Origin of the sequence: Sphaerimonospora mesophila (assembly GCF_001417795.1) — a bacterium.
Lineage (GTDB): Bacteria > Actinomycetota > Actinomycetes > Streptosporangiales > Streptosporangiaceae > Sphaerimonospora > Sphaerimonospora mesophila.
The window spans coordinates 57,672-115,342 of record NZ_BCBX01000042.1 but is presented as its reverse complement, the minus strand read 5'-3'; the positions used below and the strand labels follow the sequence as shown (position 1 = coordinate 115,342).

Annotated in this window: 47 protein-coding genes and 1 pseudogene (1 of these 48 only partly in view); 36 read left to right on the top strand and 12 right to left on the bottom strand. The window is 71.5% G+C overall.

Annotated elements, in window-relative coordinates; translation table 11 throughout:
* Window positions 1-23 precede the first annotated feature (23 nt).
* The gene (locus AP234_RS24075) at window positions 24-1,433 is read right to left on the bottom strand and encodes an endo-1,4-beta-xylanase (RefSeq protein WP_055481991.1); all 1,410 of its coding nucleotides are present in this window, start codon (window positions 1,431-1,433) and stop codon (window positions 24-26) included.
* Window positions 1,434-1,706: 273 nt separating this feature from the next.
* Entirely contained in the window at window positions 1,707-3,227 is a 1,521-nt protein-coding gene (locus AP234_RS24070) for a glycoside hydrolase family 43 protein (RefSeq protein WP_235558343.1), read from the bottom strand.
* Between the two features lie 243 nt (window positions 3,228-3,470).
* Between AP234_RS24070 and AP234_RS24065 the strand changes: the two genes are divergently transcribed.
* Window positions 3,471-4,511 carry a LacI family DNA-binding transcriptional regulator gene (locus tag AP234_RS24065; protein ID WP_055481990.1) on the top strand — a complete coding sequence of 347 codons (1,041 nt, stop codon included), beginning with the start codon at window positions 3,471-3,473 and terminating at the stop codon, window positions 4,509-4,511.
* Window positions 4,512-4,847: 336 nt separating this feature from the next.
* On the opposite strand, the gene AP234_RS24060 is transcribed toward AP234_RS24065, so the two are convergent.
* Window positions 4,848-6,098: an NAD(P)/FAD-dependent oxidoreductase gene (locus AP234_RS24060; protein WP_055481989.1), complete on the bottom strand. Its 1,251-nt coding sequence runs from the start codon at window positions 6,096-6,098 to the stop codon at window positions 4,848-4,850.
* A 127-nt stretch (window positions 6,099-6,225) separates the two neighbouring features.
* Window positions 6,226-7,770, bottom strand: coding sequence for a PucR family transcriptional regulator (locus AP234_RS24055; protein ID WP_055481988.1), 1,545 nt, complete (start codon window positions 7,768-7,770; stop codon window positions 6,226-6,228).
* Between the two features lie 166 nt (window positions 7,771-7,936).
* Between AP234_RS24055 and AP234_RS24050 the strand changes: the two genes are divergently transcribed.
* The 8 genes from AP234_RS24050 (at window position 7,937) to AP234_RS24015 (ending at window position 19,314) form a co-directional block, all read left to right on the top strand.
* Window positions 7,937-9,889, top strand: a complete 1,953-nt coding sequence (locus tag AP234_RS24050; RefSeq protein ID WP_055481987.1) for an N-6 DNA methylase — start codon at window positions 7,937-7,939, stop codon at window positions 9,887-9,889.
* A 110-nt stretch (window positions 9,890-9,999) separates the two neighbouring features.
* Window positions 10,000-12,969 carry an FAD-binding and (Fe-S)-binding domain-containing protein gene (locus AP234_RS24045; protein WP_055481986.1) on the top strand — a complete coding sequence of 990 codons (2,970 nt, stop codon included), beginning with the start codon at window positions 10,000-10,002 and terminating at the stop codon, window positions 12,967-12,969.
* Entirely contained in the window at window positions 12,966-14,816 is a 1,851-nt protein-coding gene (locus AP234_RS24040; protein WP_063843069.1) for a thiamine pyrophosphate-dependent enzyme, read from the top strand. The genes AP234_RS24045 and AP234_RS24040 overlap by 4 nt, the downstream gene beginning before the upstream one ends.
* An 80-nt stretch (window positions 14,817-14,896) precedes the next feature.
* Entirely contained in the window at window positions 14,897-15,907 is a 1,011-nt protein-coding gene (locus tag AP234_RS24035) for an ATP-binding cassette domain-containing protein (protein WP_055481985.1), read from the top strand.
* Window positions 15,904-16,740 (top strand): ABC transporter permease, encoded by an 837-nt coding sequence (locus AP234_RS24030; RefSeq protein WP_083502380.1) that lies wholly within the window; start codon window positions 15,904-15,906, stop codon window positions 16,738-16,740. Before AP234_RS24035 ends, AP234_RS24030 begins: the two co-directional genes overlap by 4 nt.
* Before the next feature lie 108 nt (window positions 16,741-16,848).
* Entirely contained in the window at window positions 16,849-17,607 is a 759-nt protein-coding gene (locus AP234_RS24025; RefSeq protein ID WP_055481984.1) for a TetR/AcrR family transcriptional regulator, read from the top strand.
* Window positions 17,608-17,683: 76 nt separating this feature from the next.
* Window positions 17,684-18,907: an SRPBCC family protein gene (locus tag AP234_RS24020; RefSeq protein ID WP_152990587.1), complete on the top strand. Its 1,224-nt coding sequence runs from the start codon at window positions 17,684-17,686 to the stop codon at window positions 18,905-18,907.
* Window positions 18,908-19,089: 182 nt separating this feature from the next.
* The gene (locus tag AP234_RS24015; RefSeq protein ID WP_063843075.1) at window positions 19,090-19,314 is read left to right on the top strand and encodes a type II toxin-antitoxin system HicB family antitoxin; all 225 of its coding nucleotides are present in this window, start codon (window positions 19,090-19,092) and stop codon (window positions 19,312-19,314) included.
* Here the strand turns inward: AP234_RS24015 and AP234_RS24010 are convergent.
* Window positions 19,283-20,563, bottom strand: coding sequence for a cytochrome P450 (locus AP234_RS24010; RefSeq protein ID WP_055481981.1), 1,281 nt, complete (start codon window positions 20,561-20,563; stop codon window positions 19,283-19,285). The two genes, AP234_RS24015 and AP234_RS24010, sit on opposite strands and share 32 nt — an antisense overlap.
* Before the next feature lie 203 nt (window positions 20,564-20,766).
* Here AP234_RS24010 and AP234_RS38120 point away from each other — a divergent pair, with 203 nt between their 5' ends.
* From AP234_RS38120 to AP234_RS23995, 3 genes are all read left to right on the top strand, one after another.
* Window positions 20,767-21,639, top strand: coding sequence for a hypothetical protein (locus AP234_RS38120; RefSeq protein WP_200926680.1), 873 nt, complete (start codon window positions 20,767-20,769; stop codon window positions 21,637-21,639).
* A 133-nt stretch (window positions 21,640-21,772) separates the two neighbouring features.
* Entirely contained in the window at window positions 21,773-22,441 is a 669-nt protein-coding gene (locus AP234_RS24000) for a fasciclin domain-containing protein (protein ID WP_055481979.1), read from the top strand.
* Window positions 22,442-22,739: 298 nt separating this feature from the next.
* Window positions 22,740-23,288: a hypothetical protein gene (locus AP234_RS23995; RefSeq protein WP_055481978.1), complete on the top strand. Its 549-nt coding sequence runs from the start codon at window positions 22,740-22,742 to the stop codon at window positions 23,286-23,288.
* 59 nt (window positions 23,289-23,347) lie between these two features.
* Here the strand turns inward: AP234_RS23995 and AP234_RS23990 are convergent, their stop codons facing one another.
* Window positions 23,348-25,018, bottom strand: coding sequence for an FAD-dependent oxidoreductase (locus AP234_RS23990; protein ID WP_055481977.1), 1,671 nt, complete (start codon window positions 25,016-25,018; stop codon window positions 23,348-23,350).
* A 331-nt stretch (window positions 25,019-25,349) separates the two neighbouring features.
* Here AP234_RS23990 and AP234_RS23985 point away from each other — a divergent pair, with 331 nt between their 5' ends.
* From AP234_RS23985 to thrS, 3 genes are all read left to right on the top strand, one after another.
* Complete coding sequence (locus AP234_RS23985) at window positions 25,350-26,000, top strand: alpha/beta family hydrolase (RefSeq protein ID WP_055481976.1); 651 nt, start codon at window positions 25,350-25,352, stop codon at window positions 25,998-26,000.
* Between the two features lie 27 nt (window positions 26,001-26,027).
* A complete protein-coding gene (locus AP234_RS23980; protein ID WP_055481975.1) occupies window positions 26,028-27,005 on the top strand; it encodes an aldo/keto reductase in 978 nt (325 codons plus the stop codon).
* Window positions 27,006-27,312: 307 nt separating this feature from the next.
* On the top strand, window positions 27,313-29,289 hold the full coding sequence (gene thrS, locus AP234_RS23975) for a threonine--tRNA ligase (protein ID WP_055481974.1): 1,977 nt from the start codon (window positions 27,313-27,315) through the stop codon (window positions 29,287-29,289).
* Between the two features lie 57 nt (window positions 29,290-29,346).
* Here the strand turns inward: thrS and AP234_RS23970 are convergent, their stop codons facing one another.
* Window positions 29,347-30,033, bottom strand: a complete 687-nt coding sequence (locus AP234_RS23970; RefSeq protein ID WP_200926679.1) for a class I SAM-dependent methyltransferase — start codon at window positions 30,031-30,033, stop codon at window positions 29,347-29,349.
* Window positions 30,034-30,245: 212 nt separating this feature from the next.
* Between AP234_RS23970 and AP234_RS23965 the strand changes: the two genes are divergently transcribed.
* On the top strand, window positions 30,246-31,442 hold the full coding sequence (locus AP234_RS23965; RefSeq protein WP_055481973.1) for an RNA-guided endonuclease InsQ/TnpB family protein: 1,197 nt from the start codon (window positions 30,246-30,248) through the stop codon (window positions 31,440-31,442).
* 88 nt (window positions 31,443-31,530) lie between these two features.
* A complete protein-coding gene (locus AP234_RS23960) occupies window positions 31,531-32,076 on the top strand; it encodes an HIT family protein (protein WP_235558342.1) in 546 nt (181 codons plus the stop codon).
* 92 nt (window positions 32,077-32,168) lie between these two features.
* On the opposite strand, the gene AP234_RS23955 is transcribed toward AP234_RS23960, so the two are convergent.
* The 3 genes and pseudogenes from AP234_RS23955 to AP234_RS23950 form a co-directional block, all read right to left on the bottom strand.
* Window positions 32,169-32,699, bottom strand: coding sequence for an MBL fold metallo-hydrolase (locus AP234_RS23955; RefSeq protein ID WP_152990586.1), 531 nt, complete (start codon window positions 32,697-32,699; stop codon window positions 32,169-32,171).
* Between the two features lie 271 nt (window positions 32,700-32,970).
* Window positions 32,971-33,108: pseudogene (locus tag AP234_RS39640) on the bottom strand (MBL fold metallo-hydrolase); the annotation flags it as partial.
* 622 nt (window positions 33,109-33,730) lie between these two features.
* Window positions 33,731-34,909 (bottom strand): helix-turn-helix domain-containing protein, encoded by a 1,179-nt coding sequence (locus tag AP234_RS23950; protein WP_063843074.1) that lies wholly within the window; start codon window positions 34,907-34,909, stop codon window positions 33,731-33,733.
* A 156-nt stretch (window positions 34,910-35,065) separates the two neighbouring features.
* On the opposite strand from AP234_RS23950, the gene AP234_RS23945 reads away from it, so the two are divergent.
* The 16 genes from AP234_RS23945 (at window position 35,066) to AP234_RS23870 (ending at window position 50,782) form a co-directional block, all read left to right on the top strand.
* Window positions 35,066-36,526 (top strand): benzaldehyde dehydrogenase, encoded by a 1,461-nt coding sequence (locus AP234_RS23945; protein WP_055481969.1) that lies wholly within the window; start codon window positions 35,066-35,068, stop codon window positions 36,524-36,526.
* A gap of 32 nt (window positions 36,527-36,558) precedes the next feature.
* A complete protein-coding gene (locus tag AP234_RS23940; protein ID WP_055481968.1) occupies window positions 36,559-36,750 on the top strand; it encodes a ferredoxin in 192 nt (63 codons plus the stop codon).
* Window positions 36,747-37,919 carry an FAD-dependent oxidoreductase gene (locus AP234_RS23935; protein WP_200926678.1) on the top strand — a complete coding sequence of 391 codons (1,173 nt, stop codon included), beginning with the start codon at window positions 36,747-36,749 and terminating at the stop codon, window positions 37,917-37,919. The genes AP234_RS23940 and AP234_RS23935 overlap by 4 nt, the downstream gene beginning before the upstream one ends.
* Before the next feature lie 28 nt (window positions 37,920-37,947).
* Window positions 37,948-39,141, top strand: coding sequence for a cytochrome P450 (locus tag AP234_RS23930; protein WP_055481967.1), 1,194 nt, complete (start codon window positions 37,948-37,950; stop codon window positions 39,139-39,141).
* A gap of 17 nt (window positions 39,142-39,158) precedes the next feature.
* Complete coding sequence (locus AP234_RS23925; protein ID WP_055481966.1) at window positions 39,159-40,199, top strand: alcohol dehydrogenase catalytic domain-containing protein; 1,041 nt, start codon at window positions 39,159-39,161, stop codon at window positions 40,197-40,199.
* A 117-nt stretch (window positions 40,200-40,316) separates the two neighbouring features.
* Window positions 40,317-41,558 (top strand): flavin-dependent oxidoreductase, encoded by a 1,242-nt coding sequence (locus AP234_RS23920; RefSeq protein ID WP_055481965.1) that lies wholly within the window; start codon window positions 40,317-40,319, stop codon window positions 41,556-41,558.
* Window positions 41,559-41,592: 34 nt separating this feature from the next.
* A complete protein-coding gene (locus AP234_RS23915) occupies window positions 41,593-43,050 on the top strand; it encodes a 4-hydroxyphenylacetate 3-hydroxylase N-terminal domain-containing protein (protein WP_055481964.1) in 1,458 nt (485 codons plus the stop codon).
* Window positions 43,051-43,079: 29 nt separating this feature from the next.
* Window positions 43,080-44,084 (top strand): amidohydrolase family protein, encoded by a 1,005-nt coding sequence (locus AP234_RS23910; protein ID WP_055481963.1) that lies wholly within the window; start codon window positions 43,080-43,082, stop codon window positions 44,082-44,084.
* 31 nt (window positions 44,085-44,115) lie between these two features.
* A complete protein-coding gene (locus AP234_RS23905) occupies window positions 44,116-45,150 on the top strand; it encodes a hypothetical protein (protein ID WP_235558341.1) in 1,035 nt (344 codons plus the stop codon).
* Window positions 45,147-45,833 (top strand): RraA family protein, encoded by a 687-nt coding sequence (locus AP234_RS23900; protein ID WP_055481962.1) that lies wholly within the window; start codon window positions 45,147-45,149, stop codon window positions 45,831-45,833. The genes AP234_RS23905 and AP234_RS23900 overlap by 4 nt, the downstream gene beginning before the upstream one ends.
* Window positions 45,830-46,480: an RraA family protein gene (locus tag AP234_RS23895; protein ID WP_055481961.1), complete on the top strand. Its 651-nt coding sequence runs from the start codon at window positions 45,830-45,832 to the stop codon at window positions 46,478-46,480. The genes AP234_RS23900 and AP234_RS23895 overlap by 4 nt, the downstream gene beginning before the upstream one ends.
* A 2-nt stretch (window positions 46,481-46,482) precedes the next feature.
* A complete protein-coding gene (locus AP234_RS23890; protein ID WP_055481960.1) occupies window positions 46,483-47,103 on the top strand; it encodes a 4-carboxy-4-hydroxy-2-oxoadipate aldolase/oxaloacetate decarboxylase in 621 nt (206 codons plus the stop codon).
* A complete protein-coding gene (locus tag AP234_RS23885; protein WP_055481959.1) occupies window positions 47,100-48,089 on the top strand; it encodes a flavin reductase in 990 nt (329 codons plus the stop codon). Before AP234_RS23890 ends, AP234_RS23885 begins: the two co-directional genes overlap by 4 nt.
* Before the next feature lies 1 nt (window position 48,090).
* Complete coding sequence (locus tag AP234_RS23880) at window positions 48,091-49,212, top strand: cupin domain-containing protein (protein ID WP_055481958.1); 1,122 nt, start codon at window positions 48,091-48,093, stop codon at window positions 49,210-49,212.
* Window positions 49,209-50,054, top strand: coding sequence for a fumarylacetoacetate hydrolase family protein (locus AP234_RS23875; protein WP_055481957.1), 846 nt, complete (start codon window positions 49,209-49,211; stop codon window positions 50,052-50,054). The genes AP234_RS23880 and AP234_RS23875 overlap by 4 nt, the downstream gene beginning before the upstream one ends.
* Complete coding sequence (locus AP234_RS23870) at window positions 50,051-50,782, top strand: maleylpyruvate isomerase family mycothiol-dependent enzyme (protein WP_055481956.1); 732 nt, start codon at window positions 50,051-50,053, stop codon at window positions 50,780-50,782. The genes AP234_RS23875 and AP234_RS23870 overlap by 4 nt, the downstream gene beginning before the upstream one ends.
* Window positions 50,783-50,789: 7 nt before the next feature.
* Here the strand turns inward: AP234_RS23870 and AP234_RS23865 are convergent, their stop codons facing one another.
* Window positions 50,790-52,439, bottom strand: a complete 1,650-nt coding sequence (locus tag AP234_RS23865; protein ID WP_055481955.1) for a family 10 glycosylhydrolase — start codon at window positions 52,437-52,439, stop codon at window positions 50,790-50,792.
* Window positions 52,440-52,626: 187 nt separating this feature from the next.
* The gene (locus AP234_RS23860; RefSeq protein WP_055481954.1) at window positions 52,627-54,768 is read right to left on the bottom strand and encodes an elongation factor G-like protein EF-G2; all 2,142 of its coding nucleotides are present in this window, start codon (window positions 54,766-54,768) and stop codon (window positions 52,627-52,629) included.
* 231 nt (window positions 54,769-54,999) lie between these two features.
* Here AP234_RS23860 and pgsA point away from each other — a divergent pair, with 231 nt between their 5' ends.
* The 3 genes in view from pgsA to AP234_RS23845 are tightly spaced (each overlapping or abutting the next) and all read left to right on the top strand, a layout consistent with a single transcriptional unit that may run on beyond the window.
* Window positions 55,000-55,605, top strand: coding sequence for a phosphatidylinositol phosphate synthase (pgsA, locus tag AP234_RS23855; protein ID WP_055482055.1), 606 nt, complete (start codon window positions 55,000-55,002; stop codon window positions 55,603-55,605).
* Window positions 55,602-56,609 (top strand): phosphatidylinositol mannoside acyltransferase, encoded by a 1,008-nt coding sequence (locus AP234_RS23850; RefSeq protein ID WP_055481953.1) that lies wholly within the window; start codon window positions 55,602-55,604, stop codon window positions 56,607-56,609. The genes pgsA and AP234_RS23850 overlap by 4 nt, the downstream gene beginning before the upstream one ends.
* A protein-coding gene (locus AP234_RS23845; protein WP_055481952.1) for a glycosyltransferase family 4 protein crosses the window boundary here: on the top strand, window positions 56,606-57,671 show its 5' portion. 65 nt of this gene lie beyond the right edge of the window; only the first 1,066 of its 1,131 coding nucleotides appear in the window; it begins with the start codon at window positions 56,606-56,608; the stop codon falls past the right edge of the window. Before AP234_RS23850 ends, AP234_RS23845 begins: the two co-directional genes overlap by 4 nt.

Sequence of the window (57,671 nt, the reverse complement as noted above, 5' to 3'; positions counted from 1 at the left end):
CACCTCGTGGAAGATCCGGTGTGTCAGGCGGCCGCGCAGGCGATGCCCGTGGGAGTGCCGTTGGAACTCGTGTACGAGCCCTGGAACCCGAACGAGGTGCTCGCGCCGGCGCCGAGCCTGCCGTTGTAGCCGACGTTGCGTACGGTGACCGACGACCCGTCGGCGGTCAGGTCGCCGTTCCAGAGGTTGCTGATCCGCTGACCGTCGGGGAAGGTCCAGGTCACGGTCCAGCCGTCGATCGCGGCCGTCCCGGAGTTGCGGACGGTGACGTCGGCGGTGAAGCCGTTCTGCCACTGGCTGGTCACCTTGTACGACGCCGTGCACCCGTCACCGCCGGGTGAAGGCGACGGCGACGGCGACGGCGAGGGAGAGGGGCTGCTCGTGCCGCCGAGCGCCGCGGCGACGGCGTAGTAGGCCGGCTTCTTGCCGAAGTTCTCGTCGTAGAGCAGGGCGGCACCCTGACCGGGGAACACCGAGGGGATCCAGGAGTGGTGGTCGGCGAAGTCCCAGATCGTCATGCCGACACAGCGGGAGACCGCCAGGCATGCCCTGACGACCTTGCCGTAGTCTTCCGCCTGCTGGGTGTCCTTGGCGGTGGTGCGGGGCAGATCCATGCGGATGTCGAGCTCGGTGATGGCCACGTCCACGCCGAGGTCGGCGAAGCGCTGGATGTTCTGCTGCAGCGTGGCGGGGACCTGGCCGACGATCAGGTGGGCCTGCAGCCCGACGCCGTCGATGGGCACGCCCTGCTGCTTGAACGACTTCACCATGTTGTAGACGGCGTCGCTCTTCGCGTTGACGCCTTCGATGTTGTAGTCGTTGTAGTACAGCTTGACGTTCGGGTCGGCCGCGCGGGCCGCCTTGAACGCCTCGGCGATGTAGCCGTCCCCGATCTTCTGCTGGAACACCGACTGGCGGCGTGAGCCGTTCTCCTCGAAGGCTTCGTTGACCACGTCCCAGTGGATGAGCCGGCCCTTGAAGTGGGCGACCTCGTTGGTGATGTGGTCGCGCATGACCCCGAGGAGCCGGTCGGCCGGCACGTTGCTCACCCAGCCGGGAAGCTGGTTGTGCCAGACCAGGGTGTGCCCCCGGACGAGCTGATCGTTGGCCTCGGCACGGTCGACGATCGCCTCGGCCTGGGTGTAGTCGAACTGGCCCTGCGTCGGCTCGGTGTACATCCACTTCATCGTGTTGCCGACGGTGATCTGGCCGAACTCGCTGCCCAGGATCTGCTGGTACGGCACGTCCGACAGTGTGGGATTGTCGGTCGCCGAGCCGAAATAGCGGCCCTTGGCCGCGGCCAGCTGTCCGAGCGTGGCGTCCGCTGACGCCGCCGGCGCGGTCAGGACGCCGGCGGTCAGGGCCGTGACCGCCGCCACGGCCCCGGCTATCAGCCCGGCCGTACGGCGTCGGCGATGGGAGGTGCGATCCATACGCGCTCCTAAGGGGTCGGGGCCGCGGCCCTCGGATAACGACCGCGGCAGGATCGAGCGGCATTCGCATGAGGGAGGAGATTAAGTTTCGAATGCCATATTGATCGTTAACCAGGGACCCTAGAGCGGGCTGGATCAGAGCGTCAATGACGTGTTCGCTCATCCACGGAAACGGTCGGCACGACCGCTCCACGGGCTGCGGGGCGGCGACCGCTGCGACGGCCTGAGGGTGAAATTTTCAGGCTCGGCCGGGCTCCGCAGGAGGACGAGGCGTCAAGCCGTGCCCTCGTAGTCGAACCAGTCGAAGGCCGCGCTGCCCTCGGTGACGTACATGCCGATGACGCGGCCGGTGAAGCCGGTGGCGACCTCGGTGGACAGATAACGGCCGTCCAGCTCCGCCAGGAGCACGCGCTCGTCCCCTGTGTGCACCGAGAAGGCGAGGGTGTCGGGTCCGTGGCCGCCGACGCCGGTCCGCTCGCGGTCCACCTCGCCGGGCCGGGTCACGGTCGGCGGCGGCACATCGGCCGTACGGACGCGGATCTCGAGGGTGAGGGGTCCGGGCGGCACCGGATGGCCGGCGACGCACCGGCGCAGCGGGCCGATCCTGGCGATCACGGACGCCTGCCCGTCGTGCACCTCGAGGTCGTAGTGATGGGCCTCGTCCAGCCGTACGGAAAGACCGGCGCGTGCGCCGGTGGGATCGAGGTGTGCGGCGATCCGGCAGTCGTGGTGCTGCTGGCGGCGTCCGATGAAGGTGTGCCCGGGACGGTCGAGGGTGGGACCGGTCGCGTGCAGCGTCAGCCGGCCGGGCCGCTCGGCGAGCGACCAGGAGCCGTCGGGACGGCCGCGCGGGGAGATCCATTGCGGTGCCAGCACCGCGCCGTCGAAGTCGTCACGGGAGGACTCGGCGGGCAGGGGATGCCAGGCGGCGGGGGCCGCGTGCCGCTCCTCGACCGGACCGGCCACCGGCCAGCCGTCCACCCACCGCACGGGGGTCAGGAACGTCTCCCGCCCGAGGACGTGGAACTCGGGCGTGTGACCGCGCGGGCGGGTGCCGAGCAGGACCATCCACCACGTGCCGTCGGCGGCCTGGACGAGGTCGGCGTGGCCGGTGCTCTGGATCGGCCGGTCGGTGCCGCGGTGGGTCAGGATCGGGTTGGCCGGGCCGGGCTCGTACGGCCCGCGCGGCGAGCGGGCGCGGGCGATCGAGACGGCGTGGGCCCGTTCGGTGCCGCCCTCCGACATCAGCAGATACCACCACTCGCCGATGTGGAACAGGTGTGGCGCCTCGGGGTACTTGCCCCCGGTGCCGGACCAGACGGGGATCGGCCCCTCCAGCACCGCACCGGTCAGCGGGTCGATTCGCGACACCTGGTTGCCGGAGGTGGTGCACCAGCAGTTCCCGTCGTCGTCCCAGGCCAGGTCGGGGTCGATGCCGGGAACGTCGATCCGGACCGGGTCGGACCAGGGGCCCTCGGGGCGTTCCGCGGTGACGAGGAAGTTGCCGCGGGCGCTCACGTTGGTGGTGATCATGTAGAACAGGCCGTCGTGGTGGCGGAGCGTCGGTGCGTAGACGCCGCCGGAGGCCGGCGCGTCCGGGGGCAGGCCGAGCTGGGACGGCCGGTCGAGCACGTTGCCGATCTGCCGCCAGTGCACCAGATCGCGACTGTGGAAGATCGGGACGCCGGGAAAGTACTCGAAGCTGGAGCAGACCAGGTAGTGGTCCTCACCGACCCGGCACACACTGGGGTCGGGGTGAAACCCGCTGATGACGGGGTTGTCGTAAGTCCGCACGGCTCGGCGGGTCCCTTCTGAGCGGATGAACACGGTCGGGCGGTTCCGGCCGGATCCCGGGCAGGCGCGCATCGGCCGCGTCGCAGCCCTCGCCGATGCCGGAAACGACTAACTTTCCAAGATCGTACAGAAAGTTAATCGGGGACGATAGGGCTGACGGAAGCCGGCCGTCAATGAAGTTTCCGCACCAGCGACGAAATGGTCGAGCCGGGTGGTCGGGATCGTGTCGCTAGACTGCGCTTCATGACCGCGACGACAGGGCCGGCCGATTCTGCGGAGCGGCCGCAGCCGCTCACCATCGCGCAGCTCGCCGAGTTGGCCGGGGTCTCCACGGCCACGGTCTCCAAGGTCGTCAACGGCAAGTCGACGGTCGCGCCGGAGACCCGCATGCTGGTGGAAGACCTCATCCGGCGGCACGGGTATCGGCGGCAGAAGAAGCGCGCGAGCGCGGCACCCCTCATCGACCTCGTCTTCCACGAACTCGAGGGCGAGTATCCGATGGAGATCATCAAGGGCGTCGAGCGGGTGGCGCAGGAACATCGCCTGGCCGTGGTGCTGTCAGAACTGCAGGGACGTCACGTCCCGGGCCGGGGCTGGATCGAGGACGTGCTGAGCCGGCGCCCCGCCGGTGTCATCGCCGTCTTCTCCGGTCCCACGCAGACCCAGCGGGCCCAACTGGCCACCCGGGACATTCCTCTGGTCCTGGTCGACCCGACCGGCGATCCGGGACATCAGGTGCCGTCGGTGGGGGCCGGTAACTGGTCCGGCGGACTGTCGGCCACCCGCCATCTGCTCGACCTCGGGCACCGGCGCATCGCGATCATCACGGGCCCCGCACACGCGCTGTCCGGCCGGGCCAGGCTCGATGGCTACCGCGCCGCTCTGGACGCCGCCGGTGTGCCGATCCACCCCGATCTGATCGTCGAGGGCGATTTCAACATCGACGACGGACTGGAGCACGCCCGCCGTCTGCTCGCCCTGCCCGACCCGCCGACCGCGATCTTCGCCTCCAACGACGCCCAGGCCGTGGGCGTCTACCAGGCGGCCGGCGAAGCCGGGCTGCGCATTCCGCAGGACCTGAGCGTGGTCGGGTTCGACGATCTGCCCATGGCCAGGTGGCTCATCCCGTCACTCACCACGATCCGCCAGCCTCTCGCCGAGATGGCCGCCGCGGCCACCACCATGCTCATCTCTCTCGCCCAGGGCGAGCCCCTCCCGCGAAAACGCCTCGAACTGTCCACCGATCTCATCGTCCGTAAGAGCACCGTCCCACCCAGGCGTTAGCCTCCGGCCCGCCTCCGACGGACGTCCCGACCCCTGGCCGCCGGCACCGCGGACTCTTCTAGAGCATCGGTCACGTAATGTCACCGGTGTCCGGCGGCTTCGGTCCCCCCACCCACGAAAATTCCTCGCAGGCTCGGAATTTCCGCGGGGCCCGGGATGCGCCGGGAGGAAGCTCGGGGTCCGCTGCGAAACCCGCCGGTCGCGGGTTTCGCGTGCGATTCCCGCTCCCTACCCCCGGATATCGGTTACCTGACCGGCGTTCTGGAGCGGTGCACGCCGCCCGCGCCCTGCCCCGCCCCCGATGTAAGGGGGCAGGGCGGGCGGCCGTGCGGCGGGTCAGCGGGTGGGGTCGAAGTCCCGCAGGGCGGTGGGCAGCTTGCCGGTGACGATCTGCTCGGCGAGCACGCGCCCGGTGATCGGTCCCTGGGTGATGCCCCACATGCCGTGGCCGCCGGCGACGAAGATTCCCGGCACGGCGGTGGCGCCGATGAGGGGCTTGCCGTCGGGGGTGACCGGCCGGGGGCCGACCCACAGGTCGGTCATCGCGTCCCAGTCGACTCCGGACAGCAGCGGCTTGGCGGACTTGACGATCGCGTCGATCCGCCGATGCACCAGCGGGTGATCGGGCCCGCGGAACTCCATCGTCCCCGCGACCCGGAGCTTGCCCTGGTAGGGCGTGCAGGCCACGCGCACGGCGGGCAGGTAGATCGGCCCGCGCACGGGTTCCGCCGTCGGCACGGTGAAGGAGTAGCCGCGCCCGGCGCGTACCGGCACCCGCACGCCCCACTCCTTGCCGAGCCGGTTCAGCCAGGCGCCGGTGGCCAGGACGACGGCGTCCGCCGTGACCGAGTCGCCGGTGCTCGACACCACGGTCAGCCCGCCGGTCCCGGGGTGGACGGCGGTGACCTCGAAGCCGGACCGGATCTCGGCGCCGCGGGCGGCGACGGCGCGGCCCAGCGAGTGGGTGAACTCTCCGGGGTCGATGTAGCGCTGCCCCTCCAGCCGGATGCCGGCCCGCACCCGCGGGGAGATCTGCGGCAGCAGCGCGCCGAGCTCCTCACCCTTGAACGCGGTGTACTCGATCTTCAACCCCGACTCGTTGATCCGCCGCAACTCGTGCAGCAGCCCCACGGCCTGGCGCTCGGTCTCGAACGCCGCCATGATCGGCGCCTCGATCGTGGGCGCCTCGACGCCGTTCGACGTGAGCACGTCGAACGCCTCCAGGCACTCGTCGTTGAGCGGGATGTTGGCCCGTACGGCACTGCCCCAGGACTTCCAGCTGCAGTTCAGCGCGAACCGGGTGAGGAACGCCCACAGTCCGGGGTCGGGGGTGGCCGGCACGTGCAGCGGGGCGTTCGGGTTGAGCAGGGAGCTCAGGCCGTAACGCAGGACGCCGGGCTCGTTCAGCGGGATGGCCAGCCCCGGGGAGAGCCAGCCGGCATTGCCCCACGAGGCGCCGGCGGCCACGCCGTCGCGGTCGACCACGGTCACGTCCACGCCGCGCTCCTGGAGGAACCACGCGGTGGACAGCCCGACCACACCGGCGCCGATAACTACCGCTGTACGCGGCTCACGGTCTGTACCCATCGTCACTTTTCTCCGCTTATAACATTCTCCGCCTTCCCCCGAGGATCGCCTGTGCGAGGGGGCGATGTGCTGTCCGCGCCGGACAAGTGCGACCACGGTCTTTGTCACGCCCGGACAACCACCGGTTTCAGGGCCGGCTGTCCTGGTGTACGGCCAGTGCGATGATCATGGCCAGGCGTTTCTCCGGCACGTCGAGCCGCAGGTTGGTGATCTCGGCCATCTTCCTGAGCCGGTAGCGCACGGTGTTCGGATGGACGCCGAGGCGGTCGGCGGCGGTCGGCAGGTCTCCCTGCGCCTCCAGCCAGGCACGCAACGTCGCGATGTAGCGCGTGCCGCGCTGGGTGTCGTACCGGGTGAGGTCGGCGACCGGCCCGCGCGCCGGGGCGCGTCCCGAGGCGGCGGCCGCCCGGAGGCGCTGCATCAGGATCTCGTCCCACGACTCGTCGTAGACGACGGCCGGGGCCCTGTCGGTCCTGGAGGCGTGCAGGGCGAGGCTCTCGTCGGCCTCCTGCCTGCTGGCGGGGAGCTGGGCGGGCTCGGCCGCCGCGCCGATGCCGGCGTACACGGTGACCTGCCTCGGCAGGACAGTCGTGATCGAGGTGAGCCATTCGCGTGCCGGGGCGGCGTCGGTGGCGCAGGGGAGCACGGTGTAGAGGGTGTTGCCGAACAGCGCGCTGCGCCCGGGACGCGACCAGCCGAAGCCGGTGGTGGCGCGCTCGTAGGCGAGCAGGATCGCGGCGTGCCGCTCGTCGGCGACGTGCGCCTGCAGCGCGATCACCCGGAACTGCCCCCCCGGCAGGCCGAGCCTGCTGACCACCGCGAGGGCGTCCGCCGTACCCTCCAGCAGTTGGATGACGAGGTCGGACTCGACCTGCCGTTCCAGATCGGCGCTGACCCGGGAGCGCAGCAGGTGCAGCGCCACGGCACGCGCGCCGTCGCCGAGGACGGTCCGGTGCGCGTGCGACAGCGGCCGTTCGCATTCGACCCAGATCGATCCCAGCGGCTCGCGCCCGGCCCGTACGGCGATCACCATGCGGCCGCGCAGCCCGTGCCGCGGCGAGGGCTCGACGAACAGCGGCTCGTCGGAGGCGCGCAGATGCGCGAAGACGCCCTTGCGCTCCAGCAGGCGGTGCATGGCGTCCGGCACCCGCCGGCCCAGAATCGTCTCCAGGCGCACCGGGTCGGCCGACTGCTGGGCGCGGGAGTAGGCCAGGACCCGGGACATCTGGTCCTCGATCGTCACGGGGGAGCCGATCTCGGCGGCGAGCCTGTCGGCGAAGGCGAACAGATCGGTCGGCCCCCGTCCGGCGTCGGTCTCCCTGCCTTCGAGCACGAGGCCGTACACCACGCCGAACAGCTGGCTCCAGGACACCGCCGGCTCCACGAGCAGCACCGCGATCCCGCCGTCGCGCGCCTGCGCCAGCGCGCCCTCGTCGAGCGGCGGGGTCCCGCGCACCAGCACCGCCGCCGCGCGCGCCTCGCGGGCGAGCCGTACGGCGTCGGCCGCCGACTCCACGCCGACCGACAGGAACACGTCGCCGGTCGCCGGGCGCGGATCGGTCGGGTCGTGCACGACCACGCTGCCCAGCGTCACGTCGCGGGAGGCGGGGGCACAGCACAGCCGGGCCCCGTAACCGCCGAGGACGTTCACCAGCCGGTCCAGCTTCAGCATCTGCCGACCTCACCTGTCTCGAGGCCTCGCCTCATGCTAACGGTGGCCCGCGAGGCGCCGCGCACCCGAAGCGGCGGCCGATCCCGATTCTCCTGGTGCGCATGGCCGGGACATCACCTGGCATGCTGGTGACCATGAGAGGTTTCCCCGCGAGGATGGCCCCCTGATGCGTGACGACGTCCTGGTGAACGCCGCCGACATCGCCCGGATCGCGGACGTCGGCCGGGCCGCCGTGAGCAACTGGCGCAAGCGGTTCGACGACTTCCCTCAGCCGGTCGGCGGGACGGCCAGCAGCCCGTCCTTCTCCCTCGCGGAGATCGAACAGTGGCTGCGCAAGCACGACAGGTATGTCGAGGTGCCGCCCATCGAGCGGGTCTGGCAGCGGCTGCGGACCGCCGGCGACGACCTCCGCCTGGGCGACATGGTCGTCTACACCGGGGCGTTCCTGCTCTTCCTGCGGCGTGATCCCGCCGCCTGGCGCAAGCTCGCCGGCCTCGCCGACGACGAGATGCTGTCGCGGCTGCCCGGCGCCGTCGCCGCCGCCGTGCCGGAACCGCCCGGCGAGCTGCCGCACGACGAGCTCGGCCTGGACCCGTCGCTGATCCGGGCCATCGCCGAACTGGGCACGGAAGAGGGGCCGGCCGCCGCTTTCGACGCGATCTGCGCGCGCTACATCGACGTACACGCCCGCCGGCTGCTCGCCACCCCCGAACCCGTGGGAGCCCTGATGGCCCGGCTGGCCGCCACCGCCGGGAAGACCGTCCTCGACCCCTCCTGCGGCATCGGCACGCTCCTGCTCGCCTCGGACGCCTCCCGCGCGCTCGGCCAGGACGTCAACGGGACGGCCGCCCGCCTGACCGCGGTCAGGCTGCTGCTGCACGGAATCGACGCGGTCGTACGCGACGGCGACTCGCTGCGGGCCGACGCCTTCCCCGACGAACTGGTCGACGCGGTCGTCTGCAACCCGCCGTTCAACGACCGCGGCTGGGGATACGAGGAGCTGACCAGCGATCCCCGCTGGGAGTACGGCCTGCCGCCGCGCGGGGAGTCGGAGCTGGCCTGGGTGCAGCACTGCCTGTCCCACGTCCGCCCCGGCGGGCTCGCCGTCATCATGATGCCGGGCGTGGCGTCCAGCCGCAGATCAGGCCGGCGGGTCCGCGGCAACCTGCTCAGAGCCGGGGCGCTGCGCGCCATCGTCACCCTGGCGGCCGGCGCGGCCCCCGCCTCCAGCGGCGCCCCCGACCTGTGGGTGCTGCGGCGGCCGGAGGTCGGCGAGCCGCCCGCCTCCGACGTGCTCATGGTCAACGCCGGAGACGACCTCACCGCGGTGGAGGCCGCCTGGCAGGCGTACACGAGCCGTACGGGAACGGGGTCGCGTGCGCTGCCCGAGGCGAGCCGTACGGTGCGGATCATCGACCTGCTCGACGAGGAGGTGGCGCTCACCCCCGCCCACCGGGTGAGCCGCCAGACCCGGTCGGAGCCGTTCACCGGGGTGCGTGAGCGTGTCAGGGAGGCGATCTCCCGGCTGGAGGTCCCGAGCCTGACCCCGCTGCCGGTACGGCGCGAGCTGCCGATGACGAGCATCGGCGAGCTGTCCAGGGCGGGGGTCGTGACCATCGCCCAGGGCCCGCTCAAGCCGGCGGCGGAGGACGGCGACCTGCCCATGCTGACCGTGGAGGACCTGGTGCGCGGCCGGCCCCCGAGCGGGCGCATTCGCGACGAGCAGGGCCTGGTGCTCATCCGGGAGGGGGACGTCGTCGCCCCGCTCATCCCCGGAGAGCACACGCCGGCGCGCGTCGTGACGGCCGGCCCCGCCGCGGTGCTCGGCCCCCGGCTGCTGCTGTTCCGGGTGGACCCCGAGCGGCTCGATCCGTACTATCTGGCCGGCTGCCTGCGCGTCACCGGTGAGACCAGCGTGCGGCTCGGCTCCTCCGTGCGGATGGATCCCCGGCGGGCGCGGCTGCCCCGGCTGCCGATAGAGGAGCAGCGGGAGTACGGCGAGGCCTTCCGGCGGCTGCTCGCCTACGAGGACGCGGTACGCGAACTGGAACGGGCCAGCGACGATCTCCTCCGGATCGGATTCGAGGGCCTGCTCGACGGCACGCTCCACCCCGGGTGACCCGTTCATCCTCTCGGTGAGCCGCCTCCAACGGACGGGGGGCGGCTTTGCCGTCTCATGCGCGGGCACGCGCCGTGTCTTTGTCCCGCCGGGGGGATTCCCTCCTGGAGATGACGGGACATGCCGACGCCAGGAACCCGCCGCTGCCGCCGTACGCGGCGGAGTTGCGTGCGGCGCTCGACCGAGCCGTCGCGGGCGACGTGCGGTTCGGCCCCGGCGACCGCGCCATGTACGCCCATGAGGCGTCGATCTTCCGGCAGGTGCCCGTCGGCGTGGTGCTGCCCCGCGACGCCGGCGACGTCGAGGCCGCGCTGGCGGTGTGCCGCCGGTTCGGCGCGCCCGTGCTCGGCCGCGGCTGCGGCACCTCGCTCGCCGGTCAGAGCGTCAACGAGGCGGTGGTCTTCGACTTCACCCGGCACATGGACGCCATCGTCGGCCTCGACCCGGGGCGGCGCTCGGCACGCGTCCAGCCCGGCGTCATCTGCGACGCGCTGCGCGACGCCGCCGAGCCGTACGGCCTGACGTTCGGGCCGGACCCGGCCACGCACGACCACGCGACGCTCGGCGGGATGATCGGCAACAACTCCTGCGGCGTCCACTCCGTCATGGCCGGCAAGACCGTCGACAACATCGACGAACTGGACGTCGTCACCTACGACGGCACCCGGATGCGGGTCGGCCCCACCGCGGAGGCGGAGCTGGAGCGCGTCATCATGGCCGGCGGGCGGCGCGGGGCGATCTACGCCGGGCTGCGGCGCATCCGCGACACCTACGCGCGGGCGATCCGCGAGGGGATGCCGGACATCCCGCGGCGCGTGTCCGGCTACAACCTGGACGCGCTGCTGCCCGAGAACGGCTTCAACGTCGCCCGCGCGCTGGTCGGCTCGGAGAGCACGCTGGCGCTGACGCTGGAGGCGACCTGCCGGCTGGTCGAGTCTCCGCCGCACCGGTCGCTCGTCGTGCTCGGCTACCCCGACATCCCCTCCTCCGGGTACGACGTGCCGTGGCTGCTGGGGTTCGGCGCCATCGGGCTGGAGTTCACCAGCCGTCACGTCGTCGACAACCTGCGGGCCAAGCGGTTTCCCGCCGCGCGCCACGCGCGGCTGCTGCCGCCCGGCGAGGCGTGGCTGCTCATGGAGTTCGGCGGCGAAACCCGGCGCGAGGCCGACGCCAGGGCCCGGGCGCTGATCCGTGCCCTGGCCACCCTGCGCACCAGGCCCTACCCGGGCGGCCACACGCCGCCGAGCCACCGGTTCTACGAGGAGCCGGACGAGGCGGCGGCCGTCTGGGAGATCCGGAGCGAATCGGCCGGCACCTCCCGGATGCCGGTCGGCCTGGGCGGCCACGGCGGCTGGCCGAACTGGGAGGACGCCGCGGTCGCCCCGGAGCGGCTCGGGCCCTACCTGCGCGACTTCGTCCGCCTGCTCGACCGGTATGGCTACGACGGGGTGTTCTACGGCCACTGGGGCGACGGGTGCGTCCACTGCCGCATCGACTTCGACCTGCGTACGGCCGAGGGCGTACGCAGATATCGGCGGTTCATGGAGGAGGCCGCCGACCTGGTCGTCTCCCATGGCGGGTCGCTGTCGGGGGAGCACGGCGACGGGCACGGCCGGGCCGAGCTGTGGCCCCGGATGTTCCCGCCGGAGCTGATGCGCGCCTTCGCGGAGTTCAAACGGCTGTGGGACCCGGAGGGCCGGCTGAACCCGCACAAGCTGATCGATCCGTACCCGCTGGACGCGCACCTGCGGGAGGGGACGGCCTACCACCCGGAGCAGCCCGCCACGGTCTTCGCCTTCCCGCAGGACGGGGGCGGCTTCGCCGAGGCGGTGGGCCGCTGCTTCGGCGTCGGCGCCTGCCGCCGCGTCGGGGGCGGGGTGATGTGCCCGAGCTTCATGGTGACCCGTGAGGAGAGGCACTCGACCCGGGGCCGGGCCCGGCTGCTGCAGGAGATGTGCGAGACCGGCGGCCCGATCGGGGACGGGTGGCGCAGCGAGGAGGTCAAGGAGGCGCTCGATCTCTGCCTGGCCTGCAAGGGCTGCCGGGGCGACTGCCCGGTCAGGGTCGACATCGCCACCTACAAGGCCGAGTTCCTGCACCACTACTACGCGGGGCGGCTCAGGCCCCGGCAGGCGTACGCGCTCGGGCTCATCGACGTCTGGGCGCGGCTGGCCGCACGCGTGCCGGAGCTGGCCAACGCCGTCACCCACGCGCCGGGGCTGCGCCGCGTCGTCAAGCTCGCCGCCGGGGTGGCGCCGGAACGCGACGTGCCGCGGTTCGCCCGGCGGACGTTCAGGGCGGTGTTCGCCGCGCGGTCGCGGCGCCTGGGGGAGCGGAACGTGGGCGGCCCGCCGGTGCTGCTGTGGCCGGACACGTTCACCGATCACTTCCAGCCGGAGATCGGGGTCGCGGCCGTCACGGTGCTGGAGGCGGCCGGGTTCCGGGTGATCGTGCCGGATGGGCCGCTGTGCTGCGGCAGGCCGCTGTACGACTACGGCATGCTGCGGCTCGCGCGGCGCTACCTCCGGCGCGTCCTGGACGCGCTGCGGCCGCACCTCGAGGCGGGGATCCCGCTGGTGGGCCTCGAACCGAGCTGCCTGGCCGTCTTCCGTGACGAGCTGGTCAACCTGATGCCGCGCGACCTCGACGCGCGGCGGCTGCACGCGCAGAGCCTCACGCTTTCGGAGTTCCTGACCGGGCACGCCGCCGACTGGCCGGTGCCCCGGCTGCGCCGCGCCGCGCTCGTCCAGCCGCACTGCCACCACCACGCGGTCATGGGCCTGGCCGCGGAGAAACGGCTGCTGCGCGAGATGGAGCTGGACGCGGAGTTCCCCGACGCCGGCTGCTGCGGCATGGCCGGAAGCTTCGGCTACGAGGCGGGGGAGCGGTACCGGGTCTCCATGGCGGCAGGGGAACGGGTGCTGCTGCCCCGGGTGCGGGCCTGCCCGCCGGACACATTGATCATCGCGGACGGCTTCAGCTGCCGAGGCCAGATCGCGGACGGGACCGGCCGGACCGCGCTGCATCTCGCCGAGGTGCTCGCGCTGGCCATCCGCGAGCAGCGGAGGGATGCGACATGAGCGTCGAGCGTACGGCGTCGGACGTCCTGGTCGACCGGCTCATCTCGTGGGGCGTGGACACGGTCTTCGGGCTGCCCGGCGACGGCATCAACGGGTTCGTCGACGCGCTGCACAAGCGGCACGACGACCTCCGGTACGTCCATGTGCGGCACGAGGAGGTCGCCGCCATGGCGGCCGTGGGGTACGCGAAGTTCACCGGGCGGCTCGGGGTGTGCTTCGCCACCTCGGGTCCGGGGGCCGCGCACCTGCTCAACGGCCTGCTCGACGCGCGGACAGAGCAGGCGCCGCTGCTGGCCATCAGCGGCATGACCTATCACGACCTCGTCGGCACCGCCTACCTGCAGGACGTCAACACCGACTACCTGTTCAACGACGTCGCGCTCTACAACCAGCGGATCATGGGCCCGGCGCACGTGATCAACGTCGTCGACTACGCGGTGCGCACCGCGCTGACCCAGCGGGGGCCGGCCCACCTGACGTTCCCGATCGACTACCAGGCCGCGCCGGCCGACTCTGGCACCCGCTTCCGCCGCAACGTCGAGGGCCACACCTCCACGGCGCACCGGCCGCCGATCCGGGTGCCGCGCCGGGAGGACCTGGAGGAGGCGGCGCGAGTCTTCGCCGGAAGGTCGAGGGTCGTCATCCTCGCCGGGGCGGGTGCGCGCGGCGCGGGGGCTGAGCTGGAGGCGGCCGCCGAGCGGCTCGCCGCGCCCATCGTGAAGGCCCAGCTCGGCAAGGACTGCGTGCCCGACGACAGCCCTTACACCACCGGGCCGATCGGCCTGGTGGGCAGCCGCCCCAGCGAGGAGGCGCTGGAGGAGTGCGACGCACTGCTCATCGTCGGCTCGACCATGCCCTACATCGAGTACTACCCCTCGCCCGGGCAGGCCGTCTGCGTGCAGATCGACGACCGGCCGGAACGGCTCGGCCTGCGCCACCCGGTGGACGTCCCGCTGGCCGGCGACGCCCGGGCGACGCTCGCCGCGCTGCTGCCGCTGCTGCCGCGCAACGAGGACCGCGCGTTCCTGGCCAGGGCGCAGGAGGGCATGCGCGAGTGGTGGGCGCTGATGGAGGAGCGCGGTACGCGTACCGACCTGCCGATGAAGCCGCAGGTGCCCGCCTGGGCGCTGAACGACGCGCTGGCGCCGGACGCGATCGTCTGCGGCGACTCCGGGACCGTCACGACCTGGGCGGCCCGGCAGATCAAGATCCGGCGCGGCCAGCTCTTCTCGTTCTCCGGGACCAACTGCTCGATGGCGGCCGGCCTGCCGTACGCCATCGGGGCGCAGACGGCCTATCCGGGGCGGCAGGTCGTCGTGTTCACCGGGGACGGCTCGCTCACGATGCAGCTCGGCGACTTCCTCACCGCGGTCCAGCACAACCTGCCGATCAAGGTGGTGGTCATCAGGAACGACACGCTGGGCCTGATCAAGTGGGAGCAGATGGTGTTCCTCGGCAACCCGGAGTACGGCGTGGACCTGGCGCCGATGGACTTCGTGAAGTTCGCCGAGGCCTGCGGCGCCCGCGGGATGCGCATCGAGGATCCGCGCACCTGCGGTGACCAGATGCGTGAGGCGCTGTCGTGGGACGGCCCGGTGATCGTCGAATGCGTCGTCGACCGGCACGAGCCGCCGCTGCCGGCGAAGGTGAAGAGCCACCAGGTGCGCAAGTTGTTCGACGCGCTGCGGCAGGGCACCCCGAACCGCAACCGCATCGCCCTGCAGATGGTCAAGGACCTGCTCGACGAGTCGAGCTTCGAGGCCGCCCCCGGCCCAGAGATCCCCGGCCCGATCGCGCGGGCGGCTTCGGAGATCGTGGAGAAACTGCGCGACCGCACCGAGGAGTGACCGCTCGCACGTCCACCCCTTTGCCTCTCCGTACGCCGTACGGTACGGTGTACCCCCGATCGAGAGAAGGGGCGGAAGCGGTGAGTTCAGGTGATCTCGCGGTGATCGCCGAGGGCCTGCGCAAGCTTTATGGCCGTGGACGCGGCGACGAGGGAGAACCGGCGCTGGACGGCTTCGACCTGGCCATTCCCAAGGGGACGGTGTGCGGGCTGCTCGGCCCGAACGGCGCGGGAAAGACGACGTCGGTACGGATCCTCGCGACGCTGCTGCGGCTCGACGGCGGCCGGGCCCTGGTCGGGGGATTCGACGTGACGGAACAGGCCGCCGAGGTCCGCCGGCGCATCGGCCTGGTCGGGCAGAACGCCGCGGTGGACGAGGTGCTCAGCGGACGGCAGAACCTCGTCATGTTCGGCCGGCTGCATCACCTCGGCAGGCGGGCCGCCGCGGCCAGGGCCGACGAGCTGCTGGCCGAGTTCGGCCTGTCCGGCACCGGCGCGAAACCGGTCAGCGCGTACTCCGGCGGCATGCGGCGCAGGCTCGACCTCGCGGTCGGCGTGATCCTCGCGCCCCAGGTGCTCTTCCTCGACGAGCCGACCGTGGGCCTCGACCCGCGCGGCCGGGGCGAGGTGTGGCAGGCGATCCGCGACCTGGCCGCCCGGGGCACGACCGTGCTGCTGACCACGCAGTACCTCGACGAGGCCGATCAGCTGGCCACGCAGATCAACGTGATGGACCACGGCCGGGTCATCGCCGAGGGCTCCCCGGGCGAGCTCAAGTCGCGGCTCGGCGGCGACCGGATCGAGTTCGTCGTGCACGACCGGGCCCTGATCGGCACGGCCGCCCGGGCCGTCGCGCCGATCGGCGTGACGGATCCGGCCGTCGACCCCGACGCCGGCCGCGTGAGCGTCCAGGTGTCCGACGGGACCGGCGCGCTCCAGGAGACGGTGCGGGCGCTCGACCGGGCCGGTGTCGCCGTCGACGATCTCACGCTGCGCCGTCCCACGCTCGACGAGGTGTTCCTGCACCTCACCGGGGGCCGTTCCGCGCGGTCCGAGCGGGCCGCCGAGCCCGGGAAGGAAGTCAACGCATGACCGTCGCCGCCCATCTGCCGCCGACCGGTTCGCCCGGCTCACCGAGAAGCCTGCGCTGGTCCCTGGCGGACGGCTGGACCCTCACCCTCCGCGGCGTCTCGCACTGGGTGCGCGACCCCACCCCGGTGATCTTCGCGCTCGCCTTCGACGTCCTCATCGTCTTGATGTTCGTGTACCTGATCGGCGGCGCGATGCGGGTGCCGGGCGGCGGCGACTACCGCGACTTCCTGATGCCCGGCATGTTCGCGATGACCATGCTGTTCGGCATCGCGGCCACCACGCAGGCGGTGGCGGCCGACGTCGAACGCGGGATCACCGACAGGTTCCGTTCGATGCCCATGTCCGCCGGGGCGATGCTGGCCGGGCGCGCCGCGGCCGACATGCTGCTGTCGGTTCTCACGCTGACCGTCATGATCGTCACCGCACTGGCGGTCGGCTGGCGGCCGTACGGCTCGGCGGGCGGGTTCCTCGCCGCGCTCGGCCTGATCCTCCTGCTGCGTCTCGCGCTCGTCTGGGTCGGCGTCTATCTCGGGCTGACCCTGTCCGGCGCCGAGGCGGTCACCGGCGTGCAGGTGCTGGAGTTCCCCGTCGGCTTCCTGTCCAGCGCGTTCGTGGCGACCACCACCATGCCGGGGTGGCTCGGCGCGATCGCCGACTGGAACCCGATCTCGTCGACCGTCACGGCGGTGCGCGAGCTGCTCGGCAATCCCGGCGCGGCCGGTCACTCCTGGATCACCGAGCACGCCCTGCCCATGGCCGTCGTCTGGCCGGTCGTGCTACTGCTGATCTTCTTCCCGCTCTCGGTGGCCAAGTGGCGTGGTCTGAGCCGCTGACCCGGCCGGGTCCGCGATCCGCCCGGCGCCCCGTCGGCACGCCGTCCCCGAGAATGTTTCCCGTACGGTACGGCGTACAGGACGCACGGAGAGGGGCCGAGGGGCGAGATGACGGAGTACGGCGGCACGGGAGACCCGGCGCGGAGCCTGGCGATCCTGTGGCGGACGGGTGAACGGCCGAGCCGGAAGGGCCGGCCCGACCTGGGCGTCGACGGGATCGTGCGGGCCGCGATCGAGGTCGCCGACGCCGAGGGGCTGACGGCGCTGTCCATGCGGAAGGTGGCCGAGCGGCTGGGCGTCGGGACCATGTCGCTCTACACCTACATCCCCGGCAAGGCGGAGCTGATCGACGTGATGGTCGACACCGTCTACGGCGAGCTGCCGACGCCGCAGGACGTGCCCGGCGGATGGCGCGCCAGGCTGGAACTGATCGCCAGAGAGAACCTGGCGCTGTGCCGCAGGCACCCCTGGCTGCTGCAGGTGGCGACCGGCAGGCCCCCGCTCGGCCCGAACGTGATGGCCAAGTACGACTTCGAGCTGCGCGCGGTCGACGGCCTGGGCCTCGACGAGATCGAGATGGACCTGGTGGTCACCCTGATCAACGGGTACGTCCACGGCGCCGCACGCGGCGCGGTCGAGGCGGCGCAGGCGGAGAAGCAGACCGGGCTGACCGACGAGCAGTGGTGGTGGGCGCACGCGCCGTTCCTGGCGAAGGTGTTCGATGCCCGGCGCTATCCCACGGCCGCCCGGGTGGGGGCGGCGGCGGGCGAGGCGTACAACGCCGCCTACGACCCCGAGCGGGCGTTCGAGTTCGGGCTGCGCCGCGTGCTCGACGGGATAGAGGTGTTCATCCGTTCCCGCGGCTGACGGGGCGGGGCCGCCCGCCGGAATCGTCCGCCGGTCACTGGGTAGGGCCGAGCGCATGGGGGTGATTACCATGCGCATGGGTGATCGACCAGGACATGGGCGGCTGGACGGGCAGGTCACGGTGATCGAACGGGGGCCGTCGCTGTCGCGTACCGTCGGCGCGGCCGGTCTGGGCGCGTGCGCCGGGGCGCTGGCCGAGTACCTGCTCGATCCGGACCTCGGCCGGACCCGCCGCGCCCGCGTCCGCGACAAGGGCGTGCACGTCGTGCACCGGTCGAGGGGCGGCATCGGCATCCTCGGCCGGGATCTCAGCAACCGGAGCCGGGGCGCGATCGCGGGCGTCCGCTACCGCTTCCTGGGCAGGAACGTCGACGACCGGGTGCTGTCGGAACGTGTGCGCGCCGAGTTGGGCCGGCATGTCAGCCATCCGCACGCGGTGGAGGTCCACGTCGATGGGGGCCACGTGACCCTCGCCGGGCACGTGCTCGAACGGGAGACCCGCCGGGCCTGCCGGGCGGTGGCGCGGATTCCCGGTGTCAAGGGCGTCGAGGCGAGCTGGACCGCGCACCACGACACCGAGGGAGTGATCCAGCTTCAGGGGGGCGGCCGGCCCAGGGAGCGCGTGCCCGAGATCTTCCAGCAGTGCTGGTCGCCGACGGCCAGGTTCCTCGCCGGGGCGGCGGCCGCTGCCACCTGGGGGATGGCGGGGCGGCTGCCGAAGCCGCTGGCCTGGACGGTACGGACCGGCTGCGCCGTCCTGGCCGCCCGCGCGGCCACGAATCTCCCGCTGAAGCGGCTCAGCGGGATCGGGGCCGGTCGGCGCGCCGTCGACATCGAGGACGCGATCTCGGTCGCCGCCCCGGCCGAGGACGTGTGGCCGCTGCTGAGCGATTACAGCGTCTTCGCCAAATGCATGCCCGACGTCCTGGAGGTACGGCGCTCCGCCGACGGGCAGCGCTCCCAGTGGGTGATCTCGGGACCGGCCGGGGTGCCCGTCGGTTTCGAGGCGACCGAGATCAACCGCGAGGAGGGCCGGGAGATCTCCTGGCGGACCACCGAGGGCAGGCTCATCGCCCACACGGGCACGCTGCGGCTGACGCCCGAGGGGGCCGACCACTGCCGGATCGAGGTACGGCTCGCCTACAACCCGGTGATCGGCGCGGTCGGGCACGCGATGGCGACGCTGCTCGGGGCCGACCCGGCCCGGAAGCTGCAGCAGGACCTGATGCGGCTGAAGTCGCTCATCGAGACCGGCAAGCCGCTGGCCGGCGCGGTTTCCGGGGACGAGCGCAGGTCGTGACGCACCCGGCGGCGCCCGGAGCGAATCAGCCCCGGACGCCGCCGGGAGTCACCGCTGTTGGTGATCGAATCGTCAAGGGTCGATGGGACTTGGCGTGGTCGGGAGACTGCGGGCAGAGGATCTCCACGGAGCGGTCGTCGCGCCTGAGCGGTCACGACCGTCCCGAGCGTACGCTGACGACCATGGGGGGCACCGTCAGGTTGACCGCGACCGTCACCGCCGACGACAAGGGCCTGTACTGCGCGCGATGCGTGCAGGTGGAGGTCGCGGCGGAGGGCGGCACGGTCGACGAGGCCCTCGCCCGGTTGCGCGAGGCGCTCGTGTCGTACTTCCGGCACCGCCCCCTGCCCGAGGTCCCGTCCCGGCCGCCGATCGTCATGCCGGTCGAGATCCAGTTGCCGGGCTGACCCGGACGCGCTCGGGCCTGAGGACGAACCCGCTCGCCGTACGCGCCGGCACCCGGCGCAGGGAGATCGTCAGATCCTGTTCGGGCACGTGGTGGTCCAGCCCGGCCAGGCGGCCCGCCAGGACCCGCATCAGCGTGGTCGTGATGGCCTCGCCGGGGCAGCGGTGGCCGGTGTTCGCGTCGCCGCCGCCCTGGGGGATCAGATCGAACGCGCCGATCCGGCGGCCGAAGAACCGCTCCGGCTCGAAGCGGTACGGCTCGGCCCAGAGCCGGGCGTCGTGGTTCTGCCCGTAGACGTCGAGGAGTACGAGCGCGCCGGCCGGAATCGGCTCCCCCTGCCAGGACAGGTCCCGTACGGCCCGGCCGCCGACGAACGGCGTGAACGGATAGAAGCGGCGCACCTCCTCGACGAACGCCTCGGTGAAGGCGTCGGGGAACGCCTTCGACCCGCTGTCGGCCGCGCCGGTCAGGCGGGCACGATGCTCGGGCCATCGATGCAGCGCGTGGGCCATGAAGGTGACGAACCAGCAGATGGCCACCGTGGGGCGCAGGACGTTGAGCAGGTCGACCGCTGCCACGCGCGGTTCGAGCCGTTTGCCGTCCGTGCCCTCGTGATGCGCCACCACGTCGATGGCCGAGCCGGACGGCGTGGTCAGGGTGCGCCGGCGCACAGCCGTTATCAGAGCGGCCAGCCACGCCTCGCGCCGCCTCCGGGCCGTTCGCGCCCGCCAGTGCCGTCGCCCCACCGAGCCGAATCCGTCGACCATCGCGACCAGGTCGGACGCCATGGCCGGCACGTCGGCGGCGGGCAGGGGGACGCCCGCCCACCCGCACACGGCGCGGGTCAGCAGCCGGGACGCCTCGTCGAAGAGCACGACGTCCCGCCCGGCCGGCCACGAGGAGACCGTCTCGTCCCAGGCGGCGAGCGTGCGATCGGCCAGGGCGCCGATGCCGTCCTCGGTCATCAGCGACATGAACATCGCTTTGCGCAGCCGGTGGGCCGGGCCGTCGAGCGTGTGCACGGCGCCGTGACCGAACAGCGTGCTCTTGACCGGGCCGGGCAGGGCCGTGCGCCGCTCCACATGGTCCTCGTCATAGAAGAACCGCGCCGCGTCCGGCCCGCACAGGCCGACCGCCCGCTGCCCGAGCACCCTCGTGTGGACGATGTCCGACCCGGCACGGCGGCGCAGGCCGGGCAGCCAGGCGTATCCGCTGAGCAGGAGCGGCAGTGTGTTGTCGAGCAGTGGCATACGTCGGGCCTGCCCGGCCGATACCGGGAGGAAACGGCGGGCTCGGCGTGCGCGAACCAGGTGGGGCACCGCGGTTTGTAGATCTTTGCGAGATGAAGCGCCTGATCCTCAGGTTTGACCCGACATTGAGCGTCGGACACATGATCATCCACCGTGGGCCGCTTAGCGTCTTGCTCGTACCTTCCACGACATCGGGGGAGTCCATGCCTATCTGCACTGCCATACTCGCCGCCGCCCTGTTCGCCGGCCCGGCCGCCGCCGCCACACCACAGGAAGCGGGTCCGGGCGACGTCACCAGCAACACCGACCCCTACAGCAGCCAGATGTACGGGGCGCCGCAGTTCGGGATGCAGCCGCCGTGGCTGCAGCAGGCCGGCGCGCAGCAGCCGCAGGAGAACCAGAGCACGATGCAGCAGCCGGGCATGATGCAGCCCGGCATGACCCAGCCGGGCACGATGCAACCGGACATGATGCCGTCCGGTATCACCCAGCCCGGCATCACCCAGCAGCCCGACATGATGCAGCAGCCCGGCATGATGCCGCCCGGTATGGGCCAGCAGCCGGGCATGATGCAGCCCGGTACCGCCCAGCAGCCGGGCATGATGCAGCCTGCGATGTTCCAGCCGATGCAGCCGCCGTGGCTGCAGGAGGCCGGGATGCAGCAGCAGCCCCAGCAGCCCCAGCAGCAGTCGCAGCAGCCCCAGCAGCAAGGGGGTCAGCAGCAGGCGCCGCAGCAGCAGGAGGACGCGGAGGACGACGGGCCGGCCTTCATGTTCCAGCCGCCCGCCAACACCTCCAACGCGGCGCCCGCCGCCGCCGAGGGACCGCAGGCGGCGGTGAAGGAGAAGTCCGACGACGACTTCTTCCCGGGGCGCTTCACCTTCCCCGCCGAGTGGGGCCGGAGCGGGCGCGACGCGAAGGGGCAGGACCTCGTCATCAACCCGACGGCCGACATGTCGAAGGCGGGCAAGCAGTCGGTCCAGCTGCCCAAGGCCAAGGGGCACCAGGAGGCGAAGTCGTGGCCTTCGTTCGGCTGGGGCGCACGCAAGGGCGCACACCACCGGACATCGCGTTGATCCACCTGCCGATCAGCTGATCGACGCGTGAGTTCCACGGCCCGCGGGCGGCAGGCATCTCCGGTTCCTCTCCGCACCCTTACGCCTGTCACCCGCGGGCCGGCGGGCGCCACCTCCACCACAGGGAGATTCGATGAAGACGCGACTTCTCGCCTTTTCCGCTCTGGCCACGGTGCTGTCGCTCACCGCGGCCTGCGGCAGCGATGGCAGCGGAGGCGGGAGCGACGCCGCGGCCCCGGCCGCGGTGAATGAGACGGTGACGGACACGGCGACGCCGGAGGTCGAGGCGAGCGCCTCGGAGACGGAGTCGGCCACCGCCTCGCCATCCGCTTCGGCGTCCCCGTCCGCGTCCGCCTCGCCGTTCGGCGCCGCCTGCTCGGATGTTCCGGCATCCGTGACGGGTGAACCGGTCGGCAAGGCCATCTCCGGCATTCCGTCGCTTTCGACGCTTTCCGGAGTGGTGCGGACCGCGGGTCTGGCCCGTACGCTCAACAAGGGCAAGGACTTCACGCTGTTCGCGCCCACGAACGAAGCCTTCACCAAGGTCCCGAAGAAGAAGCTCGACCGCCTCATGGGGAACAAGCAGGCGCTCAGCGCCCTCATGGCCTATCACGTGGTCAAGGGGCGTAAGACGCCGGCCGACCTTCGTCGCGGCAAGCTGAAGACCGTGCAGGGCGGCGAGCTGACCACCAGCGGTTCCGGGCAGAGCTTCAAAATCAACGATGCGAACGTGGTCTGCGGTGACGTGGTCACCCGCAACGCCACCGTCTACATGATCGACAGCGTGCTGATGCCGAAATAGTCGAAATGGCCGAAATAGCAGAAGTGGCCGAAGTGACCGGTTGACCGAGGCAGCCGACGCGGCCTGAGCCGCCGAAGTGGCCTTTGCGAAAAGAGAATTCAGCGGACGTCGGGAAATACGCAGAGGGGTGGGCCGTGTCACGGTCCACCCCTCTGCGTACGAGGTTCATTCGGCGGCTGTCGCGGGTGAAATGGTGGATTCCCTTCTTTGACCGGACACTGGACATCGGGTCCGTGATCGTCCGACTTGAGGCGCTTAACGTCTTGCATGTACCGTCCACCATTTCGGGGGAATTCTCATGCCTATCTGCACTGCAATAATCGCGGCCGCCCTGCTTTCCGGACCGGTCGGCACACCAGCGGACCAGCACTCCGCCGCCGACGCCTCCCCGGGCAAGAAGATCGCATCCTTCGCGATGCAGAACGCGGACCAGCCCGATCTCATCGCCAGCAAGGCCATGGAGCAGCTTCTGAGGGACAAGAACGAGAAGATCGGCCCCCTCGTGGCGGCCGGCACCCAGGAGCCGGCCGCCCAGGCCGCGCAGGGCCCCACCGGCCAGACCGGCCCCAATGGGCAGGTCGCCCCGCAGACGGCTCCCGTCGCGCAGGCGGCCCAGGCCGGTCCCGAGGTCCAGACCGGGCAGATCGGCCAGGGCGCCGACGGCCAGGGGCCCCAGGGGCCGATCGTCCAGAACGCGGGCCAGGAGCCGCAGGACATCTTCCTGCACCCGCAGGCCAATTCTCCGATGGTGCGGAAGCTGTCCGGTCAGGACCTCGTCCAGCAGATGCCGGGCCAGCAGATGCGTGAGACCGGCTCCGGCCAGTGGTCGTCGGACGACGAGGACTGAGCGGGCCGCACGACCGGCCGGTAGGGAGGGGCGAGCTTGGCTCGCCCCTCCCTCGCCGTTCAGAAGGCCGACCGGAGATGCTCGTGCACCAGGCGCGCGGCCATCGCGCCCTCTCCGGCCGCTGAGACGACCCGTTTGGTGGAGCCGCTGCGCACGTCACCCGCCGCGAACACGCCGGGCCTGCTGGTCTCCAGCGGGAACGGCCGGCCGGGTGAACGACTCTCGGCCGTCGCCTGGAAGCGGACGGCGCGCGCGCCGGTGAGGACATATCCGCGACGGTCGAGGGAGATCTCGCCCGACAGCCAGGGGGTGTGCGGCTCGGCCCCGATCAGGACGAACAGCGCGCGGGCCTCGATGCTGCGGCGCTCTCCGGTGACGTTGTCCTCGGCCACCACGGCCTCCAACGTCTTCCCGCCGGTCAGCTCCCTGACCTCGGTGTTCAGCATGACCTGGATCCGCGGGTCGCGCTCGACCTCGACGGCCAGATAGCGGGACATGTTCACCCGCAGGTCGCCCTCCCTGGCCAGCAGGCGGACCCACGCCGCGTGCGCGGCCAGGAACAGGGCCGCCTGCCCGGCGGTGTCGCCCCCGCCCACGACCACGATCGGATCCCGCCGGCACTCCCGCGCCTCGAACATGGTCGCCGCGTAGTAGACGCTCGTCCGCTCGAACCTCTCCATATCGGGCAGTTGGAGTCTGCGGTACCGGATTCCGGTGGCGACGATCAGCGCGCGAGAGTGGATCACCGTGCCGTCCCGCGTGGTGACGACGTGGTCACCACAGCTTCCGTCGAGCGCGGCGGCCTCCGCCGGGACGCGGAAGCAGGCGCCGAGCCCGGTCGCCTGGGTCATCGCCCGGTCCACCAGCTCGTCCCCGGAGATTCCGTACGGGAACCCCAGGTGGCTCTCGATCCGGGGCGAGGTGCGGGCCTGGCCGCCGATGGCGCCCCCGTCGACCACGATCGTCGACAGGCCGTCGGCCGCGCCGTACACCGCGGCGGCCAGCCCCGCCGGGCCGGCTCCGACGACGAGCAGGTCGCACACCGTCTCCCAGGTGCGCGGGGCCGGCAGGTTGACGGCCCCGGCCAGCTCGGCGTTGCTCGGGTTGCGCAGCACGGTCTCGCACCGCAGGATCACCACGGGCGTCTCCTCCGGCGCGACGCCCATCGCCCGCAGGAAGCACTCCGTCTCCCAGTCCTCCTCCAGGTCGATCCACTTGTGCGGCAGACGGTTGCGTACGGCGAACTCGCGCAGGCGACGCGTGTCGGCGGAGAACCGGGAACCGACGATGCGCAGGCCCGTGCCCAGCCCGGTGATCATCGACCGGCGGATGACGAACGCCCGGAGGATCAGATCTCCCATCTCGGCGTCCCGGCCGATCATCCGGCGCAGCTCGTCCACCGGCACGGCGAGCACCTCGCCGGGCTCGGCGCACACCGCCGTCCGGTGCCCGGCCAGGCCGCTCAGCACGTTCATCTCGCCGAGGAACCGCCCCGGGCCGTGGAGTCCGACGACACGGTCGGCCGTGCCGTACTCCTCGACCATCGCCACCTTGCCGTCGAGCACGACGAAGAAGTCGTCGGACAGCTCGCCCTCGGTGAAGAGCACGTCGTCACGGCTCAGCGGCCGCCGCTCGCCGCGCGCCGCGAGGCGCTCGATCCGGGCCCGGCTCAGCCGCGGATAGGCCCCGTGCAGATCCGGGGTCTCCGTCAGCTCCTCTGGCCAGTGCATGGTTCACCCTGCCGGTTGACTCTTTGGGATCTCTGCCCATCCTTGACGGTCCTTATCGTCCGCATTTGTCCGGTTGATCCAAATGGCCGCCAAGGCTTCCTGTGGTTCCGGCATGCTGACGGCCGCCCGTTCCCGCCCGCGGCCGAGAGCGTTTGCCGCGGTCCGGTCGGGGTAAGGCGTCCAGACCCGCCTGGCCGGCCGGTTCGGCGCGGTGATCCACATCGCCGAGACCCGGGCGGTCGAGCCGCTGGAGCGTACGGCCCGCTGGGAGGGCGGAGAACCGCCGGAGACCTGCCCGGCGACCGTGTGACGGCAAGGGGGAAAGGAAAGCATGAACGCTGTCGAGGTGAGCGTCCGGATCCCGGCCGGAGAGGTCGTGCTCGACGCCGATGTCGTGGTGCCGCGGCCGGCGCACGGAGTGGTGCTGTTCGCGCACGGGAGCGGCAGCGGGCGGCACAGCCCGCGCAACCGGTACGTGGCCCGTGAGCTGCAGCGCGCCGGGCTGGCCACCGTGCTGGCCGACCTGCTCACGGCCGAGGAGGAGCGTGCCGACGCCCACACCGGTCACCTGCGGTTCGACATCGGCCTGCTCGCCCGGCGGGTGGCGGCGCTGACCGACCGGGTGCCGCTGGACGTGCCGGTCGGCGGGCTCGGCATCGGCCTGTTCGGCGCGAGCACGGGCGCGGCCGCCGCCCTGGTGGCAGCGGCGGCCCGTCCCGACGCGGTGCGCGCCGTCGTCTCACGGGGCGGACGGCCCGACCTGGCCGGGGAGTACCTGGCCTCGGTCAGGCAGCCGACGCTGCTGATCGTCGGCGAACGCGACCCGATCGTCATCGAGCTCAACATGGAGGCGATGGGCAGGCTCACCGCCGAGACCCGGCTGGAGATCGTCCCGGGCGCCTCCCATCTGTTCGAGGAGCCGGGGACGCTCGAGTCGGTCGCCGACCTCGCCCGCGGCTGGTTCGACCGCCATCTGTCCTGATGACGGTCCGCATTAGGATCATCCGTCATGGAACAGCGCGTGTTGGGCAGGACGGGCAGGCAGGTGGGCGTCGTCGGGCTGGGAGCCTGGCAACTCGGAGCGGACTGGGGTGAGGTCAGCGAGGCCGACGCGCTGGCCACCCTGAACGCGGCCGTCGACGCCGGGGTGAACTTCATCGACACGGCCGACGTCTACGGCGACGGCCGCAGCGAGAAGATCATCGGAAAACTGCTCAGGGAGCGTTCCGGCCTGACCGTGGCCACCAAGATGGGGCGGCGGGTGCTCCAGACGCCCGAGGCGTACAAACTGGGCGACTTCCGCGCCTGGACCGACCGATCCCGGGCCAACCTGGGCGTGGACACGCTCGACCTGGTCCAGCTCCACTGCCCGCCCACCGCGGTGTTCGACGACGACGAGGTGTTCGACGGCCTCGACACGCTGGTGGCCGAGGGCTCGATCGCGGCCTACGGCGTCAGCGTGGAGACCGCGGGGGAGGCGCTCACCGCGATCTCCCGGCCCGGCGTGGCCAGCGTGCAGATCATCCTCAACGCGTTCCGGCTCAAGCCGCTCGACGAGGTGCTCCCGGCGGCCGAGAAGGCCGGCGTCGGCATCATCGCCCGGGTCCCGCTCGCCAGCGGCCTGCTGACGGGACGGTACGGCCCGCAGACGGTCTTCGCCGAGACCGACCACCGCAACTTCAACCGGCAGGGCGAGGCCTTCGACGTCGGTGAGACCTTCTCCGGGGTGGAGTACGGCGTGGGCCTGCAGGCCGTCGACCGGATCAGGGAGCTGGTCCCCGCCGGCATGACGATGGCCCAGTTCGCGCTGCGCTGGATCATCGATCAGGCCGGGGTGAGCGTGGTGATCCCGGGTGCGCGCAATCCGCAGCAGGCCCGGGCCAACGTCGCGGCCGCCGATCTGCCGGCTCTGCCGGCCGAGGCGCACGCCGCCGTCCGCCGGATCTACGACGAGCTGATCCGCCCCCAGGTGCATCACCGCTGGTAGTGCCACCACCTATGACGAGTGGGAAGCGGCGGGGGCGGGTGGTGCTCCGGCCGGTGTAAGACCGTGCCCGAGACCACCGCGCCCGGGGAGGCCGGAGGCCTCATGCACCGGACCGCAACCATCACGGCGAGCAGCATCCGTTCCCGCCGCGTCGAACAGCGCGCGAAATCGGGGCGGCGGCACCGGTAGCATCGAAGCCTGGAGTCCCGTCGGCCCTGGATCTCCCGGAGGCCGAGGTGCCGGACGGGATGAGTCCGCGAATCCGTTTTCGCGCGAACGCGCATGAATGCCAGCCGAAGGAGCCACCGTGTCTGCCGCCCTCGAAATACGCATCACCCTCGCCGGAGCCGAGCGTGTGGTGGCGGCGGGCACGACGGCCGGGGAGGCGCTCGGCGCCGACGGCCGGTCGGTCATCGCCGCGAAGATCAACGGCGAGCCGCGTGACCTGGCCGCCGAGGTCGCCGACGGCGACGTCGTCGAGCCGATCGCCATCGACAGCCCCGACGGCCGGGCGATCCTGCGCCACTCGACCGCCCACGTCATGGCCCAGGCCGTACAGGAGATCTTCCCGGAGGCCAGGCTCGGCATCGGCCCGCCCGTGGAGAACGGCTTCTACTACGACTTCGACGTGGCCGAGCCGTTCACCCCCGACGACCTCAAGCGCATCGAGAAGCGGATGCGCGAGATCGTCAAGCAGGCCCAGACCTTCCGGCAGCGGCCGGTGAGCGACGAGGACGCCCGCGAGGAGCTGGCGGCCGAGCCGTACAAGCTGGAGCTGATCGGGCTGAAGGGCGGCGCGGCCGAGTCGGCCGAGGGCGCTGACGTGGAGGTGGGCGCCGGGCAGCTCACCATCTACGACAACCTCGACCCGAAGTCGGGCGAGCTGTGCTGGAAGGACCTGTGCCGCGGGCCGCACCTGCCGAGCACCCGGGTCATTCCGGCGTTCAAGCTCATGCGGTCGGGCGGGGCCTACTGGCGGGGCAGCGAGAAGAACCCGCAGCTCCAGCGGATCTACGGCACCGCCTGGGAGTCGCGCGAGAAGCAGGACGAGTACCTGAACTTCCTGGCGGAGGCAGAGAAGCGCGACCACCGCAAGCTCGGCGCCGAGCTCGACCTGTTCTCCTTCCCCGACGAGCTGGGCTCCGGCCTGCCGGTCTTCCACCCCAAGGGCGGCATCATCCGCCGGGTGATGGAGGACTACTCGCGCCGCAGGCACGAGGAGGCGGGCTACTCGTTCGTCAACACCCCGCACATCACCAAGGAGAACCTCTACAAGATCTCCGGCCACCTGGACTGGTACGCCGACGGCATGTTCCCGCCCATGGAGCTGGAGGGCGCGCGCTACTACCTGAAGCCGATGAACTGCCCGATGCACAACCTGATCTACAGGTCGCGCGGGCGGTCCTACCGTGAGCTGCCGCTGCGACTGTTCGAGTTCGGCACGGTCTACCGGTACGAGAAGTCCGGTGTGGTGCACGGCCTGACCCGGGTGCGCGGCCTCACCCAGGACGACGCGCACATCTACTGCACCCAGGAGCAGATGCGCGACGAGCTCAAGTCGCTGCTGCGGTTCGTGCTCGACCTGCTCCGCGACTACGGCCTCGACGACTTCTACCTGGAGCTGTCCACCAAGGACCCGGAGAAGTACGTCGGCTCCGACGAGGTGTGGGAGCAGGCGACCGAGACCCTGCGCGAGGTCGCCGAGTCCGAGAAGCTGGACCTGGTGCTCGACCCGGGCGGCGCGGCCTTCTACGGTCCGAAGATCTCCGTGCAGGCGCGTGACGCCATCGGCAGGACCTGGCAGATGTCCACCATCCAGCTCGACTTCAACCTGCCCGAGCTGTTCGAGCTGGAATACCAGGCGGCGGACGGCACCAGGAAGCGGCCCGTCAAGATCCACCGCGCGCTGTTCGGGTCGATCGAGCGCTTCTTCGGCGTCCTGGTCGAGCACTACGCCGGCGCCTTCCCCCCGTGGCTGGCGCCGGTGCAGGTCGTCGGCATTCCGATCTCCGATGCGCACGTGCCGTACCTGCAGGACGTGGCCAAGCGGCTGCGCGAGCGGGGCATCCGGGTGGAGGTGGACGCCTCGGACGACCGGATGCAGAAGAAGATCCGCAACGCGCAGAAGGCCAAGGTGCCGTTCATGCTGCTGGCCGGCGACGACGACATCGCGGCGGGCGCGGTGTCCTTCCGCTACCGCAACGGCGAGCAGAAGAACGGCGTCCCGATCGACCAGGCCGTCGCCGAGATCGTCGACGCCGTCGAGCGCCGCATCCAGGTCTGACCCTCGGGTCCTCGTGGTACGGCTCCGCTCGGCCGTACCACGAGGGCGGCGGGGGACTCAGACCGGTAGCGCGCGCACCCACTCGCGATCTCCGCCGAGGAAACCCGCCATCGTCAGGCCCTCTTCCTCCAGGGAACTGCGGAGGAAGTCGTCGTCGAGGCGCCGGCTGAGGAAGGAATGGGTCCAGCGCCGGTCGCCGACGGTGTACTCCATGGTGGCGTACAGAAGATCGGGCGCGGGGCGGCTGACCTCCGTCATCCGGACGACGTGGCCGGCTTCGGTGATCCGCTCGAACGGCTGGATCGTGTCGTACCACTCCGGGGGCTTGCGCTGCAGGATCACGCACCCGTCCTCGGCCACGTGCCTTCTGCAGGTGCGCAGAAACGCCCGGCGGAGTTCGTCGTCGGCGGTCTCGATCACGAACGACATGAGCAGGACCACGTCGAACGCCCGGCCGGCGGACAGGGACTGGATCGGGGAGCAGATCGTCTCGGTGTCTTCGATGTGTGCGAGCATCTCGGGCGACTCGTCCACGGCGACGACCTCGTGTCCGAGAGCCAGGAGACCGCGGGTGATCCGGCCCGCTCCGGCCCCGAGCTCCAGGATGGACGCCCCGGCCGGTGCCGCCGCGTGGATGATCTCGGGTTCGCCGTTGGGAGTGAGCATGGCGTAGTAGTCCACCGCGCAGCCGTCCGGGGTGATCGGCCCCGGACCGCTGCCGTGGTACGGCGTCGGTAGAGTCACGGTTCCACTCTGCGTCAAGGGAGGCCGTACCGGCGGCCGCATGCGGGATCGTGGGTCATCGGAAACCTCCGGCCCTCCCCGCCTTCAGTCGAGGGAGGAATCGGACTCCTGCGGAGCAGGGCAGGGAAAGACGAATCGCCGCTGGGCGATTCGTGGTCTGCCGGCCGAATACGCCGCAGGGGTTCACAAGCTGACATGGTAGATTGTGAGATGTGACCTCCGTTGTGAAGCGGGCGTTCAAGTACCGCTTCTACCCGACGCCGGAGCAGGCCGCCGAGCTTGCCCGGACGTTCGGGTGCGTGCGGAAGGTCTACAACATGGCGCTGTCCGCCCGGACCGAGGCGTGGGCACTGCGGCAGGAGCGGGTCACCTACAACGCGACCTCGGCCATGTTGACGGCGTGGAAGAAGACCGAGGAACTGGCCTACCTGAACGAGGTGTCCAGCGTTCCGCTCCAGCAGGCGCTTCGGCACCTGCAGACCGCGTTCACCAACTTCTTCGCCAAGCGGGCCAGGTACCCGCGTTTCAAATCCCGGAAGAAGTCGCGTGACTCGGCGGAGTACACCACCAGCGCGTTCCGGTTCCGGAACGGCCGGCTCACCCTGGCGAAGATGGCCGAGCCGCTGACTATTGTGTGGTCTCGCCCGCTGCCTGAGGGGGCGAAGCCGACCACGGTGACGGTGTCCCGCGACAGCACGGGCCGCTGGTTTGTGTCCCTGCTGGTGGAGGACCCGACCGTCACGCCTCTGCCGGCGAACGGGAACGCCGTCGGCATCGACGCCGGACTCGACCACCTGGTCGTCCTGTCGACCGGGGAGAAGGTCACCAACCCCCCGCATGAGCGGGCCGACCGGGAACGTCTGGCCCGCGCCCAGCGGAACCTCGCCCGCAAGGCCAGGGGCGAGGGGGCCAACCGGGCCAAGGCCCGGCGCAAGGTCGCGCGGATCTACGCCCGCATCACCGACCGCAGGCGTGACCACCTGCACAAGCTGACCACTCGACTCGTGCGCGAAAACCAAACGCTCGTGATCGAGGACCTGACCGTCCGCAACATGGTCAAGGACCGGAGCCCGGCCCGCGCCATCTCGGACGCGGCATGGTCGCAGTTCCGGGGCCTTCTGGAGTACAAAGCCGCCTGGTACGGGCGGGAAGTCGTCGCGGTCGACCGCTTCTTCCCCTCCTCCGAGCTGTGCTCGGTCTGCGGCGCCGTGCAGGAGAAGATGCCGTTGCACGTCCGCGTCTGGACGTGTGCTTGCGGGGCGACCCATGACCGGGATGTGAACGCGGCGAAGAACCTTCTGGCCGCCGGGCTGGCGGTGTCGGTCTGTGGAGCCGGTGTAAGACCTCAACGGAGACCTCCGGGCGGGCAGCCGGCGATGAAGCAGAAAGCCCTACGGCGCGAGCTGTAGGAATCCCCTCCTTCAGGAGGGGGAGAAAGTCAAATGCTGCTGCCAACGGCTGCAAAAACGCGCACCGGGAGTGGAGGAGAGGGCGACCGTGGATTCAGAGCCGATCGAGCAGGCCGGTGCGGGGGATCCCGACAACTTCCAGCGGTTGTGGACTCCCCACCGCATGGCCTACATCAAGGGCGAGAACAAGCCCACCGGGTCGGGAAAGGACGACGGCTGCCCCTTCTGCGAGATCCCGAAGCTCTCCGACGAGGACGGGCTGATCATCGCCCGCGGCTCCGCCGTTTTCGCCCTGCTCAACCTCTATCCGTACAACTCCGGCCACCTGATGGTCTGCCCGTACCGCCACGTGGCCGACTACGCGGACCTGGACGACGCCGAGACCATGGAGCTGGCGGAGTTCACCAAGCGGTCGACCCTGGCGCTGCGCAAGGCGAGCGGCGCGCAGGGGTTCAACGTGGGGATGAACCTGGGCGGCGTCGCGGGCGCGGGCATCGCCGCCCACCTGCACCAGCACGTCGTGCCCAGATGGGGCGGCGACACCAACTTCATGCCCGTGGTGGGGCACACCCGGGTCCTGCCCCAGCTCCTGCGCGACACCCGCGATCTCATCGCCGGCGCCTGGCCCGGCTGAGCCGCGGGGTCACGGGCTCGGCCGCGCCTCCTGCAGCGGTTCGCGCGGGTCGGAGGGGAACCGCCAACGGTGTCGGACAGGCGATCGAGACTTCATCGTCCCGATGGCCGGCCCAGTCGCACGCGCTGCAGATCTCGTCCGATCACGACCGTGCCGTCGTAGTCCCGCCTGATCGTCGACCGCCAGTGCCCGACCGGGAGCTTCGGCGGCGTCGGAGAGGTGATCGAGAGCGGCACGATATGCGACAGGGCGAGGGTGCGCGCTCCGGCCGTCGCGGCAATGCCCCCGATCTCGGTGATATCGGTGTGACAGCCACGCAAACCGGTCACCATGAATTCCGCCATGCCGTGGTCCAGCATGCTCTGGCCGTCCATGATCTCGTGCACCAGCACGTCGGTGTTCCGGGCCAGCTCCACGAGGTTGTCGCTCGGCGTGGTGTCGCCCGAGAACGTGACGCTGCCGTGGTCGGTGTCGAACCGGAAGCCGAACGCCGGGAAGGGCCAGTAGTGGTTGACCAGGGTGGCGCTCACTCGCACGCGATCGTCCTCGTACACCTTGAAAGGACGCATCCGGGGCGGCGCCGGAAGATCGGCCGAGGCGTCCACCCGAAGGTCGTGTGGCACGACGATGTCCCGGATATCCGGTCCGAGCCGGGCTCGGATTCCCTGGCTGTTCGTCGTGGGGGCGAATCCGGCCGGCCAGCACTCCGTTGTGGACGTCGGTCATGCCCGGGTGCGGGTCGTCCGGTTGGATCAACTCCACCCCCGGCATCGGCACCCCGGGCGGCAGGCCCAGCGACGGTGGACCGTAGACATGCAACTGACCGGGATAGCCGTACTCGTGTCCGGGCAGTGACCGTCCGAACAGGATCAGCGGGAGGTAGTCGCAGAAGTGGTCGGCGTGGAAGTGGGTCACGAACAACGCCCGCAGCATCGCATGGGTCACCCCGGCCGCGTACATTTGCCGGACCACGCCGCTACCGCAGTCGACCATGTACGCCGCACCGTCGACCACCACGACCTGCGAGGTCATCTGCCGGTCCGTCATGGGTACCGGACCACCGCCGGTGCCCAGCAGCACCACGCTCGTACCCGACCAATCCTGCCTGCCCGGCCCTGGCCTGGCCCATTCCGCATTCGCCGCGGTGGGGGTGAGCACGGCCCCGGCCAAAGAGGCCACACCCATTCCGCCGAGCGCACCGATGCCCTTGAGCACGCCGCGTCGCGAGCTGCCCGATCCGGACGTCGGACAGCAGGAGGACGTGGGGGAATTCGTCATGAGATCACTTCCTTCGACAGCGGCACCGATGCCGCCTCCGATACGCGGAAGGGGCACGGCGAGCGTGCTAACGCGCCAGGTGCCGCCGGCTGTGCCCGCCGATGCTACGTGCCACGGACCACAGAGCACCTCGCCTCGGTGTACTAATCACAGTCCGGACGATGCGACACCGTGTCCGACGAGGAGGGGATGGCGCGGGACGACGCGTCCGCGACGGCGTCACGGGTGTCCCGGGCGCGGGGCTGTGTCGGCTCGGCCCGTACCTCCCCGGAGCAGGTAGGTCACTCCTGCCGGGAAGCGGTGATCCGCCGATGCCCGTCCGGATCGACCCGGAAACGTCGTGGTCACGATGGGCTTCGGGCACGCCTGTGCGACATCACGTCGTGGCGCGAAGTCCGGCGAGGGTGGCGACGCGGAGCCCGGTGTGCAGCTCACGCCGTACCCGGCCGTCTGCCAGGTCGCACCGGATGATGTCGTTGATCCGGCCGAGCCGGTAGTACAGCGTGCTGCGATGGATGACGAGATGGCGGGCAGTGGCCTGGGCATCGGCCCCGTGGTCGAGGTATGCCTCCAGGGTGTCGGCGAGCTTCCCGCCGGAGCGGGCCTGCAGCAGCCGCCGTACGGCGACCGGCAGGTCCTCCATGGCGAGCGAGTCGAGCGGCAGTTGGATGAGCAGGCGGTCGATCCCGAGATCCTCCCAGCGCGCCGACGTACCGTAGCCGGCCGGGTCTGCCGTCGCCGCGCGCCAGGCCATGACCGCCTCGCGGTGCGACTCGCGCACCAGCGCCAGGGACTCACGCGGCCCGCCGGCTCCGGCCCGCAGGGACTCCAGTCCCGGCCGGCTGAGCAGGTTGGCCAGCCGTTCGGGGTTCACCGGCCGGGGGATCACCAGCACGCCCTCGTCGCCGAGCACCGCTCCGCACGCCTTCAGCGACGTCGACCTGACGATCATCGACAGTGCCTGCTCGATCGCTAGTCTCACGGCGCCCGACGTACGGGTCGGCTGCTGGGCCGGCCGGAAGACCATTGCGGAGTAGCGGGCGGCAGAGCTCACCAGACCGGTTTCGAGCAGCTCGGCCGCCGCGGCCTCGCGGGTGGCGGAGACCTCGGAGAGGAGCTCGGACAGCAGACGGCGCGGCTCGTCCGACGACTGGCGGCGCTGCAGGGCGCGCAGCGCCAGCATCGCCCCGATCTCCGGCTCCGCCTTGGACAGGAATCGCTGGTGCTGGGGCCTTGGCTCTTTGTCTGGCCCTTTGTCGATATAGGCGACATATCCGAGGACGTGGCCCGCGTGCCACACCGGGTAGACGATCCGGGCAGGCGTTTCCCCGTGCGGAGGCAGCCGGACCAGGGATCGGGCCTTGCGCACCTGGTAGGCCGCGATCATCTCCTGGGCGCGGACGCTCGCCCTGCGGGAGAGGATCACCGACCGGCGGGCCTCGTCGACGTCGTCTCCGTGGACGCTGAACGCCACGAGGTTCAGGTCGGCGTCGTACAGGACGACCGGGCCGCCGAGTTGCTCCGCGAGCGTCTGGACCATGTCGTCGAGGCTCACGCCCATCCCTCCCGTTGCGACACCGTGTCGAAGTTTCCGCACGCAGATTAGTTCACTCGTAGCGAGGTGACGCCGGATCGTGCGGCGTAATCTCCTGAAAACGCCGACGTAACCGGGCTTTTTCCGGTTCGCCCCCCACCGATTGGAGCGTTTTCAGTGAGTCGATGTGACTTCGCCTCGGCCTCCGGACACCTGTTCTCGGCCGGATGGCGTCGTGGTGGCGGCGGGACCGCGGACGTGGTGGAGGTCGCGACCGGTGAGCGCATCGGTGAGATCGGTCTCGCCGACGAGGCGGACGTCGAGCGGGCCGGCGCGGTCGCGGCCGAGGCCCAGCGTGAATGGGCCCGTGCCTCCTACAAGGAGCGCGCCGACGTGATGGCCAGGGCGTCGCTCGCCCTCGAGTCCATGCGGGCCGACATCGTCGAGATGATGATCAGGGAGACCGGAGGCATCAGGGCCAAGGCCGAGCAGGAGGTGACCAAGGCCCTCGACGAGCTGCGCTCGGCGGCCGGCCTGACGGACCAGCCGTACGGGCAGTTGCTGCCGCACGACGACACGTCCGTGCTGAGCATGGCCCGGCGGGTTCCTGCCGGCGTCGTCGGTGTGATCGCGCCGTGGAACGCTCCGCTCATGCTCGCCGTCAGGTCGGTGGCCCCCGCGCTCGCCCTCGGTAACGCCGTCCTGCTCAAGCCGGATGTGAAGACCACGCTGAGCGGCGGCGTCGCGCTGGCCCGGGTGTTCGAGGCAGCGGGCCTGCCATCCGGACTGCTGCACGTGCTGCCCGGCGGACCCGAGGCCGGCGAGGCCGTCGTCCGCTCGCCGCACACGCGGGTGATCTCGTTCACCGGGTCGTCCGCGACCGGACGCCGGGTCGGCGAGATCGCCGGTGGCCTGCTCAAGCGGGTCGTCCTCGAACTGGGCGGGAACAACGCGCTCATCGTCCTGGACGACGCGGACCTGGACGCTGCGGTCAACAACGCGGCCTGGGGTTCGCTGCTGCACCAGGGCCAAATATGCATGGCGACCGGCCGCCACCTCGTGCACGAGAGCATCGCGGACGAGTACGTCGAGCGGCTCACCGCGCACGCCCGGTCCCTCGTCGTGGGCGATCCGCGCCGCCCGGAGGTGCGGGTCGGCCCGCTCATCGACGCGCGCCAGGCGCTGCGCGTCCACGACATCGTCACCGGCTCGGTCGAGGCGGGCGCGGTGCTGCGCACCGGCGGCTCCCATGACGGGCCCTTCTACAAGCCCACCGTGCTCGACCGGGTCACGCCCGGCGTGCGCGCGTTCCGTGAGGAGATCTTCGGTCCGGTGATCCCGGTGACCAGGTTCTCCTCGGACGCCGAGGCGGTCGAACTGGCCGGACAGACCGAGTACGGCCTGTCCGCGGCGATCCACACCGGGTCCGTTTCGCGTGGACTCGCCCTGGCCGAGCGGCTGCACACCGGCATGGTCCACATCAACGGGCAGACCATCAACGACGCCGCGCACATCCCCATGGGCGGCATGGGCGCGTCCGGGAACGGAGGCCGTTACGGCGGCCACTGGAACCTGGACGAGTTCACCTTCTGGCAGTGGGTCACGGCACGGCCCACCCCGCCCACCTACCCCGTCTGATTTTCCGGATATTCGCTTACTGAGGTGCTGACATGAGGATCACCGTCGATGAGGCGCGCTGCGAGGGCTACGGATTCTGCGCCGAGGCCGCGCCCCACCTGCTTGAGCTCGATGACGAGGGTGACCTGAAGGTCCTGTCGGAGGAGGTCGCGCCCGGCGACGCAGCCCATGCCGAGGCCGCCGTGCGGGTGTGCCCGGTCGCGGCGCTGAGGTTGGAGCCGTGACGGGTGGCATCGGGACCGGCGGCGACATCGTCGTGGTCGGCGGCTCGGTGGCCGCCGTCACCGCCGCGGACGCCCTGCGCCAGCACGGTCACGAGGGCTCGATCACCGTGGTCAGCGAGGAGCGTCACGCACCCTACGTCCGGCCGCCGCTGTCCAAGGGGATGCTCAAGGGCACGGAGACGCCGGAGTCCGTCTTCATATCGCCGCTGCGCGCCGATGTCGACTTCCGCACCGGGTCACGCGCCGTCGGCCTGGACCGCGGCCGTCGCCGGGTGCTGCTCGACGGCGGGGAGGAACTTCCGTACGACGGCCTGGTGGTGGCCTCCGGCGCGCGGGCCCGGCGGCTGCGGCCGTACGACCCGCAGGCGGGCGACGCCGGTGAGCTGGTGGTGCGCGACCTGGACGACGCTGTCCGGCTGCGCGCGATCTTCGCCGAGGCGGCCTCGCTGATCGTCGTCGGCGGGGGGTTCCTCGGCATGGAGATCGCCTCGACGGCGCGCGGGCTCGGGCTCGACGTCACCGTCGTCGACCAGGACCCTCCGCTGGTGCGGCAGTTCGGCGCCTTCCTGGCCGAGCACATGACCCGCGCCGCTCTGGACGAGGGCGTGCGGCTGGTCCGCGCGCCCGGTGGCGTGGAACTGCCGGGCGACGGCCGCCCGACGGCCGTGCGGACCTCCGAAGGGGAGCTCCTGGAAGCCGACGTGGTGGTCAGCGCCGTGGGCGACCTGCCCAACGTCGAGTGGCTGGCGGACGCCGGGCTCGGCGGGCCGGCGGGCCTGCTCGTCGACGAACGCTGCCGGGTCGCCCCGGGCATCGTCGCGGCCGGTGACGTCGTGGCCCGCGTGAGCGAGCGCACCGGCCGGCCCCGGCGCTCACCCCACTGGGGGAGCGCCATAGCCCAGGCGCGTTCCGCCGCCATGGCGCTGCTGATGGGCGACGAGGCTCCCGCCTACCGCCCGTCACCGTACTACTGGACCGAACAGTGGGGACTCGACATCAAGGTCTGCGGCGAGATCATGCCGGGCTCCACGCTGAACATCCTCACCGGATCTCTCGAAGCACGCAGTGCGCTCATCCAGTGGACCCGAGACGGCGCCCCGGTGGCCGCCGCGACGGTGAACCACCGGACGCCCCTGGCCAAGCTGCGCAAGATCGCGACCACCCCCTAGCCTGCCTCGCCTCCCGAAGGAGCACAGGATGACCAGCACCTCCGAGATCCCGTCTCTGGACCTCGACCTCTTCAGCGACGACGTCCTGACCGACCCGTTCCCCGTCTATGAGCGGATCCGGAACGCGGGTCCCGTCGTCTACCTTCCGCGCTACCGGTCGTACGCGATGGGCAGGTACGTCGACGTCCGGGCGGGCCTCGCCGACTGGGAGTCCTTCAGCTCGGCCCAGGGCATCGGGCTGAACGACCTCGCCAACGCGGCCACCCAGGGCATGATCATCGCGACCGACCCGCCGGAGCACGACCGGCTGCGCGACGTCCTGGCTTCGCGGCTGTCGCCCAAGGCGATCAGGCAGCTCAAGGACGACATCGAGCGGCGCGCGGACGAGCTCGTCGCGCCCCTCGTGCGGCAGGGCGCCTTCGACGCGGTCGACGACCTCGCGCGGGCCTTTCCCATCTCCATCGTCCTGGACCTGATCGGGCTGCCGCAGAACGGGCGGGACAAGGTGCTCGGCTGGGCCGACGCCGCCTTCTCGGCCAGCGGTCCGCCCGGACCGCGCACGGACGCCGCGTTTCCGCTCCTGGAGGACCAGCTCGCGTATCTGTCGAGTATCGAGCCGGACCAGCTCACCCCCGGCAGCATGGGCCGCGCCATCTACGACGCCGCGGCGGCCGGCCGGATCCGCCAGGAGTCGTGTGTCCCCCTCATGTCGGCGTACGTCACCGCCGGTCTCGACACGACGATCAACGCGATCAGCAACGCGGTCTGGTACTTCGCGCACAACCCCGAGCAGTGGGACCTGGTCCGCCTCGACCCCACACTGATCCCCTCCGCGTTCAACGAGGTGCTGCGGATCGAGTCCCCGGTGCAGTTCTTCTGCCGGGTCGCCACCCGCGACGTCGACGTCGACGGCCTGACGCTCGCGGCCGGGTCGCGCGTGATGATGCTGTACGCCTCGGCCAACCGCGACGAGCGCAAGTGGGAGGACCCCACCCGCTTCGACGTGCGGCGCAACCCCGTGGACCATCTCGCGTTCGGGTACGGCATGCACGGCTGTGCCGGCCAGGGGCTGGCCCGTCTCGAGGGCCATTCGATCCTCGCCGCGCTGGCCCGCCGGGTCGAGAGGTTCGAGGTCGGCGCCCCGGTCCGGCGGATCAACCAGCTCATCCGCGGGCTCGACGCGCTGCCCACCACCGTCCGCCCGGTCGCAGAGACAGCCTGAAAGGTCGAGACAGCATCATGCGTGGAGCGTGGTTCTCCGAGCCGGGGCGGATCGAGGTCAGGGACCTCCCGGAACCCCGGATCGCCGACCCCGGCGATGTCGTCGTCGACATCCGCTACGCCGGCATCTGCGGGTCCGACCTGTGGACCTTCCGGGGTCTCGTCCCGCACGGCGAGGGCGGCATCGGACACGAGTTCATCGGCCGGGTGCGTGAGGTCGGCGACGCCGTACGCACCCTGCGCCCCGGTGACACCGTCATCGCGCCGTTCCTGTTCTCCGACGGCGACTGCGAGGAGTGCCGGCGCGGCCTGCAGCCGCTCTGCGCGCACGCCGGGATCTGGGGCAAGGACTGGGCGGGCGCGCAGGCGCAGAGCATCCGCGTCCCTCACGCCGACGCGACCCTTCTGGCACTGCCCTGGGACGAGCCGGAGATCGACGACGACCTCGCCCGCAAGCTGATCCCGCTGTGCGACGTGTTCGCGACGGGCATGCACGGCGTCGCGCTCGCCGGCGTCGAGCGCGGCGACACGGTCGCGGTGATCGGGGACGGCGCGGTCGGCATCTCCGCCGCGATGGCCGCGGCCCGGGCCGGAGCCGACCGCGTGGTCCTACTCGGCGAGCGGACCGAGCGGCTGAAGGTCGCGGAGAAGGCCGGCGCGCTGACGCTGCGGGTCTCGCGGGAGGAGTCGCCGGTCCCGGCGGTGCGCGAGCTGCTCGGCGGCCGCCTGCCCGACCGGGTCGTCGAATGCGTCGGCATGCAGGCGGCCTTCGACACGGCTCTCGACGTCGTACGCCCGGCCGGCTCGGTCGGCTTCGTCGGCGTCCCGCACGGCGTCGGCGCGATCGCGCCGATGCGGCTGTTCGGGCGGCAGGTACGGCTCGCGGGCGGCGTCGCCCCGGCCCGGCACTACCTGCCCGGCCTGATCGACGACGTCGTGCACGGCCGCCTCGACCCCTCGCCTCTGATCGACCGGGTGCACGACCTCGACGACCTCGCCGAAGGCTACGCCGGGATGGACGGCGGCACGGCGCTGAAGGCGATCCTCCGGACCGCCTGACCTCCGGAGCCACCCCCGGATTCGCGAAGTTCGCGGTGCCAGGGCGCCGGCGGGCCATGCCGTCATGCCCTGGTCGGCCGGAATTCTTCAAGTCGGACCACACGAAAGGAGTCGCAGATGGCGACCAAGCCCAGGGTCATCGTCCTTGGGGCGGGGATCGGAGGTCTCACCCTGGCGCTCGAACTCCACCGATCGGGGATCGAGTGCGTGGTTCTCGAGGCGGCCCCACAGCTGGGCGCCCTGGGCGTCGGCATCAATCTGCTCCCGCACGCGACCAGGAACCTGGCCCGGCTCGGGCTGGAGGACGCCCTGGCCGCGGTCGCCGTGACCACCCGGGAGTCGGCGTTCTTCAACCGGTTCGGCCAGTTGGTCGCCCGCGAGCCCGCCGGCCGGTTCGCCGGGTACGACTGGCCACAGTTCTCGATCCACCGGGGCGACCTGCAGCAGGTGCTGCTCGCCGCCGTGTACGACCGGCTCGGTCCCGACGCGGTGCTGCTCGACCACCGGGGCACGCACGTCACCCAGGACGAGCGGTCGTCAACCGTCCACGTCACGCACCGGGACGGCTCCGGCTCGACGGTCGCAGGCGACGTCGTCGTCGGCGCGGACGGCGTCCACTCGGTCGTGCGCAAGCAGCTCCACGGCTCCACGGCCCCGCACTACACGGGCTACATGATGTGGCGGGGCACCACCGTGTGGCCGCGCTTCCTCACCGGGGCCAGCATGGTGCGGGCCGGGTGGCTGGCCACCGGGAAGATGGTGATCTACCCGATCCGTGACGACGTCAACACCCGCGGGGACCAGCTGGTCAACTGGGTGGCCGAGGTCGAGGGCCCCATCCGCGACGCACGCGACTGGAACCGCCCGGGGCTGATCGAGGACTTCATCGAGCCCTTCGCCGACTGGACCTTCGACTGGCTGGACGTGCCGGCCATGATCCGGGCGGCCGAAGAGGTGCTGGAGTATCCCATGGTCGACCAGGACCCCCTTGACCATTGGACGGTCGGCCGGGTCACGCTCCTCGGCGACGCGGCGCACCCGATGGTGCCGCGCGGCTCCAACGGCGCGGCTCAGGCCATCCTCGACGGGCGCGTCCTGGCCGCCCGCCTGGCCGAGAGCGGCGACCCGTACCAGGCCCTGCGCGCGTACGAGACGGAGCGCCTCGCCGCGACGTCCCGCGTCGTGCTGACCAACCGGATGAACCCGCCCGACGCCCTGCTCCGGGAGGTCTACGACCGCACCGGCGACCGTCCGTTCGAACGGATCGACGACGTCATCTCCCGGGAGGAGATCAGGCGGCTCAGCGAGAGCTACCAGACGGTCGCCGGATACTCCCACGCCGCGCTCGCCCGCCCCTGACCCCGCACATCCCGACACTCACGAGGAGTCAACGATGGACATTTCCAACGCCCTCGGCGCCATGACCGGCGACAGGTACCGCCAGAGCCTCGACGACGGGCGTGAGGTGTGGCTGGTCGGCGAGCGCGTGAAGAACGTCGCCGAGCACCCCGCCTTCCGCGGCGTGGTCGACGAGTTCGCGCGGCTGTTCGATCTGCGGTTGTCCGACCCGGAGGCCCGCGAGGTCAACACCTTCGTGTCGCCGAAGACCGGCAACCGGGTGAGCCGCTCGTACGCGCTGCCCACCACCCCGGAGGAGCTGCGGGCGAAGTTCGCCGCGGCGGAATGGTGGATGCGGGAGAGCTGGGGACAGCTCGGCCGCTCGCCCGACTTCATGGCCAACGTCGTGGTCGGTCTCTACGACTACCGCGACGAACTGGAGAAGGGCCGGCCGGGCTTCGGGGCCAACGCGGTCAACTACCACCGGTACGCCATGGAGCACGACCTGGTGCTCACCCACGCCCTCGGCGACCCGCAGATCGACCGGAGCGCGAGCCCGCTCGACGACCCCGACCTGGCGCTGCGCGTGGTGGAGGAGAACGAGCGCGGTGTCGTGATCCGCGGCGCCAAGCAGCTCGCCACCCTCGCGCCGTTCTCACACGAGGTCCTCGTCTACCTCAACGGCGTCACCGCCCAGCGCGGCGCCGAGGAGTTCGTCCTGTGGTTCGCGCTGCCGATGAACGCCAGGGGGCTGAAGATCCTGTGCCGTGAGCCGCTCGGCGACCACGGCAACGGCCACAGCCACCCGCTGGGACGCCGGTTCGACGAGCAGGACGCCATGCTGTTCTTCGACGACGTCGAGATCCCCTGGGAGCGGCTGTTCCTCCTCGGCGACAGCATGCTCGCGGTGCGCGGCCTCAGCCGCCTCAACGCCTGGAGCATGCAGAGCACCCACATCCGCTTCCACGAACGGCTCAAGGTCTTCGTGTCCGTGGCGGCCATGATCGCCGAAAGCATCGGCGTGCACGGCTTCCGCGGAATCCAGGAGAACCTCGGAGAGCTGATCTCCTACGCCGAGACCCTGCGCCTGGGCATCGTGGGCGCGGAGGCGTCGGCCCAGCCCACTCCCGGCGGGCTGCTCGCCCCCGCGCCCAGCTACGGCCTGGGCTTCTGGTCGGCCGACGTCTCGGCCCGCGTGGTAGAGATCATTCGCCGCATCGGCGCCTCCGGCCTGATCATGCAGCCGAGCGAGGCCGACCTGGCCAACCCCGAGCTGCGGCCGTTCCTGGAGAAGTACATGCGCGGTCACGAAATCGACGTGGACCGCAAGGCACGCCTGTTCCGCATCGCCTGGGAGCTCGTCGGCGACGGGTTCGGCTCCCGTCAGGAGCTCTACGAGTACCTGCACCGGGGCGACCCCGGGGCCGGACGCACCCGCCTGCTGCGGACCTACGACCGTTCGGCGGTCGACAGCCGGCTCGACGAGCTCGTCTCCACCCCGCTCACCGCCTGACCCGGCGCCACCCACCCAGGAGAAACACCATGATCATCGATGTTCACGGACACGTGTCCGCCCCCGCCGAGCTGTACGCGTGGAAGGCCGGGCTGCTCTCGCACCGCGGCGCGCACGGCGGCAAGGCCCCGAAGATCAGCGACGACCAGATCCGCGCCGCGCACACCGAACCGCACCCGAGCTTCGGCGACGTCTCCCACTTCGACCACATCGACGGCGCGGGCGTGGACGTCCCGCTCATCTCGCCCCGGCCGTACCAGATGATGCACAGCGAGCAGCCGAACAAGATCGTCCGGTGGTTCACCGAGGAGACCAACAACATCATCCACCGCTCCTGCGAGCTGTACCCCGGCCGGTTCAAGGGCGTGGCCGGGCTGCCGCAGAGCCCCGACGTGGCGCCCGCGGAGTGGGTCGGCGAGCTGCGCCGCGCCGTCACCGAGCTCGGTTTCGTCGGCGCGCTGCTCAACCCGGACCCGTACGAGGGCACGGCGACGCCGCCGGCGCTCGGCGACCGCTACTGGTACCCCGTGTACGAGGCGCTGTGCGAGCTGGACGTGCCCGCGCTGATCCACGCCGCGGGCTGCCGGCCTCCCGCGCGCGAGCCGTACAGCCTCCACTTCATCCAGGAGGAGACGGTCGCGATCTGGAGCCTGCTGTCGTCCGACGTGCTGCGCGACTTCCCCGATCTGAAGATCGTGGTCTCCCACGGCGGCGGGGCCATCCCGTACCAGGTCGGCCGGTTCCTGCCGTCCGGCGTCCGGGGCGGCGGCACGCCGTACATCGAGAAGCTGCGCCGCCTCTGGTTCGACACCTGCCTCTACACCCAGGAGGCCATCGAGCTGCTGGTCCGGGTCGTCGGCGTCGACCGCTGCCTGTTCGGCACCGAGAAGCCCGGCACCGGCTCCCAGATCAATCCCGAGAACGGGCGCTGGTTCGACGACATCCACCTGCTGGTCCGCGACATCGACTGGCTCGGCGACGCCGACCGCGAGGCGATCTTCAGCGGCAACGCGAGCGCTCTGTTCCGCCTCTGAGCCGCACAGCGCGACATCCGAAGAAAGGCAGATGATGGCAAGGGTCGTAGCCGGTATCGGCACCTCACACGGTCCCCAGCTCAAGACGCCCTCAATCCGCTGGCCGGAGCGGGGCGAGGCCGACCGCAGGAGCTCCACCCTGGAGTTCCGCGGTGGCCGGTACACCTTCGAGCAGCTCAAGGCCGCGCGGGAGGACTTCTCCCACGAATGCGCACCCGACGTCCAGGCGGACCGGTGGGCGGCCTGCCAGCGGGCGATGGACCACCTCGGCGCGCACCTCGCCGCCGCCGAGGTGGACGTCGTCGTGATCATCAGCAGCGACCACAAAGAGGTCTACGACGACGAGCTGCTGCCCGCGTTCGCGGTCTACTGGGGGGACGCCGTCGACCACGTGCCGTTCACCCCCGAGCAGATCGCCGCCATGCAGCCGGGTCTGGGGGAGGCGGCGCTCGGCGACGTCCCGGAGCGGACCGTCTCCCGCCCCTGCCACTCGGAGCTGGCCCTGCACCTCATCGCCTCCGCGATGGAGGACGGCTTCGACGTCGCGGCCTCGCGCGCCCTGCCCGCCGGGCGGTACGGGAACCACGGCATCCCGCACGGCTACGGCTTCATCTACCAGCGGATCATGGGCGAGCGGTCCCAGGTGCCTTTCGTCCCCGTCTTCATCAATACGTTCTTCGAGCCGAACCCGCCCAGCGCGCGGCGCTGCCTCGACTTCGGCCGGGCGCTCGGCCGGGCGATCGCGTCCTTCCCCCGGGACCTGCGCGTCGGCGTCGTCGCATCGGGCGGTCTGTCCCACTTCGTGATCGACGAGGACCTCGACCGGGACTTCATCCGCGCCCTTGAGACCTTCGACGAGCGGCATCTCGCGTCGCTTCCGGCGTCGGAGATGCGGTCCGGCAGCTCCGAGCTGCGCAACTGGATCGCCGTCGCCGGGATCGCAGCGGAGACCGGGCTGTCGGTGAGCTCCGTCGAGTACCAGCCCTGCTACCGGACCGAGGCCGGCACGGGCAACGCCATGGGATTCGTGACCTGGTCACCCACCGGTGAGGAGTCGGACCGATGACAGAGAACACCTCCGGCGCGGCGAGCGAGGTCTCCCGGCTCCGCGCCCTCGACTCGTGCGCGATCTCCGACGCGCTCGACACGCTCGGCCTGCCCGGGGCGGTGACATGCCTGCTGCCCATGTGGCCCGCGACCCGCGTCACGGCAGGCGTCGTACGGACCGTCAAGGCGGCGCCCAAGTCCGCCGCCGGCCCGGCCACCCACATCGCCACCCCGCTCGTGGCCAAGGCGGACCCCGACGATGTGGTCGTCATCGACAACCACGGACGGGTCGACGTCTCCTGCTGGGGAGGGCTGCTCGCCGAGGCCGCCGCGCAGCGCGGGGTCGCCGGCGTCATCGTCGACGGCGCCTGCCGTGACGTACAGGACTGCGAGAACGTGGACCTTCCCGTGTTCGCCCGCGCCGCCGTACCCGTCAGTGCCCGCGGCCGGATCGTCCAGGAGGACATGGACGTGCCGATCCAGGTCGGCATGGTCCGGGTGAATCCCGGCGACCTTGTGATAGCCGACCGCAACGGCGTCGCGTTCATCGCCAGGGCCGAGATCGCGCGGGTGCTGGAGCTCGCCGAGCGCATCGCGGCCCGCGAGCTCGACATGGCACGGGCCGTCCGGTCCGGCCGCAACGTCATCGACGTCATGCACGACTCCCAGTTCCCGACCATCACCGCGGAGGCGGCCTCATGACCGGCACCGTCGACGAGCGGCTCGCCCGCCTCTCCACCGCCACCATCTCGGACGCCCTGGACCGGCTCGGCCGTACGGGCGGCCTGCTGGGCCTCGCGCCGCTCGGCCCCGGGCAGCGCATGGCCGGCCGCGCGTACACGATCAGGTACGTGTCGGCGAGCACGCCGCCCGGAACCGTCGGCGACTACCTGGACGACGTGCCCGCGGGCGGGGTGGTCGTGCTGGACAACGACGGCAGGACCGACTGCACCGTGTGGGGCGACATCCTCACCGCGGTCGCGAACGCCCGCGGTGTCGCCGGAACCGTCATCGACGGTGTGTGCCGCGACGTGCACCGGGCGCTCGACCTCGCGTACCCGATCTACAGCCGGGGCCGGTTCATGCGCACCGGAAAAGACCGCGTCGAGGTCGCCGAGGTGCAGGGGCCGGTGAACATCGGCGGGGTGCAGGTCCGCCCCGGCGACCTGCTCATCGGCGACCAGGACGGCGTCGTCGCCGTGCCGCAGGACTGCGAGGAGCGGGTGCTCGCGGTGGCGGAGGAGATCGCCGAGCGCGAGGACGGGATCCTGCGCATGGCGCTGGCCGGTTCCTCCATCGCCGAGGCCCGCGCCGCATACGGCTACCACGACCTGCAGCGGAAGGCGTGATCATGACCAGTGAGCTGCTGGAGATGGGGTCGGCGACGCTGTTCGAGGCATCCGGCCTGAACTGCGACCTCGACCCGGCGTTCCGCCCGGCGTGGACCGGCGCCCGGCTCGCCGGTCGGGCGTTGCCCGTCCAGGCCGCGGCGGGGGACAACCTCCCCCTGCACTGGGCCCTGGAGGAGGCCCGGCCCGGTGACGTCCTCGTGGTCGACGCGGGCGGCGCGCCGTTCGGCTACTGGGGCGAGGTCCTCGCGGTCGCCGCCCAGGCGCGCGGCGTCGTCGGCCTGGTGATCGACGGCGGGGTACGCGACACCGAGCGCATGCGCGCCATCGGGTTCCCGGCGTTCAGCACATCGGTCGCGATCCGGGGGACAGGCAAGGAGTGGCCCGGCGCCATCGGGTCTCCCGTCGTCATGCGCGGCCGGGTCGTCAACCGCGGCGATCTGGTCGTGGCGGACGAGGACGGGATCGTCGTGCTCCCCGCCGCCTCCGTGGACGACGTCGTGGCGGCGGCCCGGCGGCGGGTCGCCAAGGAGGACGCGTACATGGCCCGGCTGCGGGACGGGGAGCTCAGCCTCGACCTGTACGGATTCCGTCCGCTCGGACGTCCGGTGGTCACGTCATGACCGCGGACACCGCTTCCGCGACCGCCGCCGCGTTCCGGCGGGCGGCGGGCCGGTTCGCCTCCGGCGTAACGGTGGTGGCGACCCGCAACGGCCGGCACCTCTACGGCATCACCGCCACCTCGTTCGTCTCGCTCTCGATGAACCCCCTGCTGGTCGCCGTCTCGATCAATGCCCACAGCCCCTTCCTCGACGAGGTGGAAGCGGCGGGCTGCTTCTCGATCAGCGTGCTGGCGAGCGGGCAGCGCGACGTGTCGCAGTACTTCTCCACCCGGGGCCGCGGCCGGGCCGAGGGCGTGTTCCCCGGTGTCACCACCGCCCCGGAGCGGACCGGAGCCCCCATCGTTTCCGACTGCCTGAGCTGGTTCGACACCCGCCTGCACGCCATCCTCCCCGGAGGTGACCACCAGATCCTGATCGGAGAGGTGGTCGCGGCGGGCGGGACCGAGGGCGACCCGCTGCTGTACTGGGCGGGTGGCTACCGGCGGCTCGACCCCGACGACGAGGGCACCCCCGACGGCCGGATCGAGGAGTTCGCCGATGCCCTGTCCGTGCAACTGCACGCAGGCGGCCTGTCGCCCGACGAGCTGATCGAGGCGCAGCGTGCCCTCGAACCCGCCGCGGCCGAACTGGCGGCGTTCCGCCGGCTTCCCGACGGGCTGGCCGCGCTGCGGGAGGCCCTCGACGAGGCTCGCCGTGCCGCGCCCGTGCCCGACCTGTTCACCGCCGAGTCCGTACGGTTCCACGCGGCGCTGGGCATGGCCAGCGGCAACCCCGCCATCGCGGCCTCGCTGCAGGCGCTCGCCCGCTCGCGCCACGCCCACTACTCGGCGGGGACGAGCCCGCAGGCGACCGAGCGGACCCTGGCCGCCCATCAGGAGATCTACGACGCCATCGCCGGGGGCGACGCCGTACGCGCCCGTGAGGCGATGACACAGCACCTGGCCGTGGTGCACCGGCGCCTGTGCCCCCCGAGTGAGGAGGTCTGACATGTCCGGCGACAGCTTCTCCGGGATCGTCCGCATCGAGGCCGGTGACGGCCCGGGGCAGCCCGAACGCACATCCGAGCTCGACGCCCTCTACCGGTCGTTCGAGCAGGAGCTGCTCGTGCCGCTGTGGACCGAGATCGGCGACCTGATGCCGACGTCCCCGAAGTCCGAGGCGCTGCCGCATGTGTGGCGCTGGAACGAGATTCTCCCGCTGGCCGAGCGGGCCGGCGACCTGGTCCCGGTCGGCCGCGGCGGAGAGCGCAGGGCGATCGCCCTCGCCAACCCGGGCCTCGGCGGGCGGCCGTACGCGACGTCGACCCTCTGGGCGGCGATCCAGTACCTGTGCCCGGGCGAGGTGGCGCCCGAACATCGCCACACCCAGAACGCCTTCCGGTTCGTCCTGGAGGGGGAAGGGGTGTGGACCGTCGTGAACGGCGACCCGGTCGCCATGCGACGCGGCGACCTGCTGCTCACACCCGGCTGGCAGTGGCACGGCCACCACAACATCGCCACCCGGCCCATGGCGTGGCTGGACGGCCTGGACATCCCATTCGTACACGCCACCGACAGCGCGTTCTTCGAGTTCGGCCCCGACCAGGTGTCGAGCACGCGGACGCCGGACCGGTCGCGCTCGGAGCGGATCTGGGCCCACCCCGGTCTACGCGCCGTCTCGCAGCTCGCGGACACCCCGAGCTCGCCGATCGCCGCGTACCGGTGGGAGCACACCGACGCCGCGCTGCGCGACCAGCTGGACCTGGAACGCGAAGGCCACCCGGGGGTGGTCGAGCCCGGCCACGCCGCCGTGCGCTACATCAACCCCACCACCGGCGGCGACGTCATGCCCACCATCCGCGCCGAGTTCCACCGGCTGCGCGACGGCGCACTGACCGCGGCGCGCCGCGAGGTCGGGTCGTCGGTCTGGCAGGTGTTCGAGGGGCGCGGGCGGGTGACCGTCGGCGACCGCGAATGGACCGTCGAGACGGGAGACGTGTTCGTCGTCCCGTCGTGGCAGCCGCTGACTGTCGGCGCGGAGACGGCCCTGGATCTCTTCCGTTTCAGTGACACCCCGATCTTCGAGCGCCTGCACCAGGCCCGCGTACATGAGGATGGAGTTCCCCGTTGAAGCTCGCCACCCTTCGCGTCGACGGCGCGACCCGCGCCGTGCGGTGCGAGAAGGACCGTTACGTCGACCTGGGCGCGCCGGACGTTCGCGCCCTGCTGGCCCGCCCGGACTGGCGGCGGGAGGCTGAGACCGCGTGCGGAGCCGAGTACGGGCTCGACGGCGCGCGGCTCGCCCCGGTCGTCACCCGGCCGGGGAAGATCCTCTGCGTCGGCCTCAACTACCGCAACCACATCACCGAGATGGGCCGGGAGCTGCCCGAGTTCCCCACGCTCTTCGCCAAGTACCCCGAGGCCCTCGTCGGCCCCACGGACGACATCGAACTGGCGCCGGAGTCCGACGCGGTCGACTGGGAGGCGGAGCTCGCCCTGGTCATCGGCGCGCCGGTACGGCGGGCCACCGAGGAGCAGGCGGCGGCCGCGATCGCCGGGTTCACCGTCGTCAACGACGTCACGATGCGGGACTGGCAGTACCGCTCGCCGCAGTGGCTCCAGGGCAAGACCTTCGAGAGCACGACCCCCATGGGCCCGGTCCTGGTCACGCCCGACGAGCTGCCCGGCGGAGTGCGCCCCGCGCTCTCCCTCACCTGTGAGGTCGACGGTGAGACGGTGCAGCGGGCGCGGACCGACGACCTGGTCTTCGACCCGGTCGCGCTGGTCAGGTACGCCTCCTCCATCCTGACCCTGCGCCCCGGCGACGTCATCGCCACCGGCACCCCCGGCGGGGTCGGTCACGCCCGAAGGCCGGCCCGCTACCTCGTCGACGGGGCCCGTGTGGTGACCGAGATCAGCGGCATCGGCAGGCTGGACAACATCGCCCGCGTTCCCAAGGACATGTCCGCATGACCCGGTCGCTCACCTGTTCACTGGAGTGGATGCGCCACGGTACGGGCCTGCTGCTGCGGGCGCTGCACGACCTCGGCGAGGGCGATCTGGCCGCGCCCACCGGGTTGCCCGGCTGGTCGCGCGGGCACCTGCTGGCCCACGTCGGGTTCAACGCCGCCGCACTGCGGCGGCTGGTGTCGTGGGCGCGCACCGGCGAGCCCAGCCCGATGTACGCCTCGGCCGAGCAGCGGGCCGCCGAGATCGCAGAAGGCGCGTCCTGGTCGCGGGACCGGCTGCGCGCCCTGGTCCGTGAGAGCGCCGAGGGACTGGCCGCCGACCTCGCGGACCTGGCGGGGCCGCAATGGGACGCGCTGGTCGTCACCGCCCAGGGCCGTACCGTCCCCGCCTCCGAGATCCCCTGGATGCGTACGCGGGAGGTCGCCGTGCACGCGGTCGACCTCGACGTGAGGATCACCTTCGCGGACCTGCCGGACGACCTGTGCGAGGAACTCGTCACCGACGTGGTCGCCCGGCGTGCCGGACGTCCCGGCGAGCCCGCGCTCGTGCTGGCCGGCACCACCGGCCGCACCTGGTCCCTCGACGGAGGGGGCGCGGAGCCGGCCGGTGACCCGGCGGTGGAGGTCACGGGCACGCCCGCCGAACTGGCTCGCTGGCTCACCGGACGCGGCGCGGGAACGCTGCGGGACCGCTCCGGCGGCGTGCTCCCCGCGCTCGCCGCCTGGCTGTAGCCGTGGATCACCGGGTGGGAGTGGGGGTGCTTTCGTTGCCGAGGCGGTCGAGGGTGGTCACGTAGTAGGCGCCGGAGCCGCCGGCGGCGTAGGAGGGGGCGTCGCTCGCCGGGACGATCGCCACCAGGTTGCGGGCGTCGGCGGTGACGCAGGCACTGCTTCCGGCGGCCGCGGCGCCGCCGGTCTTGCCCGCCCGCCCGGCGGGCGCGCGATAGACGGCGTACGCCCGTGCGTCCGGCCGGGCCTCCCAGCTGAGCGTGCCGTTCGCGTGCCGCACCCCGCGAGGGGCGGCCGGCCGCTTGGCCTTGAACCGCTCGGGCAGGGGGAGCAGGGCCGGCCTCTGGTAGTGCTGGGACACGATCCGGTCGAGGACCGACAGGGGGTTGGAGACCAGATATCTGGCGCTGAAGTAGACATCGCCCCCGACCTCGGGATATTTCCGGTTCAGGGTGAGATGGGAGGGAAGTTCGCCCGCCTTCTTCCAGGCCGGGGTGTCGGTGCTGCCCACGCGGTAGAGCGCCTGGCCGATGTAGAGGTCCACACCGGTGCCCTTGACCGCGCCGGCCCACCAGGGCAGGAGCTCCTCGTAGGCGGCGGCGGAGAACCCGCGCGGCCAGTAGAGCTGGGGCATGATGTAGTCCACGCTGCGCGCCTTGATCCACGCCTTCGCGTCCGCATAAATGCTGTCATAGGCGGACATGCCGCTGGTGTTCGATCCGCTGGGATCCTCCTTCTTGTTGCGCCAGATGCCGAAGGGGCTGATGCCGAACTTCACGTACGGCTTGGCCTCGCGCACCGCGGCCGACACCTGGCCCACCAGCTTGTTCACGTTGTCGCGCCGCCAGTCGGCCAGCTTCATGCCGTTGCCGAACTTCTTGAACGCGGCCTGGTCGGCGAACCGCGTGCCCTTCCCCGGGTAGGGATAGAAGTAGTCGTCGAAGTGGACGCCGTCCACGTCGTAGCGGCGCACCACATCGGTCACGACGCGGGCCACCCAGTCCCTGACCTGGGGGAGGCCGGGGTTGTAGTAGAGGCCGCCCTCGTGCCTGACGGTCCAGTCGGGGTGGCGCCGGGCCGGGTGGCCGGGCGGCAGCTCGGACGTGGCGGACTCGGCCGCCCGGTACGGGTTGAACCAGGCGTGGAACTCCAGGCCTCGCCTGTGCGCCTCCTCCACCAGGAACGGCAGCGGGTCCCATCCCGGATCCTTGCCCGCCGTGCCGGTCAGCCACTGCGACCAGGGCTCGAGCGATGACCGGTAGAGCGCGTCGGAGGCGGGTCGCACCTGGAAGAACACCGCGTTCAGCCGCCGCTTGACCGCGTTGTCGAGGATCTTCAGGTATTCGGCGCGCTGCCGCTCCTGGCTCAGGCCGGGCCGGGACGGCCAGTCGAGGTTGCGCACCGTGGCGATCCACACGCCGCGGAGCTGCCGCTTGGGGAAGCGCGCGCTGGTGGGGCAGGACCCGGCGGCGGAAGAACGCTCCGGCGCCGCCTTGCCTCCGGCCTTGCCCGCGGTCTTGGCCGCGGCGGCCGAGCCCCGGGCTCCCTGCTCCGCCCGCGCGTCGGGCCCGAAGGTGTACGCGGCCCCGCCCGCGAGCAGCGCGACGGCGGTGGTGGCGATCAGCGGGCGGCCGAGACGGCGGTGGCCCCGATCGGTCATGTGGCGCCCCTCCCCGAAATGCCGACATGTCCGGACGTCCAGTGTCGCATCGGTAAATGCCGGATTCGGCCAAGAAGTGAAATCCGCCACCTGTGACCTGTGCCTATGGAGGCCTGTGTGACGCGGCTCACCCGCTGGGACTGCCCGGGCGCCGGCCGTACCAAACCCCGGCGCCCGGGGCGGCCCCTCACTGCGAGGCCGCGACGACCTTCTCGGCGAGGTGCGCGGGCAGCGGCTCGTAGCGCAGGAACGTCCTGGTGAAGCTGCCCGTCCCATGAGACATCGACCGAAGGTCGATGGCGTACCTGGTGATCTCCAGCTGGGGCACCTCGGCCCGCACCAGCGTCCGCCCGCCCGCGGTGCCGCCGCCCACCGGCTCGGTGCCGAGGACCCGGCCGCGGCGTGACGACAGGTCGGACATGACCGCGCCGACGAACTCGTCGGCGACCAGGACCGAGACCTCGTCGACCGGTTCGAGCAGCAGCGTCTGGACCTTGGCCGCGGCCTCCTTCAGCGCGAGCTGCCCGGCGATCTGGAAGGCCATGTCGGAGGAGTCGACCGAGTGGGCCTTGCCGTCGTAGAGCGTCACCCGGATGTCGACGACGGGATATCCGGCGAGCACCCCCCGCTCCATCTGGGCCCGCACGCCCTTCTCCACCGACGGGATGAACTGACGGGGCACGACGCCGCCGACGATCTTGTCCACGAACTCCAGCCCGGAGCCCGGCGGCAGCGGCTCCACCTCGATGTGGCAGATCGCGTACTGCCCGTGGCCGCCGGTCTGCTTGACGTTGCGGCCCATGGCCTGGGCCCTGCCGCCGAACGTCTCGCGCAGCGGGACCCGCAGGTCCACCTTCTCCACCTCGACGCCGTGCCGCTTGGCCAGCCGGTCGAGCAGGACGTCGGCGTGGGCCTCGCCCATGCACCACAGCACGAGCTGGTGGGTCTCGGCGTTGTTCTCCAGCCGCAGCGTCGGGTCCTCGGCGACCAGGCGGGCCAGGGCCTGGCTGAGCTTGTCCTCGTCGGCCTTCGACCTCGCCCGGATCGCGACCGGCAGCAGCGGCTCCGGCATCGTCCAGGCCGTCATGAGCATGGGCTCGTCCTTGCCGGACAGGGTGTCGCCGGTCTCCGCCCGGGAGAGCTTGGCGATGGCGCAGATGTCGCCGGCCACGCACTTGGCCACCGGCCGCTGGGTCTTGCCCAGCGGCGAGCTGAGCACGCCGATGCGCTCGTCGAGGTCGTGGTCCTCGTGCCCGCGCTCGGCCAGCCCGTGGCCGGACACGTGCACGGTCATGTCGGGCGTCAGCGTGCCGGAGAAGACGCGGACCAGGCTGATCCGGCCGACGTACGGATCGCTCGTGGTCTTGACGATCTCCGCCACCAGCGGGCCGTCCGGGTCGGCGCTCAGATCGGTGACCGGCCTGCCGTCGATCGTCGTGACGGTGGGCAGCGGATGCTCGAGCGGCGAGGGAAATCCCTGCGTGACGACCTCGAGGATCTCGCGCATCCCGACTCCCGGCGCGGCGGCGAGCACCGGGTGGAAGCCGCCACGGGCGACCGCCTTCTCCAGGTCGTCGATCAGCACCTTGCTGTCGATCTCCTCCCCGGAGAGGTAGCGGTCCATGAGCGACTCGTCCTCGCTCTCCTGGATGATCCCCTCGATGAGGTCGCCGCGATACTGCTCGATGAGCTCGAGCTGCCCCTGGTCCGGATCCCGCTCCACGCGCGTGCCGCCCGCGTAGTCGAAGAACCGCTGGGAGAGCAGCCCGAGCAGGCCCGTGCCGTTCACGGGCAGGTAGAGCGGCGCGACGCCGTCGCCGAAGGCGTCCTGACAGCTCGCGAGGACCTCGTCGAAGTCGGCGCGCTGGTGGTCGATCTTCGTGATGACCACGGCGCGCGGCATGCCGACGAGGGCGCACTCCTCCCACAGCATCCGCGTCAGCCCGTCGACGCCCTCGGCCGCCGAGACGACGAACAGCGCGGCGTCGGCGGCGCGCAGCCCGGCCCGCAGGTCTCCGACGAAATCGGCGTACCCGGGCGTGTCCAGGAAGTTGATTTTCATGCCGTTGTGCACGGCCGGGGCGGCGCAGAGGTTGACGGAGCGCTGCTGGCGCATCTCCACCTCGTCGAAGTCGCACACCGTGGTCCCGTCCTCGACCCGGCCGATGCGCTGGATGACGCCGGTCTCCGCGAGCAGCGCCTCGATCAGGGTCGTCTTGCCGGCACCGGAATGGCCGACCAGCACGACATTGCGTACCATGTCCGGCCGATCGGCCGCGGGTACCCTGCCCGCGGCCCCTGCGGTCGCGCCGGTTGATCTCTCGGCCACATCGCCTCCCGCATCTCCTGAGCAGTCCGGGATGGCGCGCGGCAGGCACCCGCGCCCATCCCGCGTCGGCCGCTCTGCCGTCGCTGTCCCGCGCCCGGGGGCCCGCCCTCGTCGTTGTCCACGCGGGCGCTTGTTCTTCAGCCTTTACCCATGTGGCGGAGATCACAAGACTTTCCTGCCCAATGTGCTTGCGACCTGCCGATCGTGTTCATGGCCTACGATCGAACCGCGATGTTGAACGTCCTGCGCCCCGCCGTCACCCGAGTCCTGACCCCGCTGGGGCGAGCCCTCGCCAACCGCGGCGTGTCACCCGATGTGATCACGACGATCGGCACCCTCGGGGTGGTGATCTCGGCCCTGGTCTTCTACCCGGCCGGTCATCTCTTCGCGGGGTCGCTCGCCATCACGTTCTTCGTTCTCGCCGATCTGCTGGACGGCGTGCTGGCCCGGATGACGGGCAAGCCGAGCAGGTGGGGCGCCTTCCTGGACTCCACGCTCGACCGCTTCGGCGACGCCGCGATCTTCTCCGGCCTGATCATGCACTTCGTCCTCAAGGATGAGCCGGAGATCGTCCTCGCGGCCGTCGCGCTGTTCTGCCTCGTCGCGGGAGCATTGGTCTCCTACGCCAAGGCACGCGCCGAGGGTCTCGGGATGGAGGCCAACGTCGGCATCGCCGAGCGTGGGGAACGGATCGCGGTCATCCTGGTCGCGGCCGGGCTGTCCGGCCTCGGCGTGCCGTACATCCTGGCAGTCGGGCTCTGGCTGCTCGCCGCGGCGAGCGCGGTCACGGTGGTCCAGCGGATGGTGCACGTGTACAGACAGGCGGTGGTCCGATGAGCGGCACGGCGGGCCCGCCCGCCCGGACACGCGTCCCGCTGGGCGACCGGATCGTGGCCGCCTCGTTCACGCTGGGCTGGGCCGTCGTACGGCACGTGCCGGAGCGGGTGGCCGCGTGGTTCTTCCGCGTCCTCGCCGACGTCCTGTGGCGCAGACGCGGCACGTCGGTGCTGCGCCTGGAGGCCAACCTGGCCCGGGTGCTCGGCAGGCGGCCGGCCGGCGCCGCCGCCGTCACCCTCGGCACCGACGCCGGCGCCCCGGCGGCCGACCCCGCCGTGCGGGCGCTCGCCCGCGCCGGGATGCGGTCCTACTTCCGCTACTGGATGGAGCTGTTCCGCTTCGCCTCCTTCGACCGGGAGCGGATCCTGGCCGGCACCCACGCCGTCGGAGCCGAGGCCATCTTCGACAACCTGGCGAAGGGGCGCGGGGTCGTCGCCGCGCTGCCGCACATGGGCAACTACGACCTCGCCGGCGCCTGGCTGGTGCACAAGGGCCACCCGTTCACCACCGTCGCCGAGCGGCTGAAGCCCGAGTCGCTGTTCGACCGGTTCGTGGACTACCGGCGGCGGCTGGGCATGGAGGTCCTGCCGCTCACGGCCAGGGGCGGCGGCAGCGCGATGGCGTTCGGCACGCTCGCCAAGCGCCTGCGCGAGGGCCGCCCGGTGTGCCTGCCCGCCGAGCGCGACCTCACCGCCTCAGGCGTGGAGGTCGAGTTCTTCGGCGCGAAGACCCGCATGGTCCCCGGCCCGGCGCTGCTGGCGATCCAGACGGGGGCCGCGCTGCTGCCCGCGACGCTGTGGTTCGAGGGCGACGGCTGGGGCATCCGGATCCATGAGGAGATCCCGGTGCCGGTCGAGGGCACCAGGCAGGAGAAGGTCACCGTGATGACGCAGGCCCTGGCGGTCGCCTTCGAGAAGGGCATCGCCGAGCACCCGGAGGACTGGCACATGCTCCAGCGCCTCTGGCTCGACGACCTGGAGCCCCGGCCTGAGAGCACACCATGAGGATCGGCATCGTCTGCCCCTACACCTGGGAGGTCCCGGGAGGCGTGCAGGCCCACATCCGGGATCTCGCCGAGGCCCTCATCGCGGACGGGCACCAGGTGTCCGTCATCGCCCCGGCGGCCGACGACGCCGCCCTGCCGTCCTACGTGACCTCGGCCGGGCGGGCCGTGCCCGTGCCGTACAACGGGTCGGTGGCGCGGCTGGCGTTCGGCTTCCTGTCGGCCAATCGGGTGCGCAGGTGGATCGGGGAGGGCCGCTTCGACGTGCTGCACGTCCACGAGCCGGCCATCCCCTCGCTCGGCGTGCTGGCCTGCTGGGTGGCGCGCGGGCCGATCGTGGCGACCTTCCACGCGTCCTATGAGCGCTCCCGGGCGATGTCGGTGGCCGCGCCGATGCTGCAGAGCGCGCTGGAGAAGATCACCGCCAGGATCGCGGTGTCCGACGCGGCCCGCAAGACGCTGGTGGAGCACCTCGGCGGCGACGCCGTGCTGATCCCCAACGGCGTGACCGTGAGCAGGTACGCCGAGGGCGAGCCGCTGCCCGGCTGGGGCCCCGACGGCGGCGTCATCGGGTTCCTCGGCCGGATGGACGAACCGCGCAAGGGCCTTTCCGTGCTGCTGGAGGCGTTCGAGATCCTCGCGCCACAGCGGCCGTCCCTCCGGCTGCTGATCGCCGGTCCCGGCGACCCCGACGACGTGCTCGGCCGGGTGCCCAGGGCGTACCGGGACCGGATCGGGCTGCTCGGCATGGTGAGCGAGGCCGACAAGGTGCGCGCCTACCACTCGGTGGACGTCTTCTGCGCGCCCAACCTCGGCGGGGAGAGCTTCGGCATCGTGCTCACCGAGGCCATGTCGGCGGGGGCGCCGATCCTGGCCAGCGACATCCCGGCCTTCCGCCGCGTCCTCGGCGACGGCCAGGCCGGGGCGCTGTTCGCCACCGGCGACGCCGACGCCCTCGCCAAGGAGGCCGCCCGCCTGTTGGACGACCCCGGGCGCCGCGCCAAGCTCTCCGACGAGGCGCGCCAGGCGGTGCGCAAGTACGACTGGTCGACGGTCGCCCGTG

Excerpts from the sequence above, each read along its gene's own strand:
- AP234_RS23850 (WP_055481953.1), top strand. The coding sequence starts at position 55,602 with ATGAGCGGCACGGCGGGCCCGCCCGCCCGGACACGCGTCCCGCTGGGC.
- AP234_RS24055 (WP_055481988.1), bottom strand. The coding sequence starts at position 7,770 with ATGCTGAAGCTGGACCGGCTGGTGAACGTCCTCGGCGGTTACGGGGCC.
- AP234_RS23865 (WP_055481955.1), bottom strand. The coding sequence starts at position 52,439 with ATGACCGATCGGGGCCACCGCCGTCTCGGCCGCCCGCTGATCGCCACC.
- AP234_RS24045 (WP_055481986.1), top strand. The coding sequence starts at position 10,000 with ATGACGGGACATGCCGACGCCAGGAACCCGCCGCTGCCGCCGTACGCG.
- pgsA (WP_055482055.1), top strand. The coding sequence starts at position 55,000 with ATGTTGAACGTCCTGCGCCCCGCCGTCACCCGAGTCCTGACCCCGCTG.
- AP234_RS23910 (WP_055481963.1), top strand. The coding sequence starts at position 43,080 with ATGATCATCGATGTTCACGGACACGTGTCCGCCCCCGCCGAGCTGTAC.
- AP234_RS23880 (WP_055481958.1), top strand. The coding sequence starts at position 48,091 with ATGTCCGGCGACAGCTTCTCCGGGATCGTCCGCATCGAGGCCGGTGAC.
- AP234_RS24060 (WP_055481989.1), bottom strand. The coding sequence starts at position 6,098 with ATGGGTACAGACCGTGAGCCGCGTACAGCGGTAGTTATCGGCGCCGGT.
- AP234_RS23905 (WP_235558341.1), top strand. The coding sequence starts at position 44,116 with ATGATGGCAAGGGTCGTAGCCGGTATCGGCACCTCACACGGTCCCCAG.
- AP234_RS24075 (WP_055481991.1), bottom strand. The coding sequence starts at position 1,433 with ATGGATCGCACCTCCCATCGCCGACGCCGTACGGCCGGGCTGATAGCC.
- AP234_RS23985 (WP_055481976.1), top strand. The coding sequence starts at position 25,350 with ATGAACGCTGTCGAGGTGAGCGTCCGGATCCCGGCCGGAGAGGTCGTG.
- AP234_RS23990 (WP_055481977.1), bottom strand. The coding sequence starts at position 25,018 with ATGCACTGGCCAGAGGAGCTGACGGAGACCCCGGATCTGCACGGGGCC.
- AP234_RS23940 (WP_055481968.1), top strand. The coding sequence starts at position 36,559 with ATGAGGATCACCGTCGATGAGGCGCGCTGCGAGGGCTACGGATTCTGC.
- AP234_RS23885 (WP_055481959.1), top strand. The coding sequence starts at position 47,100 with ATGACCGCGGACACCGCTTCCGCGACCGCCGCCGCGTTCCGGCGGGCG.
- AP234_RS38120 (WP_200926680.1), top strand. The coding sequence starts at position 20,767 with ATGCCTATCTGCACTGCCATACTCGCCGCCGCCCTGTTCGCCGGCCCG.
- AP234_RS23895 (WP_055481961.1), top strand. The coding sequence starts at position 45,830 with ATGACCGGCACCGTCGACGAGCGGCTCGCCCGCCTCTCCACCGCCACC.
- AP234_RS24025 (WP_055481984.1), top strand. The coding sequence starts at position 16,849 with ATGACGGAGTACGGCGGCACGGGAGACCCGGCGCGGAGCCTGGCGATC.
- AP234_RS24015 (WP_063843075.1), top strand. The coding sequence starts at position 19,090 with ATGGGGGGCACCGTCAGGTTGACCGCGACCGTCACCGCCGACGACAAG.
- AP234_RS24040 (WP_063843069.1), top strand. The coding sequence starts at position 12,966 with ATGAGCGTCGAGCGTACGGCGTCGGACGTCCTGGTCGACCGGCTCATC.
- AP234_RS23890 (WP_055481960.1), top strand. The coding sequence starts at position 46,483 with ATGACCAGTGAGCTGCTGGAGATGGGGTCGGCGACGCTGTTCGAGGCA.
- AP234_RS23920 (WP_055481965.1), top strand. The coding sequence starts at position 40,317 with ATGGCGACCAAGCCCAGGGTCATCGTCCTTGGGGCGGGGATCGGAGGT.
- AP234_RS23915 (WP_055481964.1), top strand. The coding sequence starts at position 41,593 with ATGGACATTTCCAACGCCCTCGGCGCCATGACCGGCGACAGGTACCGC.
- AP234_RS23980 (WP_055481975.1), top strand. The coding sequence starts at position 26,028 with ATGGAACAGCGCGTGTTGGGCAGGACGGGCAGGCAGGTGGGCGTCGTC.
- AP234_RS23930 (WP_055481967.1), top strand. The coding sequence starts at position 37,948 with ATGACCAGCACCTCCGAGATCCCGTCTCTGGACCTCGACCTCTTCAGC.
- AP234_RS24030 (WP_083502380.1), top strand. The coding sequence starts at position 15,904 with ATGACCGTCGCCGCCCATCTGCCGCCGACCGGTTCGCCCGGCTCACCG.
- AP234_RS24020 (WP_152990587.1), top strand. The coding sequence starts at position 17,684 with ATGGGTGATCGACCAGGACATGGGCGGCTGGACGGGCAGGTCACGGTG.
- AP234_RS24010 (WP_055481981.1), bottom strand. The coding sequence starts at position 20,563 with ATGCCACTGCTCGACAACACACTGCCGCTCCTGCTCAGCGGATACGCC.
- AP234_RS23925 (WP_055481966.1), top strand. The coding sequence starts at position 39,159 with ATGCGTGGAGCGTGGTTCTCCGAGCCGGGGCGGATCGAGGTCAGGGAC.
- AP234_RS23900 (WP_055481962.1), top strand. The coding sequence starts at position 45,147 with ATGACAGAGAACACCTCCGGCGCGGCGAGCGAGGTCTCCCGGCTCCGC.
- AP234_RS23870 (WP_055481956.1), top strand. The coding sequence starts at position 50,051 with ATGACCCGGTCGCTCACCTGTTCACTGGAGTGGATGCGCCACGGTACG.
- AP234_RS24065 (WP_055481990.1), top strand. The coding sequence starts at position 3,471 with ATGACCGCGACGACAGGGCCGGCCGATTCTGCGGAGCGGCCGCAGCCG.
- AP234_RS24000 (WP_055481979.1), top strand. The coding sequence starts at position 21,773 with ATGAAGACGCGACTTCTCGCCTTTTCCGCTCTGGCCACGGTGCTGTCG.
- AP234_RS24050 (WP_055481987.1), top strand. The coding sequence starts at position 7,937 with ATGCGTGACGACGTCCTGGTGAACGCCGCCGACATCGCCCGGATCGCG.
- AP234_RS23995 (WP_055481978.1), top strand. The coding sequence starts at position 22,740 with ATGCCTATCTGCACTGCAATAATCGCGGCCGCCCTGCTTTCCGGACCG.